Raw genomic sequence first — 56,889 nt, forward strand, 5'->3', positions numbered from 1 at the left:
GGGACCTTGGCGCTGACGGCGCGAGCCTCTCGCTCGTGGTCAACTGGCGCCCGTGCGTGCAGTGCTACGGAGCGACGATGTGGAGTGGGGTGCGGTCTCTCGTTGTCGCGGGGTCCGGTCCCGAGCTCGAAGAGCTCTCGGGCTTCGATGAGGGCCCGATGGTCGCCGACTGGGCGGAGCAGTTCGAGGCTCGCGGCATCCGGGTGACCCAGGATGTCGGCCGCGAGGAGGCCCTGGAGGTCTACCGCGCCTACGGCGCCAGCGACTCCCTCGTTTACAACGCCCGCGGCGAGTAGCTCGGGGTCGTTTGGTCGCGCCAAAACGCGGGTTCCCAGCATCCTCACCCGCAACAAGACGCGACTGAACTGGTGGGCGGCTACTGCTCTCAGCATCCATCTTTCAGTCGCGTCGAGATGCTGGTTCCGTCCGCGCTGACCCGCAGCAAGGCGCGACTGAACGGGTCGCGGGCCACCTGAATCTCGAGCACAGATTGATCGGTCGCGCCGTAATGCGGGTGACCAGCATCCCTACCCGCACAACGACGCGACTGAGCCGGAGCCGACCTACGCCTGCGCCGCGGCGAGCACGGCCTCGACAGCACCCGCGGGTGAGCCGTGGAACGCGGGTCCGTGTCCGGGGAGTACCCAATCGGCATCCAGGTCGGCGATGCGGCCGAGCGACGCGAGCGCCTCGGCGGGGTCATCCGTGAACGGAGCCGGGCCGGGGCCGGTGCGACCGGTCAGCACGTGGCGGGTCGTGAGCGCGTCGCCGACGAAGACGGCGCGCACGTCGGGCGAGAAGATGGCGATGCTGCCGGGCGAGTGTCCGGGCATCGACATCACGCGGGGCGCGCCGGGAAGATCGAGCGTGTCGCCGTCGGTAACCTCGCGGACCTCAGTGAGCCAGGTCGGACGCATGCCCTTACGGATGCCGTACGCGGCGAACTGCAGCAGGGGGCCGATCCGGGTCGAGCCCATCGGGGTCTTGGGCTTGTCGCCGCCGCGAGCGCGATCGGCGTCGGCAGCGTGCACGAACACCGGGATGCCTCGCTCGGCGCGCAGGCGCTCGGCGAACCCGACGTGGTCACTGTCGCCGTGGGTGAGCAGGATGCCGCGGATGTCGTCGAGCGAGCGACCGATGGCATCCAGCTCGCGGGTGAGGTCGGAGTACATGCCGGGGAGGCCGGCGTCGACGAGGGTGATGCCCTCGGGCGTGACGATCAGGTAGGCGGCGACGATGTCGTTGCCGATGCGGTGCAGTGAGGGTGCGAGTCTCATGACTGGCCTTTCCGAGTGATGGCTACGGATATTAGCCCTGATAGCTTATGTTCATAGCCATGGGGGGTCCGATGCCGACACCGGAGAGAACATCGCTCGACGAGATCGTCAGTGCAGCAGCGCGTCTGCTCGAAACCGGCGGGGTCGCCGCCGTCACGATGCAGGCGGTCGCGCAGGATGTCGGCGTCAAAGCCCCCTCGCTCTACAAGCGCGTACGAGATCGCGAGACGCTCTTGGGACTCGTCGGCGGCGCCGCTGCCGACGACCTCACGGCGCGTCTGGAGGCGGCATCCGGGATCGAAGACCAGCTGCTCGTCTTCCGCCGCTTCGCGCACGAGCGGCCCGAGGCGTTCCGGCTGCTGTTCACCGCGACGGTGGATGCCGACAAGCTCGCCGCCACGAGCGCGCCCGTCCTGCGGGCGACCAGCGCCACCGTCGGCGCGGATCACGCGCTCGACGCCGCGCGGCTGCTGACGGCGTGGGCTACCGGGTTCGTCACGATGGAGCTCGCGGGGGCCTTCCGCCTCGGCGGTGATCTCGACGACGCCTACGACTACGGCATCGCCCACCTGGTGGGCTCCCTCGTCTCCGACTAGCCGCGCGAGCAGGCGTGGGGCCGCGCCGTATTCTGGAGCCGTGTCCTCGCCCGCTCGCACCAGCGCCGACGGGCCGAGTGCGGCACCCGACGAGACGCAGATCGGCGTCGGAATCGGGCGGCAAGTGCGGCAGGCGCGCACCGAGAAGAAGCTGTCGATGCGGGCGCTGGCCTCGGCCGCAGAGATCAGCCAGCCGTTTCTGAGCCAGATCGAGTCGGGCCAGACGATGCCCTCGCTGCTGACTCTGTACCGCATCGCGAACGCCCTCGACATCTCGCCCTCGGCGCTCCTTCCCGCAGACCCCGACCCCGAGGTCGTGCACGTGTCGCGGGCGGCGGATGCCACGTGGGTGCCGGTCTCGGAGGCATCCGACACCGCCCACACCCGCGTCATCCACGCCGGCGAGACCTCCCTGCAGGAGTACGCCATCCGCCCCGGCGAGCAGGTCGGCGACTGGTTCGAAACGGATGGCGAAGTCATCCACTACGTCATCGAAGGCGCCATCGCCCTCGAGATCGAAGGCCTCGGGATCTGGGAACTCGGCGCCGGGGATGCCGTCGCCCACCCCGGTGCGCTGCGGAACCGCTGGCACCTTCGCGGGGACGGGTCGGCACGGGTGGCGTTTGTGTATACCGGCGGGGCGTAGAACACTAGCTACGCGCTCGCGTCGAGCACCTCAAGGAACGTCTGGGCGCCGATCGCGGCATCCGTTCGAAGTTGCGCTTCTGTGGCGGTGTCGCCGGTTGCCACCATCGTGTCCGCGAACACTCCGGCCCACGCACCGTCGGGCTCGACGAACTTTGCGATCGCTGCACGGATAGCACCCGGGTCTGCGACGTCGCCTGCCAGACCCAGTTGGCGCGCTACGGCGGTCGCCGCACCCGCTGCGCCTCCGGGATTGTAGAGCGTGACATACATCAGGTCGTACTTGTCTTTGTGCAGCATCCGCGATTGCGCCGCAGCCGCCTTGCCGAGGAGATAGCCGCCGAGGTTCGCGAATCGAAGGGTCACGGCATCCGTCTCGACACCAAACTGTGCGCGAACGGATGGCGGCACTGGCAGGTCGCGCAGCTCGGGGTCCACGAGCGCTGCGGCCGGTCCCGCCAGCTTGGTCGCGACCGCAGTCCGCGAGCCGGGCAGCGATACGGTGTCTGCAGTGTGATCCCAGACGTCCGCGAGAAACTCGAGTCGCACCCGCGCGTCGCCGAGGGTCGCGTTCCACCGCCACCGATTCTCCGAGGTGAAGTCGCCTTTCTCGAGAGCCACATCGAGCCACGAGAAGTCATGTTCGGCGCCGGCGAGATCCCACCCGATCGCGAAGAGCAGGTCGACATCGGTTGTTCCCTGGTGGGAGACGGGAGCATCGGTGGCGAGATACTCAGGATTGAGGCCGCCGATGACGACGAACTCGTCGGTGTGTCCCCCGGCGAGCAGCGCGAATCGCACGAGCGCCTCCTCTGCGCGGGCGCGCGCCTCCCGGGTTCGGGACTCAGAATCCAATGGCGGTCTCCCGCAGGTATTCGGCGGCTTCGGCGGTGCGCCCCCGGCCGCGCAATAGGTCGGCATAGACCCGCACCGGAGATACGGTGCGCACGTCCCGTGCTTCCCGTGTGAGTCGGAAGACATAGGGATCGGCGGCGGAAAGGCGGATGCGCCCTCCCGACTCCACTTCTCTGAAATCAGGATGCTGCGCCAGCCGCCCACGCGCGGGCTCGAGCTGCCCCGCCGGCACGTACAGATCGACCGCCGGCACACTCGTCAGATACGGGTCAATACGATCCGCCGCCGCCTCCCCGGTCAGCGCCCAATCCTGGCCATGCAGCGAACTTGTCAGCGCCTCGATCGATTGCTGGGGATCGCGCCAGGGAACGTGAAACTCGATGTCAGCTCCCGACTGAGGCGTGGCTGCGTAATGCGCCGCCCAGTCGCTCAGCATCCGTCCCGGATCGCGAAACTCGCGCGTTGCCGATGTACCACGTTCGGCTCCGGTCTTGGCCGTGTACCGCTGCTCGTCGAAGTGCCGCAGGATGCGAGCAGTGTGCGCCAACGAGACATCCGCGGTCTTCGCGATGACACCAACCTGCTCGATGGGCATGGTCTCTGGCTCGGAATACTCCACCCGCCACCCGAGCAACGTCTCAGCTATCGCATCGGCTGCTGCCGACCATTTGAAGGCCCGCCCCGCATCCGCTCGAATTGGCTCCAGTCTCGCGATGTAAAAGCTCCCCGGCACCACGATGCGCGCCCGGCCGCTGGCGTCTGCCCATGACAGCTGTGCGTCTTCGAGGATCTCCCGCGCCCCGGGGCTCACCCGGCGGGCAGTCACGACGGGCACGACACCGTCGGTTCGTTCGGAGGCACCGTGGAAGAGTTCGGTGCGCGCCCTCCGGGCATCAGCGGGCAGGCCCTCCCCGATCCAGAGCGGCCGGAACAGCGATTCGCGCCCCTCGTGACGAATGCGAACGAGGTGGCCATCCCACTCCGGCTCAAGCTCCGGGGGGATCACCCGAAGCAGCGCCGACACCGATGCGGTGTTTTCTCGCGCTTCCACGGTTTTATCGTAGCGAGATATAACCGTGTTTTCTCACGAATAGTGGCATTCGGCCTGACTGTGAGAAAACTCGGATCGCGTTCGCGTCGCTCTCCCCGAGGCGAGTTCTCGCCGGCGGGCGAAGCCGACGCTCCACGCCCACCCCGGGGCGCTGCGGAACCGCTGGCACCTCCGCGGCGACGGCTCCGCCCGGGTCGCTTTCGTGCACACCGGCGGGGCGTAGGAGACTCTCGTCAGTCCCTTCCTCTTTTGTGCGAATCTTCCTGCATGGAGCTTGATGAGATCCGACGTGCGGAGATCGAACTGCTGACATCAGCCGTGCGGCGCGACTCGGCACGCTTGGCTGAACTCTTGCATCCAGAGTTCGTCGAAGTCGGTCACTCAGGGAGGTTGTGGTCGCGCGACGAAACGATCGCCGCGCTGGCTCATGAACCGGACCGGGAAGCTCCGGCCACAAGTGAGGGGGCCTTGCACTCGGTGGCTCCTGGGTTCGCCCTCGTCACCTACGTCGTTTCGGGGCCAGAGGGCGACAGTCGACACTCCTCCCTCTGGGTCATGCGCGACGGGAAACTCCAAATCCGATTCCACCAAGGAACCTTCATCTCACCCTCCGGCTAAGCGGAGAGCCGGGACACCTCAGCGAGACCGTCACCAACGTGCACCGTCGGATGCCTACCGCCGCCGCGCAAGAATCGCCCCATGCGGTCGTGGCTGCGGTTGCGGCACAGACCAGGTGTGCGCCTCGATAACCTCGAAGCCAGCCGCGGTGAGGCGTTCCACCAGCGCCTCTGGCGGCCAGCGCCAGGCACGAACAACGGCATGGTCGAACGGCTCAACCTCGGTGCCGACGAAGAATCCGATGAGGAGCGCTCCGCCCGGCTCGAGAACGCGTGCGAACTCATCAAGAGCGCGGTGGATCGTGTCGGGATCGTGGTGGATCAGCGAGTACCAGGCGAGCACGCCAGCCACACTGCCCGCCGCGAGCGGCAGCTCATCGATGCTGCCCTCGAGGAAGGAGACGCCCTCATATGCGGTGCTAGCGTGTTCGAGGAACGCTGGTACCTGATCGACCCCGATCACACGGACGCCCTGCGCCGCGAGATGCCCCGTCCAGTGACCCGGCCCGCACCCAGCATCGAGAACGAGGCCTTCGACTTGACCAGCCCACCTGGAGACTAGGTGCTCATCCGAGGGATGCACACTCTGCATCGAACCCAGGAGCGCGATGTACTCGTCGGCGCGGTCCGTGTATGACGCCTGCACGTTCCTGACCATCGTCCAGATCATACGTTCCGGCGCGATCGCCGGAGCGCGACCCGTGCCGGCTTCCCGCACCGACGTCACTCAGAGCGATCGTTACCCGCGAAGGCCCGCGCGTCGTGGCGACTGACCGATACCGCTTGCGCGGGATTCAGTCCTGCGTAGAAGCTGTTCCTGAAGTATGAAGTCTGGGGCTGACGACAACTGGGGAGGCCATGATGGCGAGACGACGGGGATTCTTCGCTGAGATTCAGCATCAAGCGCGGCTGGCCGATCAGCGTCAGCGCGCGGCGCAGCGTGCCTACGAAGCAGACCTGCGGCGAGCGCAAGCCGCGCAACGTAGCGCCGAGAGAGCACAAGCCGCCGCGGAGCGAGCATCAGAAGCCGACAGGAAACGTCTCGAGAAGGAGGCTGCGGCTGCCTACGTTGCCGCCCGTCAGGCCGAGGCCGCTGCGCTTTCGGAAGAGGTCGCGCACCGCGTAGCCGAACTCGATGAGTTGCTGAGCGCAACGCTTGCCGTGGATGACTTCGTCGATCTGGAGACTCTACGAACGACGGCCGAGCACCCACCCTTCCCCCACGTCGCTCTTCGCGTGCCAACCCGCGAACCGGCACCAATCCCCGAGCCGCCGCTGCCCGTGAAGCAGGATCCAACGCCGGTCAAGGGCCTCTTCGGCCGGAAGCAGAAGGCTGCGGATGCCGCAGCTGAGGTCGAGAAGCAGTACGCAGCTGACTACTACGCATGGAAGGACGCGACAGAGACCCTCCCCGCTCGCCGAGCCGCGCAGGCCGCAGCCTACGAAGAAGCAGAACGCGCCCGCCTCGCGCAGCTCGCAGAGGCAACAACGCAGTATGAGGAGGAGTGTGCGGAGCGCGAGAAGCAAGCCGCGGAGCAGAACGCGGAGCTTGACGAACTCATCAACGGACTCGCCTACGGCACGGTTGAAGCCGTCCAAGAGTATGTGGGAATAGTTCTTGCGAACTCTGTCTACCCCGATTGGTTCGAGGTTGATCACATGGCGACCTTCGAGCCCTCCACCGCGGAGCTAAACCTCCGCGTCCGAATCCCAGGACCCGACATCGTGCCGACAGCGAAGCACTATCGATACGTCAAGGCGTCGGACGAAGTCTCACCGGTCGCTACTTCCCAAAAGGAAATGAAGGAGCGCTACGCCGCCATCGTCCACAACATTGCGCTTCGTTCCCTCCACGAAGTTTTTGAGGCCGACAGGCGAGGGATCATCCGGAACATCTCGCTCGAAGTCGGCACAGGGACCACGAGTCCAGCGACTGGCCAGCCCACTTATGTCCCGTTCGTCGTCGCGACGGTTTCTCGAGACCGATTCGCCGAACTGGACCTCGCGAGCGTCGTGCCGGCGGCAACACTTGACCACCTGGAAGCGGTCGTCTCCAAGAACCCAGCAGGACTTGTTCCCGTCGCAACGACCGGCGTGCGCCGTGCGTGAGGCGTACTGACGTGGACTTCAATCCGCCTCCAGGCTGGCCGAGGCCACCAGCTGGGTGGGTGCCTCCGGCTGGATGGCAACCCGACCCTAGCTGGCCGGCCCCTCCCGCGGGATGGCAGCTATGGCTACCCAAGACGCCATCCATCACCGAGCACGCAGAGGGCAGCGATCCGTCGGCCACTGGTGGGCCCGACCCCGATGCCGACGGCTCCGAGCAATCCGGTCTCGATCACCTGGCAGCACTCGAGACCGAAACTGCGGCTCTCAAAGCACGGCTTGGCGTCAACCGTGACGGCCTCTCACCGAGGGGGAGCGATCTCGACATCCTTCAAGATGTCGGCATCTACCGATACAACCACCCCCTCGATACAGCCGCCGCCTACAAAGAGCGCCTCGACGACATTTCCGCCGAGACACTGCAGTTCATAAAATCCGGCAACGCAATCGTGAAGTCTGAGCTGTTCACCTTCAATAACTCACTCTCGCAGGGCAAGAAGCTGTCAGGCGACCTGTCGAAGCTGATGCTCCGGGCTTACAACGCCGAGGTCGATAACGCGCTGAGAGCGCTGCGCGCAGGGAATCTTGCGCGCGCGAAGCGCCGCGTCGAAGCCTCACGAGACGCGATCGCTCGGTTCGCGGCGCTCATGGAGATGGAGATCAGTCCGGAATATCACGCACTCCGGATGCGTGAGCTTGAGCTCACGTCGGACTGGCTCATGAAGAAGCAGGAGGAGCGCGAAGCCGAGCGCGAACGACGCGCCGAGCTACGGGAGCAGGCGAAGGTCGAACAAGAACTCGCAGCGGAACGCGCGCTCCTGGACAAGGAGCGAGCGCACCTGGTGAATACGCTCGCCGCTTTGGCGAAGCAGGGTCAGACGAACGCAGAACTTGAGGCTCGTCTCGCCGAGATCGACGACGCCATCGCGTTCAACGACTTCCGTGCCGCGAACATCCGGGCGGGTTACGTGTACGTCATCTCCAACCCCGGCGCCTTCGGGGCCGACGTCGTCAAGATCGGCCTTACCCGGCGGCTCGAACCGCGAGACCGCATCGCTGAACTGAGCGGTGCAGCGGTGCCCTTCAAGTTCGAAGTGCACGCGCTCTTCTTTTCTGAGGACGCCGTGACTCTAGAGAACGAACTGCACCGGCACTTCAGCGACCGCGCACTCAACCGCATCAATGCGCGCAAGGAGTTCTTCTTTGCTTCACCCTCCGAGGTGCGGGAGGTCCTGCTCGACAAAGTCGGCGACATCCTCGAGTTCAACGCCGAGGCCGAGGGCGTCGAGTTCAGACAGTCGTTCACGGAGTGGCCTGAGTATGCACAGCAGGTCCGACTGGCGCCTACTGACCGACCGGCCCGAGACAGGTCGTCCTGATGGATGCTCGGCACTCGACTTCACACTAGTCCCGTGTGCTCGCGTCTACTGGCGCGGCTAAGCGAGCACATCCGTTCTGCGGTGCACGCCCACGAGCGCGTCGATTTGTCGCAGCCCTTCGAACCGAGATCGCCGAACCTGACTCGAGTGCCTTCCGTCGGCGGATGAGACTCGCCCAGAGGCGATCGGACACCCGACTAAGCAGCGAGCCAGACCTGAGAGGTCGTCCTCCCGAATTGAGGGGCGTCGCGCCCACGGCGTCATCAGGCACCTTGCAAGGGAGTCGCAAGCCCCGCTCCGCTGCTAAGACTGGAACATGGATCACTATGGGCCAGCCGCCGATCTCTTGATGTCTGTCGATAGCAGCGACGACGCTGCCGTCAACGTGCACTTTCAAGTCACCCTCGGGAACGCAACGGACGGCAATCTCCACGTGGCTCAACTGAGGGACGGAAGAGCCGTTGCCGGCGATGGACCGCCGGTCTCTGACCTTCAGTCAGGACTGACCGCAGCCTTTTACATCCCCGAGGCGACCGACCGTACCGCTCTGGGTACGAACTACACATGGCCCATCCTCCCGGAGCACTCGGTCGCGGCCATCCTCACCTGGAGCGATGACGGATCCCCGATTGGACTGCGTGCTGCTGGTCTCGTAATTGACCTCTTCGAGGGAAGGGTGCGCGCCGGAGACCCCGTGTGGGACGACGAGGCGCTGAGGCTCTTGAAGAGTTCGGGCATGCTGCCAGGAGGCAAATCGGAGAAAGCGACAAGCACCAACAAGTCTTTGAGCGCTCACTTCGAAGAGGTCGCCATCACGGGCTTTCGTGGTTTCGCACAGCGACGAGTGCTGCGTCTAGCAGAACCGAATGGGCATGACGGCTCTGGGCTAACCGTGCTTGTCGGCGCCAACAACAGTGGAAAGTCCACGTTCATCGAGTCGCTTCATGCGGTCGCGCGGGCGCGCCTTCAAAGCGAGATGAGCTTTCCGCAACCGCATCGCCATCACTCAACGGACGCTGTGGAAGTCTCCATCCGGCGCTCCGACGGTCGCACACTCAGCGTCGCCACGACCCGTCCCGGGGGAAGCCAAGCGGAAGTAACGTGGCTCCCAAAGGATGGAGGACCCGATCGTTTCGACATACATGTGACACCCTCCCGAAGGAGCTTCAATCCATACTTTGGCAACATGGGCTCAGTCGACAGAAACTGGGGGCTCACAAGTCAAGAGTTCTCGCGGACGAGTCTTCGCGACCAGTTCGTCGGCAGGCTCCGGAAAGTAGATCGTGACGGCTCTGCGCGCAATGTGTTTGATCAGCTGTTGGCCGAGATCGTCGGATACCCCCTGGATTGGACGATCGACGAGATCACCACAGGCCAGCAATTCCTGAAGCTCACAGACATCAACGGCGCATGGCATACGAGCGAGGGACTCGGCGACGGCTTGGTGAGCATCCTGTTCATCGTGGACGCACTCTACGATTCGGAACCGGGGTCACTGATTGCCATAGATGAGCCCGAACTGTCCTTGCACCCGCAGCTCACGAGACGGCTGGGTCGCGTTCTGTCCCGGTTCGCCTCTGATCGTCAGATTGTCGTCGCCACCCATTCGCCTCTTCTACTCGATTGGTCCGATATCTCCAACGGGGCTACCGTCGCGAGGGTGTACAAAGTGGACGGCCACTGTGAGATTTCTCAGGTATCCAGAGCGACCCTCAGTCGCGTGGCAAAGCTGGCCGACACAAGAAACGCCGCCAACCCCCACACGGTCGGCGTTGTCGCGAGAGAAGCCCTCTTCCTCGAGGATGGCGTCATCCTCCTGGAAGGACAAGACGACGTCGCGTATCTCCCTCGCGTGCTCAAGGACCTTGACCTGCCGGCGATTGACAATGTCTACGGATGGGGATCGGGAGGCGTTGGGAACATGCCCATATTGGCAAGGATGTTCATCGAACTCGGATTCAGCCGAATCGCTGCGATCGTAGATGATGACGGACAGACGGGCACGGAGGCGGCCGTGGGCAAGCTTATGGAGATGGCGCCGGCCGTCCTAGTACAGAAGATTCCTGCGCCGGACATTCGATATAAGGAGCCTTCGAGCGCGCGCGGCGAGGTCCGAGGGCTCCTCGACGATGACAACAGGCGTGTGCGACCAGAGCACCGGCAAGCGGCGAAGTCGGTACTGAGTCACGCGATCTCGCACGTGCGTCGGCAGCATTCCTGACGCAGCCCCTGCCACGAACGGCGATCGTGGCAAACCCGGTCGAAACCACGATCGCTGCCCTCATATCGAGATGCGCGTGCAAGGTTTTCCCAGTGAGAGCGCGGGCTCGATGGAGAGGCTCTGAGCCTTCATCCCACGGCTCGCCTCCCGGCGCCACCGAAACAACCTCGAAACCTGATAGCCATGAGCAATCAATGATTGCCTCCTAGCATCATGGTGTGACGACAACTGACGAGTTCACCCTGCACCCGCGCGTGCAGGAGTTTCTGGCGTCGGGGCGCACGGAGCTACTGATCGACGGTGACTGGCTCCCGGCATCCGACGGCGCGACCTTCACCACGATCGACCCGGCCACCGGTTCCGCCCTTGCCGAGGTCGCCCGCGGCACCGCGCCGGATGTCGACAGGGCGGTCCGGGCCGCGAAGGGCGCGCTGCGCTCCTCGGCCTGGCGCGAGATGCGGCCCGCCGACCGCGGCGCGCTGCTGTGGCGCATCGCCGACCTCATGACCGAGCACCTCGACGACCTCGCGCAGCTCGAGACGCTCGACCAGGGCAAGTCGCTCCGAACCTCGCGGTTCGGCGAGGTGCCGGCGGCGATCAACCAGTTCCGCTACTACGCGGGCTGGCCGACGAAGATCCTCGGCGACACGATCCCCACGTCGCTCTCGCGCACCCCTCCCGGCAAGGAGGTCTTCGCCTACACGCGCCGCGAGCCGGTCGGCGTCGTCGGAGCGATCGTGCCGTGGAACTCGCCGCTCATCATGACGGCCATGAAGCTCGCCCCCGCTCTCGCCGCCGGCTGCACGATCGTGCTCAAGCCCGCCGAGAACACGCCCCTCACCGCGATCTACCTCGGCCAGCTCATGCTCGAGGCAGGCCTGCCCGCCGGAGTGCTCAACATCGTTACGGGGTACGGTCACGAGGCCGGGCAGGCTTTGGCGGAGCATCCGGATGTCGACAAGATCGCCTTCACCGGCTCGACCGCCGTCGGCAAACGCCTCGTGCAGTCGGCCGGCACGCGGCTGGCCCGCCTCACTTTGGAGCTCGGCGGCAAGTCGCCGTCGATCATCATGCCCGACGCCGACCTGCCCGCCGCGATCGAAGGCGTCTCGCGCGGCATCTTCGACAACGGCGGCCAGGTGTGCGTCGCCAGCGCCCGCATCTACGCGCACCGGGATGTCTACGACGACGTCCTCGCCGGGATGGCCGACTTCGGCAGCGGCCTGCACCTCGGGCACGGCCTCGCCGAGGGCACCGACCTCGGGCCCCTCGTCAGCAAGGCGCAGGCCGACCGGGTTGCCGGCTACGTCGACGAGGGCCGCGCCGAAGGTGCGCGGGTGGTGAGCGGCGGCATCCGTGAGGCCGACACCTTCTATACGCCCACCGTGCTCACCGACGTGACCCCGCAGATGCGCCTCATGCGCGAAGAGATCTTCGGCCCCGTCGCCGTCGTCACCCCGTTCGACGACCTCGACGAGGTGGTCGGGTGGGCCAACGACTCCCCGTACGGCCTGGCCGCGAGCGTCTGGACCGAAGGCCTCAGCAACGGCCACCGCATCGCCGCGCAGCTCGAAGCCGGCACCGTGTGGGTCAACTGCCACTCCTTCCTCGGCCCCGAGCTTCCCAAGGGCGGCCACAAGGAGTCGGGCTGGGGCTACGAGAACGGCCCGCAGGGCCTCGAGAACTATCTAGAGACGAAGACGGTGGTGATGGTGCTGTGAGCGCAGATTCCCCGAAGCGCATATTGCTCGGCGCGTTCGAAATGATGAACCCCAACAACGGGATGCCGACCTGGACCGACCCCCGCGGGCGCGGCGACGGCTGGGACGACCTCTCCTACTGGCTTGGGCTCGCGACGATGCTGGATGCCGCGGGCTTCGACTTCCTCTTCTTCGCCGACACCTACGGCTACGCCACGCTCGACGGACGGATGCCTGACGAGGTCGCCGCTCACGGCATTCAGTTCCCCGCCCTTGACCCGATGCTCGCGATCCCGGCCCTCGCGCACGCGACCAGCCAACTCGGGTTCGTCGTCACCTCGCCGACGACCGTCGAAAAGCCCTACGGCACCGCCCGCCGGTTCGCGACCCTCGACCGGTTCACCGCCGGCCGCATCGGCTGGAACGTCGTGACCGGCTCCTCCCAGGCCACGACCGACGAGCTGTTCGGCGTGACGCAGAAGCTCAGCCACGACGAGCGGTATGACGCGGCCGACGAGTTCCTCGACACGTGCCTACGGTTCTGGGAGCACTCCTGGGACGAGGATGCCGAGGTCCGCGACCGCTCGCGCGGCGTGTATGCCGACCCGAGCATGCTGCACCGCGTCGAGGTTAACGGCACCTATCAGCGGGCGCAGGGCGTTTTCGCGGTGCCGCCGACGCCGCAGCGCACGCCTGTGCTGTTCCAGGCCGGGACCTCCGACCGCGGCCGGGCGTACGCCGCCCGCAACGCTGAGGCCGTGTTCATCCAGGGGCAGTCGATTCCGACCGCCGCAGCCCACGTCGCCGACATCCGCGCGCAGGCCGTGGCGCAGGGCCGCCGCCCCGAAGACGTCAAGGTCATCACCGGGATGACGGTGACTGTCGCCGCCACCGAGGCCGAGGCCCAGGCGCTGCGGGCCGAGTACGAAGCGGTGCTGGGGCTGGATGACGCGGCGGTCATGTTCGCCGGGATCACCGGCATCGACCTCACCGGTATCGACCCCGACACCCGCGTCGCCGACCTGCACACCGATCTCGGGCAGACGCTCATCAACCGGTACGCGCGCACCAATCCAGACATCCGGGTGCGGGCGGTGCTCGACCAGTTCCGCACGAAGGCGATCCGCGGGTTCCAGATCACCGGATCGCCCGAGCAGGTCGCCGACGAGATCATCGCGATCGTCGACGGATCCGGCATCGACGGCATCATGCTCGAACCGACCTTCGGCGGACCCGCGTCGTACGAGGCGTTCATCGAGTTGGTGCTTCCGATCCTGATCGAGCGTGGGCGCGCCGGAACCCCGGAGGGCGCGACCCTGCGCGAGCGGCTTTCGGGCTCGCCGCGCCTCGCCCCCACCCACCGCGCGCATCGGCTCACCGCCACGGATGCCTCAGCCGAGGCATCCGTCACCGCGCCGCTCGCTGCCGCGACATGACCCGCCTTCGTGTGCCCCAAAACGCCCCGCGCCCCAGCAGCGCACGGCGTGTTGCGGCAAACGAAATGGCACGACCGAGACCCCAGTCCAGACACCCCATCCTCGTTTGCCCCAAACCGCTCCGCGACCCAGCAGTGCACGGCGTGTTGCGGCAAACGAAGGGGGACTGCAGAAACACCACCCCGCCGAGACGTCACCCCCAACCCGAAGGACTGCACGTATGAAAGCCGAAGCTGTCGAGGCGGTGATCCGCGGGCTCAAGCGCGCCGGGGTCTCCGTCGCGACCTACCTGCCCGACTCGCTCCTGAAGGAGCTGTACCCCGCGCTGGATGCCGACCCCGACATCCGCACGATCCCCGTCACCAACGAGGGCGAGGGCGCCGCGATCGCCGGGGGCGTGTTCCTCTCGGGCAAGCGCGCCGTGCTCGTCATGGAGAACTCGGGCCTGCGCGCCGCGACCGAACACCTCGCGCGCCTGGGCCTGGGCGCCGGCATCCCGGTCGTCATGATCATGAGCTACCGGGGCGAGCTCGGCGAAAACAACTGGTGGGCGATCCCGCACGGCATCACGATGGAGCCCCTCCTCGGAGCCCTGCGCACCCCGTACCGCATCGTGCGTGAGGTCGACGAGGTCGAGCAGGCGGTCGTGGACGCCTACGAAACCGCCTATTCGTCGTACTACCACGCCGCCGTCGTCCTGGGAGGAGGGCTCGTCCGATGAGCTACAGCAGATTCGAAGCCATGGAGCTTCTCGGCAAGCGCCTCACCGACGACGCTCTCGTCATCCTGTCCCTCGGCGGCGCCGTCGACGAGTGGTACAACGCCGCCCCGCACATGCGCGAGGCGAGCCTGTTCCAGCAGCAACTCGGATGCGTCAGCGGCGAAGCCTTCGGCCTGGCCGTCGGCCTGCCCCACCGCCAGATCGTCTCGCTCGACACGGATGGCGGGCTGCTGTTCAATCTCGGCATCCTCGCGACCCTCGGCAACGAGCAGCCCGAAAACCTCTTCATCGTCGTGTGGGACAACGAGCAGTACCAGTCGATCGGCGGACCCGCGACCCACACCGCGAAGGGACGCGTCGACCTCGCCGCGATCGCCCGCGGCGCCGGGGTCGAGAAAGCGTTCACGGCGCACACGCTCGAGGAGTTCGACGCGCACTGCGCCGCCGGCCTTGCCGCGACCGAGCCCTACATCGTGGTCGCGAAGACCGACGGCATCCTGCAGCCCGGCATCAAGCGCAAGCACTCGGACGGCCGCGAAGACAAGTACATCTTCGTGCGCCACGTCGAGAAGATCGAGGGCATCACGATCATGGGCCCCAGCGAGCACAACTGATGGGGTGCGGCTGATGGGCGTCGTCACGGCCCCGACCGGCGCCTACGACTACCTCGTCGTGGGCGCCGGAGCTGCCGGGTGCGTGCTGGCCGCGCGCCTGAGCGAGAACCCCGACGCGCGCGTCCTGCTGATCGAGGCGGGCCCCGATCATCGCGGTTTGCGCGAGATCCTCGATGCCGCGCACTGGGATGCCCTCATCGGCGGCCGCTTCGACTACGGCTACCGGTCGGCGCCGACTCCGCATGTGCTGGGGCGTTCGATCGCGATGCCGCGCGGGCGGGTGCTCGGCGGTAGCTCGTCGACCAACGCGATGCTCTGGTACCGCGGCGCCCGCGCCGATTACGACGCGTGGGCGGATGCCGGCGCGACCGGCTGGGGATACGACGACCTGCTTCCCTACTTCAGGCGGTCCGAGACTCGACCCGGCGGTGACCCCGCTTACCGCGGGCTCCACGGACCGGTGCGGGTCGCGCCACTCTCGCGCGTGCATCCGATCGCGACGGCGCTCCTGGATGCCGCGGCAGCGCGCGGACTGCCGGTGCTGGATGACGCCAACGGCCCGTCGAACGAGGGTGCGGTGTTCGCGGACTACAACGCCATCGAGGGCGACGACGGATCGTTCGAGCGCTGGAGCACCGCCCGCGCCTACCTCGAGCCAGCCCTTGGGCGGCCGAACCTCGACGTGCTCGTCGACAGCCCCGCGCACCGGATCGACCTCGCCGGCTCCCGCACGACCGGCGTGACGCACCTGATCGACGGACGCGAAGTGACCACGACCGCGGACCGCATCGTGCTGGCCGCCGGCGCCATGGACACCCCGCGCCTGCTGCAACTGTCGGGGATCGGTGATCCTGACCGGTTGGCGGCTGTCGACATCCGTCCCCGGCATGCGCTGCCGGGCGTCGGAGAGAACTTCCAAGACCATCCGCTCGTGTTGGGCGTGAACTTCCGCGCCCGCGAAGGACTCGGGCCGGTCATCGGCAACGGGGGCGGGACGATGCTCAATTGGCGGAGCTCCTACGCCGAGCGCGGACCCGACCTGCACACGGTCATCGCGCACGGTTCCCGCGGCGATGAGGCCCTGCACGCGCGCTACGACCTCGGCGGCGATCAGATGTTCGCGCTCGTGCCGGGGCTCTACGGCTCCCGCTCTGTCGGGTGGGTGCGGGTGCGGTCGGCCGACCCGACCGTGCCGCCCGAGTTCCAGCCGAACTACCTCGCCGACCCGAAGGATCTCGTCGCGATGGTCGAGGCGATGGATGTCGCACAAGAGCTTGTCGCCGGTCCCGCGTATGCCGACCTGCATCCGGAACCGCTGACGCCTCCGCCGTCGATGACCGATCGCGCCGAGCGCGTGCAGTTCGTGCGCGAGAACGTCGGGAGCTTCTTCCACGGCGTCGGCACCGCCCGTATCGGCACCGACGAGCTCGCCGTCGTCGACCCTGGGCTGCGGGTGCGCGGACTCGAGGGGCTGTGGGTTGCGGATGCCTCGGTCATGCCGATCATCCCGACCGCGAACACGCAAGCCCCGACCGTGGCGATCGCCGAGCGCGCCGCCGAGCTCATCGCCGCGGACTGATTCCACCGTTCGGTCGCGCCGAAACGCGGGCACCCGGCATCCTCACCCACAAATCGGCGCGACCGAACGGTGCGCCACCCGACTCAGTCGCGCCATCGTGCGGGTTGCAGCCATGATTTCCCGCAGAACGGCGCGACTCAACGAGTAGCGGTAGCCCAGCGCACGAGGTCGCCGGCGAGCTCAGCCAGAGCATCCAGGTGCACGAGGTGACCGGCGCCTTCGATCAGGGTGAGGGAGGCGTGGGGGATGGCCCGCTGGAGGCGATGTGCGCGATCGATGGGAATCCAAGCATCAGCCGTCCCCCACACGATGTGCACCGGCTCGTCGATCTCACCGTAGCGCGGCTCGATGTCGTCGGTGAAGCGTTCGGATGCCTGCGCGATCTGCCGTACGAACGCAGCCTGTCCCGCCTCACTCGTCCACGGCTCGACGAGCATCGCGAGGTCGTCGTCCCGCAACCCCCGAGCACTCGCACCACGGATGTAGGTCTCGACCATGCCGCGATGGATGGCGGGAGGGATCTGCTCGAAGACCTCTGCGTGCTCGCGCACAAGACGGAAGAACGGCGACCCCCACGGCGCGAGGGCGACGACATCCACAAGCGCAAGGGCGGCGTAGCGCGCGCCGTGGCACAGCCGGGCCCGCAACGCTACCGCGCCGCCGATGTCGTGCGCGATCACGCACGGTCGCTCGAGACCCCAGTGTTCGAGCAGCGCTGCGAACAGCTCGGCCTGCACGCCGATGTCGACCGCATGGTCATGATGCATCGATGACTGTCCGTATCCGGGCATGTCCCAGAGGTAGACGGTGTGGGTTCGCGCCAGCACGCGTGCGATCGGACGCCAGAGCTCTGACGACCACGGCGTGCCATGGAGAAGAACGAGCGGAGGCCCGTCGCCGAGCCGATCCCAGGCGACACTGCGGCCGCGCCAGTCGAAGGAGTGCGACAGAGGAGTCATCGTGCATCCACCGTTGCAGCGGCATACGACATCCCGCGGAGCCACTTCGGTCGCGCCGAAACGCGAGCGCCCCGCATCCACACCCGCAATAGCGCGCGACCGAACGAAACCCGATTCGCGCTAGGCCTCGCCGCGCAAGACATCGCCCGCATGGATGCCGATGGCAACCCAGTCCGCGAGCTCGGCGTCGTCGGCTAACCGCTCGGCAGGAACCCGGAGCCAGGCGTCGCCCATGACCCGGCCGTTGCCCATCGTGGCGGGGATCGCACCGCGCGCCAGGCGCTCGTCTCGCTTCACCGGGTCGGTCCGCACCAACGCGCTGCCGCCGCGCTCCGCGACGATCGCGAGCGCCTCACGCACCATGAATCCGACGCCCCCGAACATGCGCATCTCGCGGACGTCGACATCCGTGATCATCCCGCGGATCCGCGCCGCCAGCTGCTCCCGCTCGTCGGATGCCGACATCCTGCCCCCTCCGGCCTCGCACCGCCTTGGCGCGAGCGTACTCCGCCCGAAACACCGACCCGCTAACGTTCGTTCATGATCCCGATCGAGAACCTGGTGGCGTTCATGCTCACGTCGTTGGTGATCATCGTGATCCCCGGCCCCAGCGTGTTGTTCGTCATCGGCCGCGCGATTGCGCTCGGCCGCCGCGCGGGCGTGCTGAGCGTCGTCGGCAATGCACTCGGCACGGTCCCCGCGCTCATCGCCGTCGCGTTCGGTGTTGGGGCGATCGTCGCTTCCTCGGTCGTGGCGTTCACCGTGATCAAGATCGCCGGCGCTCTCTACCTCGTCTACCTCGGCATCCAGGCAATCCGCCATCGGCACGCGCACATCCCCGGCATCCAGCAGCGGCCGACCCGGGCCCGCCGCCTTCTCGCCGAAGGGTTCATCGTCGGACTCACCAACCCGAAGACGATTGCGTTCTTCGTCGCGGTGCTCCCGCAGTTCGTCGATCCGACGGCGGGCCCGGTCTGGATGCAGCTCCTGCTGCTCGGTCTCGTCTTCGAGGCGCTGGCGCTGGCATCCGACAGCATCTGGGCCCTTGCCGCGGGCACCGCACGCGCATGGTTCGCTCGCTCACCCCGACGCATCTCGACCCTGTCGGCCACCGGCGGCGTCATGATGATCGGCCTCGGCGGCGCGCTCGCCCTCACCGGTTCGAAGTCCTGACACACGTTCGGTCGCGCCGTAGTGCGGGTAGCGGCGCCCCAGACCCGCGCGAAGACGCGACCGAAGAAGCTCGGCTCTACGGTCGGTCGCGCCGTGGTGCGGGTTGCGGCGGCCTAGGCCCGCGCGAAGGCGCGACCGAAGAAGCCTGACGCGCGCTCGGTCGAGTCAGTCGGCCGCCCGAAGTCCGAGGTCGTCGCAGGTCACACCCGCGGTCTCGGGAAACACCGCTAGCGTGTCATCCCGCTGTACGCAGACGAACAGGTCTGGCACCGGGTAGGTCTGCCCGTCGTTCGGTGGGGGCCCGTCGAGCCCGGCACCGATGAGGCCGATGCTCCAGACGGATGCGCAGAGGTCGATCGCCCGAGAGACCCGATCTTCCCCCGCAGCCGAGGGGTCGCCCACCTGTTGCACGACGCTGTCGAGGGATGCCGCCTCGAAGCAGGATGCCGAGTTCTGACGCAACTCCGTTGAAGCCAGGGCGAGCAGCGTCCCCGCGGTGGTCGCGGCAACGAGCACACCGGCTCCCACGAAGACGCCGACCTTCTTGCGGACGCGGGACCGCACACGAAGACGCTGGACGTCGTGCATGAGCACTGTCCGCATCCGGTCGAAGTCCGGCCCCGTTGCCGTCATCGCCCCCTCCGATCCCCCACAGAGTCCGACACCCGCCGTACGGCCTGTCGATAGCTGAGCCCGTCGACGGCGCAGAGCCGAAATACCTCCCGATCGGGCCAGCTCAGCGTCGCGACGATCCGCTGAACTTCCCGCCATCCATCCGACCCCCGAGAATCGGCGAGCTCACCCGCGCGATCTAGCGTGTCGACGGCGGCGCGGTGTCTCCGGCTAGACCGGTCAGGGTGCGCGAGTTCCCTGGCACGAGTATCGGCTGTCACCACCAGCCATGGCAAGCATGAGGCGCCGACGAACGTGATCCGCCGGCTCTTGCGCCAGAGCGTCAAGAACGCGTCGTGGGTCACCTCCTCGGCGTCGGGCTGTGCCGCAACGAGGTCGGTGACGACGCCGTGCACCACGCGCACATGCCGTTCGTGCAGCGCACTCAGCGCTGAATCGTCGCCGGCTCGCAGCCGGTCGAGGAGGGCGGTGTCGTCACGGGGGTAGTCGCCCGACCAGCGTCCCCACGCACTGGGGAAGGCCTGTGCGGAATCGACCACTCGAGGCTCCTTCCGACGATGCGCACCGATCAAACGCGTCCTATTCTCCCCCGCGGCGGGTTCCCATTCGCTGGTGGTGCGGGAGAGGTCCGGCCTTACCAGCAAAAAGCGCTCTGGTGCGCCGACCGCAATTCCTGGGAACCTGGCTCCATCATCCGTCGCACCCGAGAAAGAGCCACCGACATGAGAAAGTCACTTGGCGCCGTCGCCACCGCCCTGTTCGTGTTAGGCAGCGTAGCCCTCACCGCATCTGCCGCCAGCGCCGGCACCCCCGACCGCACCCAGAGCTGCTGGCAAGAGCTCGACACCGGACGATCGCTGTGTGTCGCGGCATCCGCCGACCTCGCGAATGCCGTCTACGACGCCTACGGCATCGCGATCTCGACTCCCGACGGCGCGGTGGGATCGGACGTCAAGCGGCAGGCCACGCGCGATGCCCGCGCGGGGGTCGTCGCTCTCGCGAGCACCGTCATCGGGATCTTCTACGAGAACTCCGGCTACGACGGTGCCTCGTACGTCGCCAGCGTCAGCCAAACGGATGCTACGGGTACTCACACGGCTACACGAACCTCGGCTCGATCGGCTGGGACAACCGGATCTCATCGTTCCGGTCGTACTCAAACTGCCGGACAGCCATCTTCGCGAACACGAACTACGGCGGATCGTCCTGCGGCTACTACACGAACTCGTCGTATGTCGGAAGCGCCATGAACGACCAGGCCTCGTCTATCCGCTGGGCTGCCTAAGGTTCCAGAGCGGCATCCAGCGCCCGGAAGGCAGCGCGGAAGTCCGCCCGCAACCGCGCCTTCTGAGCGTCGTCGCAGAAGGCCGCATCGATGCCGTTGAGGGCGATCTGCTTGGCTTCGTCTGCCGTCACCCCCATGAGGCGGAGCCCCTCGGTGTACTCCCGGCCGATGTCGGTGCGAAAGAACATCGCGTCGTCGGTCGAGACGTTCACCGCGAGCCCCGCATCGATCATGCGACGGATGCGGTGATCGGTGTCGATCGTCCACCCCGAGCAGATCGTCGTCGACAGCGGCGTCGCAGCGAACCCGATACCGCGGTCGCGGGCCAGCGCGACGATCTCCGGGTCGTCCACAATGCGATACCCATGGTCGAGCCGGTCGCAGCCCAGTTCTTCGATGGCGACGCGGACGGCATCCGGGGTCGCATGGTCGGTCTCACCGACGTGCGCCGTCAACAGAAAGCCGTGCTCGCGAGCCAGTTCGTAAGCCTCGACGAACCGTCCCGGATCTTCCGTGTTCTCGGGGGTCAGATCGTCCTGACCGAGCCCCACCACCTCGGGGCGCGGATGCGCGATCATCTCGCGCACGAGATCGACGGCGGATGCCGCGTCAGCCCGCCGGTTGATCGCCACGACGACCCGGAATCCGACGCCGAAGTCCTTCTCGGCCCGTGCCAGCCCCGCGATGATCGGGTCAATCACGTCGGTGTATGACAGGCCGCGCTCGGCGAAGTATTGCGGATTGACGTAGTACTCGCGGTACCGCAGATTCCCGTCGGCGACGGCGGAAGCGACCCCGTCGTACGCAACGCGTTCGAAGTCCTCGGGGTCGCGCAGCACATCATGCGCGAAACGGAATGCGACCAGAAAGTCGACCAGGTGAGCGAAGTCGAACAGCTCGTCAGGGTCGGTGGTCGGCAGCTCGACTCCGTGCTTGGCTGCCAGTTCGATGAACAGTTCGGCGCTCATCGTCGACGCGAAGTGGCAGTGCAACTCGGTCTTGGGCAGCAGGCGCAGATAGTCGGCGTACGAGATCACGCGGTCACCTGTCCGGAAGCGCGAGGCGGGGATCGCCCCGGAACCTGTTTCACGACGAGCAGTCGATACGGCTTCCCGTCGGCCGACCACCACCGGTGGGTGGTGCCGCCGGTGTAGTAGACCGATGCCCCCGGCTCGAGATCGCACGTCTGATCGCCGAGTTCGATGCGCACCTGGCCTTCGATCACATACAGAAACTCGTCTTCGGCGTGGACGAATCGCTCACCCGGCTCGAGGCTGTCTGCCACGACCTCCATCGGGTGGAACGTGCGCGCGCGCTGCGCCAGCATCCGTGCCGTTCCCGAGGCGAAACCGTCGGGGATCTCCCCCTCGCCGGGGCGGCTGACCTCGACGAATGATCCGGACTCCTCCGGTGCGTCAGCGGCGGCGATGAGCTCGATGGGACTGGTCTCGAGCGCGATCGCGATACGGCGCAGGGACCCCAGGCTCGGCTGCGCGAGCCCGCGCTCGAGCTGGCTGAGGAACGGATGCGAGAGCTCAGTGCGCTCGGCCAGTTGCACGAGGGTCAGCCCGCGGGTCTTGCGCAGCATCCGGATGTGGCTTCCCAGGCGAGCGCCTGCGGCACGCTCGTCGAGACCGTCGGGCACGCTCATGCGGCCGAGCGTACCCCGGCCGCGATCGCGTACTCGTCCACCAGCTCGAGGTAGGCGGCTCGGCGCGCGGGGGTGAGCCACGAGGCGTGGAACGAGTTGCGGGCAAGCTCGACCAGATCGGATGCCGAGAGCCCCGCCTGCTCGGCGAGCGCCACGTAGTTGTCACCGACGTAACCGCCGAAGTAGGCCGGGTCGTCGGAGTTGATGGTCACGCGGACGCCTGCGCGCAGCAGCGAGACGATCTCGTCGGATTTCATCTGCTCGGTGACGAAAGAGTTGGACACCGGGCAGCAGGTCAGCCCGATCCCGCGTTCGACCACGAGAGCGACGAGGTCGGGATCTTCGACGATGTTGGTGCCGTGGTCGATCCGGTCGACGCCGAACTCGAGCGCCTGACGGATGTGGTCGATAGACCCGGGCTGGTCGATGTCGCAGTGCATCGTGACCAGGAACCCCTCAGCGCGCGCCCTCTCAAAGACCGCGGCGAACTTCGCGGGCGGGTTGTCGCGCTCATCGGAGTCAAGGCCCACGCCGACGATCCAGTGACGGTACGGCAGTGCCTCGAGCAGCGTCGACATCGCGTGCTCGGCCGAGAGGTCCCGCAGGAAGCACAGGATCAGCTCGGCCGAGATCCCGAGCTCGGCCTGAGCCCGCACGACCGCGCGGCGATAGCCGCCGATCACGGTCGCGAACGGGATGCCGCGACCGGTGTGCGCCTGCGGATCGAAGAACAGCTCGGCGTGCACGACGCCCTGCTCCTTCGCCCGAAGCAGGTACGCCCAGGCAAGGTCATGGAAGTCATCCGCGGTCTGGAGCACACCCATCGCCGGGTAGTAGACCGCCAGAAAGCTCGTCAGGTCAGTGAAGTCATAGGCAGCCTTCACCGCTGCGACATCGCTGTAGGGCAGGGTCAGCCCGTTGCGCTGCGCGAGCGCGAACATCATGTCGGGCTCGAGTGTGCCCTCCAGGTGCAGGTGCAGCTCGGCCTTGGGAAGCCCGCGGGCAAAGCTCGCCAGCTCAGACGGTGCCATGGTGCGCTCAAACGCCCTTCTGCGGATGCATCGCCATGCGGGCCAGCACGACATCTTCGACGATCTGGATGAGGTTGTAGAGCACCAGGGATGCGCCGGTGACGGCCACGACCGATGCCCACAGTGCCGCGAATTGCGCCTGCGGGACGAATCCGCCGATCGAGCCACCGATTCCGCCGCCGACCGCGAGCCATTCTGCGAGCAGGGCTCCGGTGATGGCACCGGGAACCGAGATGCGCACCGCGGCGAAGAAGGCGGGAAGTGAGGAGGGGAACGCCACCTTGCGAAGCTTCGTCAACGCTCCGCCGCCGTAGACATCCACGAGGTCGTTCATCATCGGCGGCGCGGACTTGAGTCCGAACGAAATGTTCACGAGAGCCGGGAAGAGAACGACGATGCCACCGATGACGGCTACCGTCCAGAAGTCGCGACCGAAGATCAGGATGATGACCGGAGCCATCGCGATCAGCGGCACCGAACGCAGGAGCATCGCCACCGGCATGAGGGCGTGTTCGATGCCCTTGTTCAGCTCGAACGCGAGGGCGGCAAGGAGAGCGACGACGAGGCCTGCGACGAAGCCGATCGCGGCGTCGCCCAGCGTGACCATGAGGTTCCCCAGCAACATCGTGCGGTTGGCCTCGGCAGCCGGAACGGTGAACAGCCAGTTCCAGACGTCGATAGGCCCCTTGGCGATCAGGGGCGAGAGCTGAAGCGCCCACAGCAGGCCCACCCAGATCACCAGAACGGCGACGATGGTGAGCACGAGGGTGAGCGTCGACCAGCCGAGCGCACGCAGTACGGCGCGGGTGGATTGGGTGCGCAGCTTGGCGGTGAGCTTCGCTGTTTCCGCCTGGATGTCGGTGGCTCCGGTGAGCGTGATCTGCGCCATCGTCAACGTCCCTTCGACCAGGGGGCGATCGCCTTGGCGATCCACCCGACGAGCGCGAAACCGAGAAGCGCGACGCCCCCGCTCAGAAGCGCCAGCGCCCATACCTGTGGCCCGTTCGACGCCTGCTGCGCGAGGATCATCGCAAGCCCCACCCCGACCTCGATCTTGCCGAAGAACTCACCGAGGACGGCACCGAGGAAGGCAGCGGGAACAGCGATCTGCAGCGCGCTGAGCGTCGCGGGAAGGGCCGCGATCAGCCGCACCTTGATGAGCTGTGTGAACTTCGATCCGCCGTAGACCGTGACCAGGTCAAGGCTCGACTTGTCAGCTGATTTGAGGCCGAGAAGCGCGCCGACGACCGTCGTGAAGAACACCGACAGCGCGGCCAGCACGATAGCTGTGCCACTGGGCTCACCGACCTTGGGAGGGGTGATGACGATGACCGCGAGCATGCCGATGGCAACGATCGGGATGCAGTACGTGAGGATCGCGAGCTGCATGGCGACCCCCTCCAGGCGCGGTGCGAGGAGCACGAACCCCGAAAGCAGAAGCGCCAGGCCGTTCCCCCACAGGTAGCCGATACCGGCCTCAGCGAGAGTGACGGCGAAGTTGTTGATGTAGTACTGCGGGCCCGTCTCGACCATGATCTGAACGACCTGGAACGGGGTGGGAATCGCGCTGGCACCCGAGGGACCGACATTGGAGAACACGGTGGCAGCGAGGATCCACCACAGCAGGATGATGCCGATACCGCCGATGACACCGATCAGCCACGGCGGGAGACGGAAGTCTTCCCACTCGATCGCGCGACCGCGCGTGGGGCTCTCAGTGGTCATCCGCCGCTGCTCCTCCGACACCGAACAGCAGCTCGGATGCCTGGTCGACGTAGGCGTGGAATTCGGGGGTGCGCATCATCTCGGGGGTACGGGGGCGCGGGAGGTCGATCGTCATGACCTCCTTGATCCGGCCCGGGCGCGGGCTCATGACTGCCACCTGGTCAGAGAGGAAGATCGCCTCCGAGATGCCGTGCGTCACCAGCAGTGTCGTCGCGGGCTTCTCAGTCCAGATGCGCAGGAGCTCGAGGTTGAGCTTCTGGCGCGTCATGTCGTCCAGCGCGCCGAAGGGCTCGTCGAAGAGCAGCACCTCGGGCTTCATGATCAGCGATCGCGCGATGGACACACGCTGCCGCATGCCACCCGACAACTGCGCAGGCTTGGCTTTCTCGAAGCCCTTGAGTCCCACGAGGGCGATCATCTCGTCGACATACGCCTTGTCGACCGACGCGCCAGCGATCTCGAAGGGGAGACGGATGTTGGAGACCACGCTGCGCCAGGGAAGCAGTGCCGAGTCCTGGAAGGCGATGCCGAGCTTGTTCTCTTTGCGCAACTCTTTCGGGCTCTTCCCGTCCACGCGGGTCGTGCCGCTGGTGGGCTGCTCGAGACCGGCGAGGATGCGCAGGATCGTCGACTTTCCGCATCCTGAGGGTCCGAGGAGGGACAGGAAGGTGCCCTGCTCGGTGTGTAGGTTGGCGTCTTGGAGCGCCGTGACGGTCTTTCTTCCGGTGGTGAAGACCTTGTTCAGTCCGGAGATCTGCAGGCCGGTGCCCAGGGACTCGCCCTGGGCACCGGTCGTTGCAGAGCCCGTCGTGAGTACTGAACCGGATGCGGTGGGTTCGGTCACGATGGATTCTCCTTGCGTGTTTCTGATCAGCCCGCGTAGGCGACCAGGTCGGGGTTCTCGGCGTAGACCTCTTCGAGCAGCGACAGGTCGAACAGGTCGGCTGCGGTGAGGGTGATACCGGCACCGGCGAGGCTCGCGATGGTCGCTTCCTGCAGTTCCGGAGTGATCCAGAAGAGGCCGAACTCCTCGGTGTCAGCCGAGACGACGAGCTCCTCGGACTGAGCGATGGACCCAGCGATCGAGTTCTCGGGGATCAGGTCGAGGTCTGCTCCGTAGATCTCGTATGCCAGGCGAGCGCCCTCTTCGGGGTCGTTGACCGCATCGGTCCAGCCCTTGATCTCAGCGACCAGGTACGCCTTGAGCTTCTCGCGGTCGTTGGCGATCATGTCGTCAGTCGTCGTAATGGTCTCGGCAACGAACGGCAGACCGTTGTCGGCGAACGGCAGGTTGGCGACCTCGAAGCCGGCTGCGGCGACGGTGATCGACTCGTTGGTCAGGTACGCCATGAAGCCATCGACCTCGCCGTTGGTCAGCGGTGCCGGGTCGTACTGCACGGGCACGATCTCGAGTTCGGACTCGTCGATGCCGTTGGCGGCGAGCAGAGCCTTGAACAGCGCGGTGTTGGAGTCCTGAACACCGATCTTCTTGCCCTTGAGGTCTTCGGGCGTGGTGATGTTGCCGCCGTCAGCCAGCGAGAGGATCGTGAACGGGTTCTTCTGGTAGACCGCGCCGATGATCTTCAGCGGGGCGCCCTCGGCTGCCACGACTGAGCCGATCGAGACCGCGTCCGAGAAGGCGATGTCAGCCGTGCCCGAGATGAGCTCGGCGGCACCAGTCGTCGGACCAGGCGTGAGGGTGACCTCGTCGAACCCGGCCTCGGTGTAGTAGCCGTTCTCCATGGCGAAGAAGTCGCCGGCGAACTCTTCATTCTTGATCCAGCTGAGCTGAACGGCAAGCGTGCCGAAGCCCTCCGCAGCGTCGCCGCTGGTGGACTCAGCCGGGGTGGACTCGCCACCGCTGGCGCAGGCGCTCAGGGCGAGCGCCGACACGGCGACGGCTGCGACGGCCATGGCTGACCGGCGCACGATTCGAGAGGAAAGAGATGTCATGTTTGCTGCGTCTCCTGATCGCGGGTGAATGGGACACTCGGTGACGCGCGACTGCGGGACTCGTCGGGTCGTCGAGTCCGACGCTATGAGATGTAGATTTCATGAACACTCGCCGGACTGTTTCGTCTGCGTTACCGAATGTCGGATGCGACGAGCGTCGGATCCCGCAAAGCGGGCGGCGCGGTCAGCGCGGAACGCCGGCGCCGGGGGCACAGGAGATGCCCTCTTCTGCGCCCGGCTGCACCGTCAGCTCGCGAGGGGTCGACACTGCGGGATGCACCGGACCGGTCGTGTCTCGCAGAGCACCGCCGCGTCCCCCCGACCGCACCATGACGATCTCGGCCAGGATCGACAGCGCGGTCTCCTCAGGGGTGCGACCCCCGAGTGCCAGGCCGATCGGCGAGCGGAGTCGCTGGGTTTCGGCATCCGTCAGCCCCGCGTCGGCGAGTCGGCGAGCTCGGTCGTCGTGCGTGCGCCTGCTGCCCATCGCACCCACATACCCAGCCGGGCTGCGCAGCGCGACAGCGAGCGCGGGGACGTCGAACCGAGGATCATGCGTGAGCACGCAGATCGCGGTGCGCGCATCGATCGGCGTGCGCGCGAGGTAGTCGTGCGGCCATTCGTGCACGACCTCGTGGGCGTCGGGGAAACGCGCGGGCGAAGCGAAGGCCTCCCGCGGGTCGCAGACCGTGACCTCGAATCCGGATGCCGCCCCGAGCCTGCTCAGAGCGACCGAGAACTCGACGGCACCGATGATGATCAGGCGCGGCGCGTGGGGAAACGGCAGGCCGAGCACCTCCATCGCGTCGACGTCGGTTCCGTAGCGCAGCGTGAGCGCGTGGGCATCGGTGCGGAGGCGCTCGAGGTCAGCGGTGAGTGCGGAGCGGATGCCGTCATCGGCCGTCGCGGGGACGTCGGTCTCGGCATCCGCGCCGTCTCGAGCGAGGACGAGGGTGCCGCGGCTGCGCCCGGCAGTGACGACGCCGAGCGCGCACGGTTCGCGACGAAGGATCGCGGCGCGGAGGTCGGCGATCGCTGCCGCGGCCGACGTGCCGCGGAGGACAGGGAGGACGAGCACGTCGATGACGCCGCCGCAGCTAAGGCCCGCCTCGAACGCGGTCTCATCGGAGATGCCGTAGCGAACGCGGGTCGATTCGCCGGACTCGATCGCCTGGAGGCACAGATCGTGCACGTCACCGTCGACGCAGCCGGCCGAAACGTTGCCGAAGACGACGCCGTCGGCATCCACGATCATCGCCGCGCCGAGTTCGCGCGGCGAGCTCGCCTGCGCCGAGACGAGCACCGCGAGCGCGAACTGACGCTCCTCGGCGACCCAGGCCGCGGCCGGATCAAGAATCTCTCGCATGCTCACCTCCCGGACTCCTGCCTATCATCCGGGTGTTTCTTCGAGATTGCGACAGCCGTCTCGAGCAGAACGCCGGCCCGGACGTCGGTGGCGGGGCGTAGCCTCGGGACGTGAACCGCACCGTGCTGACCGAGCGCCTGCGCGGGCTGGATGATCAGCTCGCGCGGCTGGACGCTGACGCCGCATCGCTGCGCGCCGACCGCGCTGCCGCGACTGCCGATGACGAGCACGACCCCGAAGGCTCGACGCTCTCGGGCGAGTGGCAGCGGGTCGAGGCGCTTCGGGATGCGGCCCTGCGCGACCACGCGGCGGTGGTCGATGCGCTGGCGCGCGTGGACGCGGGCACCTATGGCATCTGCGTCAGGTGCGGGCAGCCGATTCCGGCGGCGCGGCTCGAGGTCAGGCCGACGGCGACGATGTGCGTCCCCTGTGCGTCGGCCCAGCGCGCGTGACTCAGCGCGGGTGGCCGAACTGCGCTGCGCGCGCCGGCAGGTCGGTGTGCACGCGGGCTGACGCCTCGGCAGCCAGGGGGTTGGTCGAGACGCCGTTCTCGCTCGCGAGCACCCCGCCGACATAGACCTGCTTCAGGTTGCGCAGGCTCATCGACAGCACGTAGGTGCGCACCGGGTGCCAGAGCGGTCCGACATCCGGCACCCGTGGGTCGACGACGACGAAGTCGGCGAACTTGCCGACCTCGAGACTGCCGACCCGGTCGGCGACGCCCAAGATCTCGGCGCCACCGAGGGTGTGCAGGCGCAGCACCGTCTCGGGCGTCATCGACAGCGGGTCCTTGGTGCGGGCGCGCTGCATGAAGATCCCCGCACGCATGTTGCCCCACGGATCGGCGAGGTCGGTGCAGGCCTGGTCGTCGAGGCCCATCCCGACACGGATGCCGAGCTCGAGCATCTCGGGAACGAGCGCGACGCCCGACGCGAGGCGTCCGTTGGACGCCGGCTGCCACGACATCGACGCGCCGCCCTCGGCGGTGGCCCGGATGATCTCGGGAGTCGTCTGGATGAAGTGGCCGAACATCATGTCGGGGCCGAGCGCTCCGGCATCCCGATACATCGCGAACTTGGCCTGCTGCACCGGAACCGCTTCGGGAGACTCGAGGAAGTGGGCCTGGTTGGTCACGCCGAACCGGCGCATCGCTTCGACCTCGAGCTCGGCGGCCTCGGGGCGCGGCGACCACTGCACCTGGCCCATGATCGAGGCGCCGAGCGCGAGCGCGGGGTCCATGGCGCGGGTGTGCGCTACCTCCGCGGCGAAGCGGTCGAAGATCTCGTCATCGGTGCCGGTGGAGACATCCATGCCGATCGCGTCGACGAACCGGAGGCCGGCGTCGCGGCATCCGTCGGCCTGACGCGTGTGGTACTCGACGGGCCGCAGCGGTGCGTTGCCGCCGAGGCGCTTGCCGTCGACCATCGACTCCCACGCCTGCAGCGGATCGGTGAAGTTGTAGGCGGTCGTGACGCCGTTCGCGAGGAAGTCGAGCGACCCGTGCAGGGTCGACCAGTACATGTCGTCGGGGCTGAGGTTCGCGGTGAACCCGAGCATCGAGTCGCACCAGCCGTAGAGGGTCTCGTTCGCGCCGAGCCCGCGCAGACCGCTCGTGAACAGGTGGCTGTGGCTGGAGATGAACCCGGGCGCAACGAACGCGCCGGCGACGTCGAGGGTCTCGTCGGCGGTCGTGCCCGCGGGAGGCTGACCTGCTCCGGTCGCGGCGATGATGCCGTCTTCGACCAGCATCCAGCCCTCATCGAGGTAGCCGAGGTCGTCGGCGCCGGCGGCGACCGTAATAAGACGAGCGTTGATAACGAGCAGGGATGCCATAAGTTCTCCGGTGGTGCGAGGGTCTCGCAACGCTACCGCTCCCATGTTTCGCTGCTGCTACGCCAGGGGCTCCCGCGCGCTTTGGACCTCGATCCGCCAGCCCTCTCTGTTCAGTCGCGTCATATTGCGGGTGCTGTGTGCCAAGTCCGACCTCACGGCGCGACCGAACCGGACAGGGTCGCACCTTCTCGTGAGTGCAGCTCAGTTCAGTCGCGCCTTGTTGCGAGTGCCCTTCCCCAGAACCCGCAATATGGCGCGACCGAACGAAAGGTGACCCGTCCAAACCCCGCGAGCATCGTGACGGATGTCTCGGCCGGCCGCTTCTCCCCCGCTGGCGCCGACGGGCAGTTGTCCCCGGTTCTGTCCCAGCGTCCGCTCGGCAAGCGCCGCGCGTTCACGGTGGAGGAGTGCAGCCCCGAGAGCTTCCCGCAGACCTCGGACGAACGTTCTCCGTCCAGCGCGCCCGCGAACGTGGTGTGACGTCGTCTCGGCTTCGGGCATCCGACCTTGAGATGCCGTTCCGCGCGGTTCGGCGGCAGCGCCTCGAGCCCCCCGCCGACAGCCCCGACCGTGGCGAGTCGCTTCTGCTCGAGTCGCTGGACGCCTACGCGCAGCGGATGACCGAGCACGAGTTCTTCAGTCATATCTCCGCCGCGGTCGCCTGGGGCGTGCCGCTTCCGCGACGGATGCTGCGCGCGGGAGTTCTTGACGTCTCAGTGATCTGGCCGCGTCGCGCACCGGCCGGACGAGGCGTGCGCGGGCACGCACTGCGACCGTGGATGTGCGAGCTGGTGCAGCATCCGGTGCTGGGAGTCGCCGTGTCATCACCGGCGTCGACCTGGGCGATGCTGTCTTCCCACTACCAGTGGGTCGATGATGCCGTCGTCGCGGCGGACGCGATCATTCGCGAGCAGATGCATCCGGACGATCCGCCGCCGCTTGCCGGGCTCGCTGAACTCGAGGCCGCCGCTGACGCTGGTCGACGGATCGGCGGCGATGTTCTTCGCAACGCCTTGCCCCTGGCTCACCCCCGATCGCGGTCGCGTCCGGAGACCCTGATGCGTCTTCTGCTCGGTCGGGCTGGCCTCGGTGGGTTCTTGCCGAACTTCGATGTATTGGACGGAGGTGTGTGGATCGCGCAGGTCGACTTCGCGCTTCCCCGCATCCGGCTTGCGCTGGAGTACGAGGGCGAGCACCACCTCACCGACCCCGTGCAGTGGGCAAAGGACATTGCGCGGATGGAGCGCTTGATCGAACTCGGCTGGCGCGTCATGCGAGTGACACAGTCAGACCTGTTCGGACCACCCGAGCTTCTCGTGGCCCGCATCCGTCGCGCCATCGACGCTGCCCGATGACTGGTCTACTCAATCGCGCTTCTTCGGTCGCGCCCAAATGCAGATGACACCGGAGCTACCCACAACAAGGCGCGACCGAACTGTGGGGCAACCACCCCAACGACCTCGCCACGAAATTCAGTCGCGCCGAAGTGCGAGGTTGCACCGACGGGACCCACAACAAGGCGCGACCGAACGAAGAGTCTGCCCAGGTCTCGTGCGGCGAGGAGAAACAAGAAGCGTGGTGACCTTCGCTTCAGTCGCGCCGAAATGCGGGTGCACGCTCACGGGACCCGCACGAAGGCGCGACCGAAAATGCTGGCCCAGCTTCAGTCGCGCCGAAATGCGGGGTGACACCCGACAGACCCGCAACGAGGCGCGACCGAACCAGGGGACACCACCCCAACGACCGCCCGACGAAGTTCAGTCGCGCCGATGTGCGGGTGCATGCTCATGGGACCCACAACAAGGCGCGACCGAACGTAATGCTCCGCACGTCAGAGACGGTCGGCTGCCAGCTGGAGCACGGATTCGGTGAGGGCACGGATGCCGAGGGCAACGTCTGCGGCCGAAACCGCTTCGTCGGGGTGGTGACTCACGCCGTCGGGGTTCCGCAGGAACAGCATCCCGACATCCGTGATCGAGCCGATCGCCATGGCGTCGTGGCCTGCGCGACTGAAGATGACAGGCGGCTCGTCGCTGCGGCGCTCCACGGCGTGGACGATGCCCTCACGCACGACGTCCTGCAGCAGCAGACCGCACCGGACCGCCGGGGCGTTGTGCACCTCCCGCGCCTGCCAACGCAATCCCCGGCGGCCCATGATGTCATCGAGCTCGCGGCTGATCTCGTCCCAGACCCGGTCTCGTTCGCCGTCGAGCTCGCCGCGCAGGTCGACGCTCAGGTGAGCCTCGCCGGGGACGACGTTGACTGCGCCGGGGAACGCCTCGAGCTGGCCGACGGTGCCGATGATGTGGTGCTCGCTGCGGCAGATGCGTTCCACAGCGAGGGCCGCCTCGCTCGCGCCGAGCAGCGCATCCCGGCGCATGTCGTAGGGAGTGCCGCCGGCGTGGCGGGCTTCGCCCTCGACCGTGAGCTGGAAGCGGCGGGCGCTGGCGATCGAGGACACGACGGCGAGCGGCTCGCCGGCGCGATCGAGCTCGGGACCCTGCTCAATGTGCGCTTCGAGGTAGGCGACGAGATGGTCGGGTCGCCGCGCGGCTTCGCCGATCCGTCCCGGGTCGAGTCCGAACTCGAGGAACGCCTGCCGCAGCGTCACGCCGTCCTCATCGGCCAGCGTCCACCAGGCGTCATTCCACGTTCCCGCAACCGCCGAGGACCCCAGGAGGGCCTTGCCGAAGCGCGTCCCCTCTTCGTCCGAGAAAGCCGCGACCTCGACCGCGAACGGCAGCGGCACCCTCGACACGCCCTCACTCTCCTGGCGCAGGAGCCGAACGACTTCGAGGGCCATGAGCACGCCGATGATGCCGTCGAAACGCCCCGCATCCTTGACGGTGTCCAGGTGCGAACCGATCATGAGCGCCGGCGCCGCGGGGTCAGGATCGGCGCTGCGCTCGATGCGTCCGAGCTGGTTTCCCGCGGCGTCCTGCCAGGTTCGCAGGCCCACCTCACGCATCCATTCGGCCGCGAGCCGATTGACCCGGGCGTGCTCGGGTGAGAGATACACACGCTCGATCGCCCCCGACTGAGCGCTCACCCGCGCGAGTTCGTCGCAGCGGGCCATCACCCGACGGGCGGCGGCCGCGATGCGGTCGGGGGATGCTTCGAGCAAAGGCATGGGTCAGCCGACCGCCAGAGCGTCGGATGCGGCATCCGCACCGGCACCGGCAGGCACTGCCGCGCCGAATCGGCGGAGCACTGCCTCGAGCGCGACGAGGGTCTGCAGCACGGCATCCGGACGCGCGTTGTAGCCCATCGTGCCGATCCGCCAGACCTTGCCGTGCAGCGGCCCGAACGAAGTGCCGATCTCGATCCCGAAGTCCTCGAGCATCGCGGCGCGAGCGGCATCGCCCGGCACGCCCTCGGGGATGTAGACCGCGACGATGTTGCTCATCTTGTGCGACACGTCGCCGAAGACGCGCAGTCCCATCGCCTCGACACCGGCGAGCATCGCCGCCCCCACCCGGCGGTGGCGCGCGATGACGGCATCCCGGCCCTCGAGCAGCAGCAGGCGCGCGCACTCGCGAGCGGCGTAGAGCATCGAGGTCGCCTCGGTGTGGTGGTTCAGGCGCCGCGGACCCCAGTAGTCCAAGATCATGCCGAGATCGAAGTAGTTGGAGCGCACGAAATCGGGCGACGAGGGGTCGCCGGGTTCCCGGATGCCGGCCTCGATCTTCTTGCGCGAGGAGATCACGTCGACGGCGCGGTCGCTGAGGGTGATCGGCGCGGAGCCCGATGGTCCACCCAGGCACTTCTGCAGCCCCGCGGTCGCGGCATCCAACCCCCAGGAGTCGGCCTCGAACGGATTGCCGCCGAGCGACGCCGTCGCGTCGGAGTAGAACAGCACGCCGTGGCGGGCGCAGATCTCGCCGATCTCGTCGAGGGGCTGCAGCATCGTCGTCGACGTGTCGCCCTGCACAAGAGCCAGCAGGGTCGGCTTGACGCGGACGATGGCCTCTTCGATCGCGAAGGGCGTGAACACCTGCCCCCAGACCGTCTCGATCGTGTGCACCTCGGCCATCGCTCGCTCGGCGATCTCGGCCAGCAGATGGCCGAACCGGCCGAAGATCGGCACGAGGACGCGATCGCCGGGACGGATCAGCGAGAGGATCGCGGCCTCGATCCCCGCCCGCGAGGTGCCGTCGATCAGGAGCGTCGCGTCGTTGCCCGTACCCCAGACCCCGCGGTACAGCTCCTGCGTCTCGGTCATGGTCGCGGTCATGAACGGGTCGTACTGCCCGACCAACGGCGCCGACATGGCCCGCAGGACGCCGGGGTAGGCATCGACCGGCCCCGGGCCCATGAGGAGTCGACGGGGCGGGTCGATCGGGCCGGGGATGCTGGATGCAGGTGCGTCGGTCATGTCAGGGGGTCCTTCCCGAGAGATCGGTCGAGACGAGTGCCGCCAGGCGCCTGGCCAGGCGTACGAGCGCAATGTCGGTGCCAGCCCGCGAGACAAGGCACACTCCGACGGGCGCCGCACCCAGGGGCGAGCGCACCGTGAGCAGCGGAATCGAGATGGCGGGAAGACCAGCGACGGCGGCGGGGGTCGTCATCCGCAGGGTGGCCAGGCGGGTGGCGTCGATCTCGCCGGGATCCGCCGTGCGCGACGGCGCCGGTCCCGGAGCGGTGGGCAGCAGCAGCACGGCGTCGCGCACGAGGTGGTGCAGGTTCTCGCGCAGCGGGGCGAGCGCCCCGCGAGCGTCGGCTTCCGCCGCGGGCGAGACCGAGGCCGCAAGCCGGAAGCGCTCGGCAACGGCGGGCCCGACCGCGCCGGGATGCTCGCGCAGCCACTCCCCGTTGTTGCGCCACGCCTCGGCGCCTTGCACCGTCCGGAAGGGCGCAACGTACTCGTCGAGGTCGCCGATCTCGATCCGGCCGAGTCGCGGCGGGTCATCGGATGCCGCGAGCCGAGCCACGAGCGAATCGAAGACCTCGCGGGTCGCCGCGTCGGCGGCATCCACGACCTCATCGGGCACGAGGAAGCGCCACGGCAGGTCATCCCCGGACTCGCCGTAGACACTCTCGGTGGAATCAGACCCGTCGTAGCTCAGGCACCACTCCGCCACACGCTGCAGAGTCGCGCCGTCGCGGGTCAGCCACCCGACGGTGTCGAAGCTCTGCGCGAGGGGCAAAACGCCCTGCCGCGGCACGAGACCGTGGGTCGTGCGGAGCCCCCAGAGGCCCTGGTACGAGGCGGGCACCCGAATCGATCCGGCGGTGTCGGTGGCAAGTCCGACATCCGCTTGACCCAGCGCGACGGCGCTCGCCGCTCCGCTGGATGAGCCACCCGGAAGCGCCCCGGGGAGGGCGGCGTTCGGCGGTGTGCCGTAGTGGGCATTGTCGCCGGCGATCGAGTACGCGAACTCGTCGGTGCGCGCGAGACCCCGCACGGACGCGCCGGCTCGGATCAGGTCGGCAAGCGCAGGCGCCGTGGTCTTCTCTGCCCGCGCCTCGCGCAGGTAGGTGGGGTTTCCGGCGCCGATGCGGAAGCCGGTCAGGGCGAACAGGTCCTTCACCGCCACGGTGAGGCCGGCGAGCGGCCCCTCCCACGCGCCCTGCCAGAGCGGGTCGCCGACGCTACGCCAGATCGACCGGTCGAACGCCGGGGTGCGGGGCGTGACGTGTGCCGCCGTGATCAGCCACTGTCCATCGATGCGCTGCCACACCTGGGTCTGGATGCCGCGTCCGCCGCCGTGGAAGCGTGACTCGGCGACCAGCAGCGCGATGTCAGGCCCGAGCGGCCGGTACTCGAGGCGCTCGATCGTGCGCGGGGCAACGCCGCCGCGGGTGACCCGGAACGCGCTGATGGCGTCGTGGCCGACCAGGAGGCCGGCGCCGTCGGCGCGGATCGTTCCCTCCCCGGGGGCGAATGCGGCATCCAGCGCGTCGAGGTCGTTCGCGAGGATCGCCCGCTCATAGGCGTCGAAAGCCGTGAACAGGTCGGCGGGGATGTCGTCGGGAAAGCCACCCGGCACGGTCACGTCAGTCACGGTCCAGCTTCGCGAAGTCGGCCTCACGAATCCGCGCATGCACACCGCACACGACGTCCACAACCTGCGAGATGTCGAAGTCTGTCGCGGCCGACAGGTATGCATACGCGAGGTGTTCGTCCAGGCCCCAACGAGCCTCGATGAGCTTCACGGCTGCGCGCACGGCGTTGCGCATCGCGACGTTGAGGTCGACATCCATGCCCGTGGGAACGAGGTATTCGTCGGTGCGCACGAGGGGACCGACGATCTCACCGAACTCGGCGAGCGCGACCTCACGCGGGACGACCTCGAACTGCAGCGTCGCGCGAAGGGATGCCTCGAGCGCCGTGAGCGCGACCTCACCGTCACCCTGCGCGAAGTGCGGGTCACCGACGTACGCGAGAGCGCCGGCAACCTGCACCGGCAGGTAGAGCACCGACCCTTCCGTCAGTAGCTTGATGTCGATGTTGCCGCCGTGCGGCCCAGGGGGAACCGAGTGCGGGCGCTCGTCGTCGGAGACCGCGACCCCCATGATCCCGAGGAAGGGTGCAAGCGGGAACTCGATTCGACCCTCGCCGCCCTCGGTCACCGGCAGCACGCCCACGAGGCCCTCGGGCCGCGCCTCGACGGGAGTGAAGACGCTGACGTTGTGCGCGCCGCGCGGCAGTTCGCCGATCAGGGCTCCCTTGCCGTGACGGTTCGAGATCACGCCGTACGGCACGCGGGGTGCGAGGCTGACCACGGTGATCTTGAGGAGGTCTCCGGGTTCGGCATCCGTCACCCGAATGGGTCCGGTCACGACATGCGGGCCATCGGTGTCGGGGTTTCGAGACAGCGCCGAGGCCACCTCGACGGCGTCGTCGAGCACCGCCTCGCGGGGAATGCCGTGACTGCCGAAGTACGCAACCGGGTCGGTGCCGTGATCGTCAAGGATGCCCTCGTGGCTGACCGTGTCGATCGTCACCGTCTCGCCGGATGCGACCTCGAGCACCGCTGTGTCGGTGACGCACGGCAGGCGCCCCCACATCACGGTTTCGGGTGTGGAGCGCAGGTAATGGTCACCGGCGATCTCGCCGATACCGGGCTGGAGGATCGGGAAGGGAAAGCTGGTCATCGGGCTCCTTCGTCCGAAGCGGGATCGGTGGCCAGGATCTCACGCCCGTGACGGCCCGTGATCCCCCGGTTCGCAGTGTACGCCGTCTCCCCGTTGACCCAGGTTGCGCGCACGGAGCCGCGCAGCAGCGCACCGTCCCAGGGCGAGAGCTTGTTGCGGTATTCGAGGTCGGCGGCGCGAACGACGGATGCCGCATCCGGCGCGAACGCAGCCAGGTGCGCGGGAGCACCCTTCCGAATCACGCCGCGGCTGCGGATGCCGGCGATCGCAGCAGGCCCGGTCGTGAACCACGGAATCACGGTCTCGAGCGGGATGCCGCGGCGGGATGCTTCGGTCCAGACCGCCCGGAGCCCGGTTTGCACTCCGGAGATCCCGCCCCACGCGAGGCCGAGGTCACCGTCCTCGCGCTCCTTCAGATCCCGAGTCGCGGGCGAGTGATCGCTGACGACGGCATCGATCGTTCCGTCGAGCAGGCCCTCCCAGAGGAGGTCCTGGTTGTGGCCGTCACGCACGGGCGGGCAGCACTTCACGGTGCCCGATCCGTCGGGAAGGTCCTCGGCACGCAGAGTCAGATAGTGCGGGCAGGTCTCGGCCGTGAGCCGGATGCCGGCAGCCTTGGCCTCACGGATGACATCGAGCGCATGCCCATCGGAGACGTGCACGATGTGGGCGCGCGCGCCGGTGCGGCCGGCGGCAGCGGCGACAGCGGCGATCGCCGACTCTTCGCTGATCGGCGGGCGGCTCGCGAGGAATCGTGCATAGCTGCTGCCGATAGCCGGGTCATCGTGCAGGTGGGCGGGGTCTTCGGCGTGAGCGATGAGCAACCCGTCGAAGGCGGCAAGCTCGGTCAGCGCGGACTCCAAGTCCGCGGCATCCAGGTGCCCGAACTCGTCGATCCCCGAGGGCGAGAGGAAGCACTTCACCCCGACCACCCCAGCCGCGAACAGGGGATGCAGCGACCCGAGGTTCTCGGGCACGGCGCCACCCCAGTACGCGACGTCGACGGCGAGCTTGCCGGCTGTCGCTGCGCGTTTAGCGGCGAGCGCCTCGACGGTCGTGGTGACGGGCAGCGAGTTCAGCGGCATGTCAACCACCGTCGTGATGCCGCCCGCCGCTGCTGCAGCCGTGCCGGTTTCGAACCCCTCCCAGTCGGTGCGTCCCGGTTCGTTCAGGTGCACATGCGAGTCGACGAGTCCCGGGAGAAGCACTTCGTCGTCAGAGAGGACGAGCGCGGCATCCGGGTCGAACGGAGCGATCCCCGCGATGAGGCCGTCACGAACGAGGACTGTCGCGGCCGAGAAGCCGCCGTCAAGGAACACCCGGCGTGACGCGAGGGCGAGGGCCGGGGACGACATGCCGTCACCGTATGATCCGCGCATTTCTCGCATGTTACCTGTACCAACATTTCGGATCACGTCTGCCGCCGTCGCGCGTCTAGCGCGTTACGGTGGCCGCATGGAGCTGACGCACTTCAATGACCTGCCCGAGGCCGAAGCGATCGAGGTCGTCTCGGTGTGGGCTCGCGTCCCGGCCTGGGCCGAGGCCGTGGCCGGCACACGCCCGTTCGCCTCCGTCGACGAGCTCGAGGCCACCGCCGACCGCCTCGCGCGCTCATGGGGCCGGCCCGAGCTGGATGCCGCACTCGCCCACCATCCCCGCATCGGCGAACGTCCGAGCGGCGAGGGCGCCGAGGCTAACGCGTCGCGGCACGAGCAGTCCGCGATGTCGGATGCCGCGGCATCCGTGGCCCAGCAGATCGCCGCGGGCAACGCCGAGTACGAGGCCCGATTCGGGCGGGTCTTCCTCATCCGTGCCGCCGGCCGCACGCCCGACGAGATCCTTGCCGAGCTGCAGCGGCGCCTGGAGAACACCGTTGACGCCGAGGTCGACGAGGCGCTCGACCAGCTGCGGCAGATCGCGATGCTGCGGCTGCGCGCCGCCATCGAACCCGACCCCTCGAGCGGAGAGTGAACCCGTGACAGCGCACCTGACCACCCATGTTCTCGACACGACCGGCGGAACGCCTGCCGCAGGCGTAGCGGTGACACTGCGGCACGCATCCGGTGAGGCGATCGCCGAGGCCGTGACCGATGCCGACGGTCGCGCCGGGCTCGGGCCTGAGCTGCTGCCCCCGGGAGCCTACGCGCTCACCTTCGACACCGGCGCGTACTTCGCAGCTCACGGCACCGACTGCTTCTATCCGAGCGTCACAGTGGACTTCACGATCACCGACGCCCGGCACTATCACGTGCCCCTGCTGCTCAGCCCGTTCGCATACTCGACCTATCGGGGCAGCTGAGACCCGCGTAACGCGGTCGTGACACACGCTCCCTAATGTTCACCACATGAAGATCATCATCATCGGCGCAGGAATCGGCGGCGCCAGTGCCGGGATCGCGCTGGCGCGGCTCGGCCACGAGGTCGTCATCTACGACCGGATGCGCGAGAACAAGCCGGTCGGTGCGGCACTGTCGCTGTGGTCGAACGGGGTGAAGGTCCTCAACTGGCTGGGGCTTGCCGACGAGGTGGCTGCGCTCGGTGGCCGGATGGATGACATGGCCTACATCGACGGCCTCACCGGAGAGACGATGTGCCAGTTCTCGCTTGAGCCGGTGACAGCGCAGACCGGTCAGCGCCCGTACCCCGTGGCGCGGGCCGAGCTGCAGGCACTGCTCATGGAGACGGTCGGGATGGACCGCATCCATCTGGGGCGCAAGGCGGTGTCGGTTGCCGAGCACCTGCAGAGCGTGACGGTGACTTTCGACGATGGCTCCACCGACAGCGGTGATCTGCTGATCGGCGCCGACGGGGCGCGATCGATGGTGCGTGACTACGTGACCGGCGGCGGCATCGAACGCACCTACTCGGGATACACGAACTTCAACGGCCTGGTGGCGCAGGATGCCGCGATCGGCCCCGCGAACCAGTGGACGACCTATGTCGGTGATGGAAAGCGCTGCGCCGTCATGCCGGTAGCCGGCGACCGCTTCTACTTCTTCGTCGACATTCCCCAGCCGGCGGGGCACGCCGCCGAGGCCGGTGAGCCCCTCGCCGCGCTGCGTGAGGCGTTCGGCGACTGGGCGCCCGGGGTTCAGACCCTGCTGGAGGCGATCGACCCGGCATCCTCGCTCAACCGCGTCGAGATCTGGGATATCGACCCGTTCCACACGTGGGTGAAGGGACGAGTGGCGATCCTCGGGGATGCCGCCCACAACACCGCGCCCGACATCGGTCAGGGCGCGTGCTCGGCGCTCGAAGACACCTTCGCCCTCGCGATCTCGCTGGCAACGAACACGAACTCCGTCGAGGATGCGCTGCTGCGCTACGAGCGCTCGCGCACCGAGCGCGCGGGAGACCTCGTCAACCGGGCCCGCAAGCGAGCGGCCGAGACGCATGGGTTCGTGCCCGGTGCGACCGAGGCCTGGTACGAGAGCCTGCGCGGCACCGACGGAACCGACATCATCCGCGGCATTGTCGGCAATATCGAGGGCAGCCCGATCAACCTCGGCGTCGGATCCCTCTGACCCTGCCGGGGCCGCCCCGCGGCATCCGTTCAGTCGCGCCATGCTGCTGTCCGGCGCCGCACAGACCCGCAACACGGCGCGACCGAGAATCCAGACTCATCTTTCAGTCGCGCCATACTGCCGGCGGGCGCCGAACAGACCCGCAACACGGCGCGACCGAACGTGGGGGTCGTACAGCTGATATGTGACTGATCCTTGTCAAGTGGCAGGGGAAAGAGCACCCGGAGTGATCGAGCTCCGGGTGCTCTTTCGTTGGGTCGGCGGTGTCACGTTCGAGGGTGACGAGCGTGTCGTTGGCGACGCGCGGTCAGACTGATATGCGCGGGTTGGTTACCGCAGGACGTGCTTTTCGGCTGGAGCGGGACCGCTTGTCTAGAGTCGAGCGTCGCCTGGTGGGCTGCTCATAGCTGTATCGCGGGTCGCTCCTCGCGGTGCCGTCATCGTCGTCGTGGCCGCCACCGACCGGTCGGGTCGGCTGTCAGTCGGGCATGACGGCCAAGGACCAGCACCAGCCTGCGAGTTCGCGGGCGACGGCGACGTTCGCGATCACGGGACGCTTCTTGCGGGTGGTGAACTGTTGCCACTTTCGATGCAGCCGATGGTTGCCGGCATCGCCGCGAGCGACGGCGATGCCGGGGGCTTGGGCCCATCGGGTCTGCATGACCGCGCCCGGACGATACGGTTTGCGGTGATGCCAGGCCGCTTCGACGAGCAGACGGCGGGCGTGGGTGTTTCCGGTCTTGGTGATCGAGCCCTGCACCCGAGACTGCCCGGAAGAGAACTCGGACGGCACCAGCCCGAGGAACGCGCCGATCGTTGACCCGGTGAATCTGTCCCAGTCGCCGATCTCGACCGCCAACGCGAACGCGGTCAGCGTGGAGATCCCGCGCAAGCAGCCCAGCCGCCGCACCGTGCCCGAATACTCGCTGCTGGCCGCCATCTGCTCGATCAGCTTGTCCAGGCGATCCTTGCGGGCTCCAACTTGCTGGACGGCTTCGTAGTCCGCGTCGAACGCAGCCTGCAGGCCAGGATGCTCGAATCGGTGTCGGCGCAACCATGCGTCGTGCGCACCCGTCCACGCTTTGCCGTCGTAGATGATCCCGTGTCGCAGCAACAGCTTCGAGAGCCGGTGCCGCGCAGCCATCAGCTCGCCGCGATTGTCCTCACGGGCGCGGACCAGATCTCGCGCGGTCTCTTGCTCGATCGATGGCACCCGGACCGCGACGATCTCGTCCAGCCGCAGCAGCCGCGCCAGATGCAACGCGTCCCGCGCGTCCGTCTTGACCCGGTCACCGGTCGGTCGTTGCAGCTTCGACGGCGCCGCGACCAGGCACATGACCCCTGCCGCCTCGAAGAGCCGCGCCAACGCGAACCCCGTCGGACCGGCCTCGTAGGTCACCGTCGTCGGCTGCGGCAAGGAGCGCACCCAGGCCACGACGCCGGCAGGGTCGTACCCGAATCGTCGCCGGATCACCTCACCGGTCCGCTCATCGATCGCGGCTGCGACCACGCTCCGCGCGTGCACATCCAGCCCGACGCTCGTACGCTGAGAACTCAACTGGGGCCTCCATTCGCCTGTCGGATAGGCCAGCCCCCACAGGCTGGCAACCCACGCTTACGCGAATCGAGGCCCCAGCCTCAAGAGGACCGAAGGCTCATATCGTCTAGACGACGAAGAGGGCGTGGACATCGCCCGCGACCGCACGGCCGTTCAATCCCTCGAGTTCCAGGAGCACCGTCGTGCCGATCACCTCGGTCCCGAGCGTCGTCATCAGTTCGCGCGCAGCGGCGATCGTGCCGCCGGTGGCCAGCACGTCGTCGACCAGCAGGATCCGAGTGCCCGGCGCGAGGTCGTCGTGAGCCTCGATGGCTGCTTCGCCGTACTCGAGGGCGTACGAGACGGATGCCGCGGGTCGGGGTAGCTTTCCGGCCTTCCGAATCGGCACGAGACCCACTCCCGCCTCGGCGGCGATGGCGCCCGCGAGCAGGAATCCACGGGCCTCGATCCCGCCGACGACATCGAACCCGTCAGCGAACGGCTCGATGAGCGCTCGGGTCACGGCGTGCAGGGCAGCCGCATCCGCCAGCAGCGGAGTGATGTCGCGAAACTGGATGCCGGGACTCGGGTAGTCGGGGATCGTCCGGATCAGGGACTCGGCGCGGTCAAGGGCGGCGGTGTCGGGCACGCGGCCAGACTACGGCGTGCGCGTGACGGCGGCATGTCGGACGAAGGCAGATCCCCCGGGCGGATTCGAGCGCACATCGTTATGCAAGCGCTTACATCGGTGCAGTATTGTGTGCTCTATGACTTCTGCAGAATCCGTCGCCACCCCCGCGCTCTCCCGCGAGGAAGCTCCCGGCGGCGAATGGTGGCGCACCGCCGTCATCTACCAGATCTACCCCCGCTCCTTCGCTGACCAGTCGGGCGATGGCATCGGCGACCTGCGCGGGGTGACGAGCCACCTCGGAGACCTCGCCGCCCTCGGCGTCGACGCCATCTGGCTGAGCCCCTTCCAGCGCTCGCCCCAGAAGGATGCTGGCTACGACGTCGCCGACTACTGCGACGTCGACCCGATCTTCGGCACCCTTGCCGACTTCGACGAGATGCTCGCGCAGGCGCACGCGCGCGGCATCAGGATCATCGTCGATCTCGTGCCCAACCACTCGTCCGACCAGCACGCGTGGTTCCAGGAGGCTGTCGCGTCTCCCGCCGGCAGCCCCGAGCGGGCGCGCTACATCTTCCGCGATGGCAAGGGCGAGAACGGCGAGCAGCCCCCGAACAACTGGGAGTCGGTGTTCGGTGGTGGCGCCTGGACGCGCCTGACCGAGCCCGACGGCACGCCCGGCCAGTGGTACCTGCACCTGTTCGACGCCTCGCAGCCGGACTTCGACTGGTCCAACCCCGAGGTGCGTGAGGAGTTCCGCCGCATCCTGCGCTTCTGGCTCGACCGCGGCGTCGACGGATTCCGCGTGGATGTCGCGCACGGGCTCGTGAAGAAGGAGGGTCTTCCCGACTACACCCCGCCGAAGGATGCCGGTTCGATGGGTGGCGGCGAGGCGGCTGTCCCGTACTGGGGTCAGGAGGGTGTGCATGAGATCTACCGCGACTGGCACGCACTGCTGGCCGAGTACGACGGCGATCGCGCCCTGTGTGCGGAGGCCTGGCTTCCCTCGATCGCACAGACCGCGCTCTGGGTTCGTCCCGATGAGATGCATCAGGCGTTCAACTTCGAGTACCTCGAAACGCCGTGGGATGCCGAGAAGCTGCGCCTCGTGATCGCCGACTCGCTCGCTGGCTACGGTGCCGTCGGGGCTCCGAGCACCTGGGTGCTCTCGAACCACGACGTGGTCCGCCACGCGTCGCGCCTTGCCCTGACCGCCGAGAACCCGCAGGGCGCGGGAATCGGGCCGAAGTCGCCGGGCAAGCCGGTTCCCGAGGTCGGACTGCGCCGCGCTCGCGCTGCGACGACCCTGATGCTCGCCCTCCCCGGATCGGCATACCTCTACCAGGGCGAGGAACTCGGTCTGCCCGAAGTCATCGACCTGCCCGACGAGGCACGGCAGGACCCGACGTGGTTCCGTACAAACGGTGAGCGCTACGGCCGGGACGGATGCCGCGTGCCGCTGCCCTGGACCTCGGAGGGACCCGCCTTCGGTTTCAACGAGACCGGGGAGGCCTGGCTGCCGCAGCCTGCCGAGTGGGCTGGCCTTGCCCGCGACGCCCAGCGCGACGATCCCGGCTCCACGCTCACCCTCTACAAGAACCTGCTCGCCGAGCGGCGGGCTCGGGGTCTTGGCGCGGGGACGCTCGAGTGGGTCGATGGTCTCGGCACGGATGTCGTGGCCTTCCGCAACGGCTCGATCACCGTGGTGGCAAACCTCGGCGACACACCCATCGAGCTTCCGTCAGGAACCGTCGTGGTCTCCAGCGGCCCGCTCACCGACAGGATGCTGCCGGTCGACCAGGCAGTGTGGCTCACCGGCGAGTAGGCCGCGAGCATCGTGATGGTCGGTATCGATGAGGTAGCCCGCGCGGCCGGGGTGTCCACGGCCACGGTGTCGCGGGCGCTCAGCGGCAAGCACAACGTGTCGGATTCGACACGGGAACGCGTGCAAGAGGCAGCGCAGCGCCTCGGATACGTCGTCTCCTCGTCGGCCTCGAGCCTGGCATCCGGTCGTACCCGCAACATCGGGGTCGTCATCCCGCACCTTGACCGCTGGTTCTTCAGCACGCTGCTCAGTGGCATCGCCGAACAGGTGACCCGGGCCGGATACGACATCACGCTGTACAACGTGACACCCGACCGGGAGCACCGCCGGCAGGTCTTCGAGACCTTCCTGCGCCGCCAACGCGTTGACGGCGTGATCGCCGTCGCGCTGGAACTCGGCGAGCACGAATCCAAGACGCTGCTTTCGCTCGGGATGCCGGTGATCGCGATCGGCGGACCCAACGAGTTGCTGCCAACGCTCTCCATCGATGACGTCGGGCTCGGGCGCCTCGCAACCGAGCATCTGCTCGCGATGGGCCACCTCGACATCGGCCACATCGGCGCCGACCCCGAGTTCGACATCGACTTCCACATCCCCTCCAGCCGACGGCACGGCTTCGAGCTGGCACTGCGAACGTCGGGTGTCGAGCCGAGGCCCGAACTGTTCGAGCCCGGCGACTTCACGATCGAAGGAGGCTTCCGCGCCGCGAAGCAACTCCTCGGCCGGCCCGGAGCCTCACCGACCGCGATCTTCGCGGCATCCGATGAGATGGCGATCGGGGCGATGCTGGCAGCCCGCGACCTGGGTTACCGCGTGCCGGAGGACCTGTCGATCGCAGGAATCGACGGCCACGAGCTGGGCCGATTCTTCGACCTGACCACGGTCGACCAGTTCCCCGCGGGGCAGGGCGCGCGCGCCGCCGCGACCATCCTCCACGAGCTCGAGCAGCCGGCGGGCAGTGTTCCCGACCGCGAAGAGCTGCCGTATGAGCTCGTCGTCCGCGGCAGCACCGCCCGCATCAGCGCGTAACCCCGGGACTTCCGAAGCTTGCGCGGCTGCCCGCGCAGGCGTAATCTCACCCGCCGTGACACCTGACGCGCCCGAATCGGGCGTACCCGAGACGCCGGTCGCCAAGCGCATCCTCCTGGGCCAGCCGCTGTCATCCGACGCGATGGACGAGCACCTCCTCCCGAAGAAGATGGCACTGCCGATCTTCGCCTCCGACGCGCTGTCGTCAGTGGCCTACGCGCCGCAGGAACTGCTGATGATCCTGCTGACCGGCGGCCTCGCGTTTCTCGCCTTCTCGCCGTGGATCGCCGCCGCCGTCGTGGTGCTGCTGAGCGTCGTCGTGCTCAGCTATCGGCAGCTCATCAAGGCTTACCCGTCGGGCGGCGGGGACTACGAGGTGGCCCGCACCAACCTGGGCGAGGTGCCCGGCGTCGTCGTAGCGGCAGCCCTTCTGGTCGACTACGTCCTCACGGTCGCCGTTTCGGTGGCCTCCGGGGTCGACAACATCATCTCGGCGCTGCCTGGACTCGACCCGGCGCGCGTCGAGCTGGCCATCGGCTTCGTCGTCGTGATCGTGCTGATCAACCTGCGCGGCGTGCGCGAGGCATCCCTCGTCTTCGCGATCCCCACCTATGTCTTCATCGGGTCGGTGGTGTTCATGATCGGCACCGGGCTCGTCCGCACCGCGCTGGGGGATCCGCCGGTCGCGTCGTCGGCAGAGTTCGCGGTGCAGGCCGAGAGCCTGTCGCAGGCTGCCGTCATCCTGCTTGTGCTTCGCGCTTTCTCGAGCGGATGCTCCGCCCTGACCGGTGTCGAAGCCGTATCCAACGGCGTGCCGGCGTTCCGCCGCCCCAAGGTGCGTAACGCCCAGATGACTCTCACGATGATGGGCGGCGTCGCGATTCTGATGTTCGCGGGGCTTACGGTGATCGCGCTGGTCTCGGGCGTGCACTACGCGGAAGACCCGTGCACGCTCGTCGGGTTCGACTGCGAGAATCAGCCGCAGCCGAGCCTCATGGCTCAGGTAGCCGCAGCGACCTTCGGGATGGGGTCGATCCCCTTCTATCTGATCCAGGCAGCGACGGCGCTGGTGCTGCTACTGGCGGCCAACACCGCGTTCAACGGATTCCCGCTCCTCGGGGCGGTGCTCGCCCGCGACGGGTACGCTCCGAAGGCGCTGAACACGCGCGGCGACCGACTCGTGTTCTCCAACGGGATGCTGGTCCTCGGGCTCATCGCGATCGCCGTGCTCGTGATCTACCAGGCCAACCTCACGACCCTCATCCAGCTGTACATCATCGGGGTCTTCGTCTCGTTCTCGCTGGGCCAGCTCGGCATGGTGCGGCACTGGCGCCGCATCCTGCGTGCCACCACACGCGTCGAGGCGCGGCGAGACCCGGCATCCGCGATCGAGAGACGCGGCGCGCTCACCGGCCTCGTGATCAACACGACCGGCGCAACCTTTACCGCCGCCGTGCTCGTCATCGTGACCGTCACGAAGTTCACCCATGGCGCATGGCTCGTCTTCCTCGCGATCCCGATCCTTGCGACCCTCATGCTCGGCGTGAACCGGTACTACCGCGACGTCGAGCACGAGATCCGTATGGATGACGAGATCCACTTCGGTTCGGACGGCGATGTCGCCCTCGTGATGGTCAGCCGGCTGCAAAAGCCTGTCGTGAAGGCTCTCGACTATGCGGTCGCGGCCCGGCACGACAAGACGATCGCCCTGCACGTCGCAACCGATCACGAGGATGCCGACGCGCTGCAGGAGGAATGGAAGGCTCACGCGATCCCGATCCCGCTCGTGATCATCGATTCGCCGTACCGCACCTACGCGGGACCGATCGGCGAGTTCATCCGGCGCTATCGGGAGAAGAACGGGCCCGCCGTGTTCACGGTGTACCTGCCGCAGTACATCGTCGGGCACTGGTGGGAGACGATGCTGCACAACCGCCGCTCCCGGCGGCTCGCCCAGCAGCTCATGCTGATTCACGGCGTCACGATCACGCTCGTGCCGTGGTTGCTCGACTCCTCGGAGTTGATCTACGGTCGCCGGTCGCGTCCCCTGCCCGGCCAGGAGCGGGCGGGGCGCCCCTACGATCCGGTCGAGAACTTCGAGCACGCCGAGCACTCAAGCCTCGAGCGTCCGCAGGATTAGCGCGCGGCATCCGTCACCCCGGAACCGTCGACCCTCGATCCGCCAACCCCGGAACCGCCGACCCTGATCCCTCCAGCCCGGCGGCGCGTACGCTGGAGGGGTGACCGTTACCGCCGTGACCCCGCTGGATCTCGCCGCCATCCGCGCCGATTTCCCTCTGCTCGCGCAGGAGGTGAACGGTCACCCGCTCGCGTACCTCGATTCCGCCGCCACGAGCCAAAAGCCGCAGCAGGTGATCGATGCCGAGGTCGAGTTTCTGACCCACACGAACGCCGCCGTTCACCGCGGTGCCCATACCCTTGCCGCCGAGTCCACTGACGCGTTTGAGGATGCCCGCGAGGCGGTCGCCGCGTTCGTGGGCGCCGGCGAGGGGGAGCTCGTCTGGACTTCCGGTGCCACCGCCGGCATCAATCTCGTCGCATACGCGATCGGGAATGCGACCCTCGGGCGGGGCGGCGAGGCTGCGCGGCGCTTTGCCCTGCGCCCCGATGACGAGATCGTCGTCACGGAGTCCGAGCACCATGCGAACCTCATCCCGTGGCAGGAACTCGCTGCCCGCACGGGTGCGCGGCTGCGCCACATCCCGGTGCTCGATGACGGACGCCTCGACATGGATGCCGCCGCCGAACTGGTCGGCGACCGCACCCGGATCGTTGCCTTCCCGCACGTGTCGAACGTGCTCGGGATCGTGAACCCCGTCGATGAGATCGTCGCCCTCGCTCGACGAGTCGGCGCGATCACCGTCATGGACGCGTGTCAGTCTGTGCCCCACCTGAGCCTGGACCTTCCGGCAACCGGCGTGGATTTCGCCGTGTTCAGCGGCCACAAGATGCTCGGCCCGTACGGCATCGGCGGACTCTACGGCAAGCGGGAGCTGCTGAACGCGCTACCGCCATTCCTCACCGGCGGGTCGATGATCACGACCGTCACGCTCGATGAGGCCCAGTACCTGCCCTCGCCGCAGCGCTTCGAGGCCGGCACACAGCCGGTTTCGCAGGCTGTCGCGCTGGCCGCCGCCGCGCGCTACCTGCAGTCCCTCGGCATGGACGCGGTCCACGCCCACGAGGTCGAGCTCGAGCGGCGCATGCGTGACGGGCTGCGTAAGATTCCCGGCATCCGTCTTCTCGGCGACACTGACGCCGCGCCGCGCGTCGGTCTTGCCGCGTTCGCCGTCGACGGCGTCCATGCTCACGACGTCGGACAGTTCCTCGATTCGCGGGGTGTGGCGGTGCGCGTGGGCCACCACTGCGCGCAGCCCCTGCACCGCCGGTTCGGCCTCACGGCATCGGTCCGAGCCTCGGCATCCGTCTACACGACCCCCGATGAGGTCGACCGATTCCTGGACGCGACCCGTGGCGTCCGCGCATTCTTCGGAGCATCCTGATGAGTCTTGAATCCCTGTACCAGGAGCTGATCCTCGACCACTCCAAGCGTCCGCACGGCTTCGGTCTTGCCGAGGCCGACGACCACACCGGCACGAGCTATCAGCGCAACCCGATCTGTGGCGACGAAGTGACGCTGCGGGTGCGCGTCTCGGACGACGGTCAGACGATTCGCGATGTGACGTGGGAAGGCCAGGGCTGCTCGATCTCGCAGGCGTCGGCATCCATGCTCGTCGACCTCATCGACGGCGTCCCACGCGAGAAAGCAGCCGAGCTGATCGACGGCTTCCGTGAGGCGCTGCGCTCGCGCGGCACGATCGAGCTCGACGAGGACGTCTACGAGGATGCCGCGGCCCTCTCGGGAGTCTCGAAGTTCAGCGCCCGCGTGAAGTGCGCGATGCTCGCCTGGGTAGCCCTCGAAGAGGGCCTCGCCCAGACAGCCTGAGGATTTCGCATCCGGCCCTTCGCGTGAGACGGATGCCGCGAGCGGCGGCTCAGGCCGGCAGGAGCTCCCGCTCCAGACGGGCGTAGCTGGTCTCCATGCCCTCGGTCATGCCGGTGGCAAGAACCAGGTCGCGTGTGTCCTTGTCGGGGTACTCGATGACGAGCGTGATGAGGGTCGCGCCGCCCTCTTCGTAGAGCGACATGTCGTTGAGCGTCGACGGGAAGTCGGTGCCGGTCATGTGCTCGGTCGTCACCGCACGCCTCGGGGCCTCGCTCACGAGCGTCTCGCCATCGAACCCGAACGCCTCCCCCTCAACGCCCTCATCCGGCGTCCACTCGTACCGGTAGCGTCCACCGACCGCCGGATCGATCTCGCACACCGTCATCCGCCAGCCGTCGGGGCCGAGCAGCCAGCGCTTCATGAGCTCGGGCTCGGTGTGAGCCCGCCACACGAGATCCCGGGGTCCATCGATCAGTCGCGTGATGCGCACGTGCGTGTCGCTGAGGATCTCGGCCTGCGTGCCCTTGCCCTGGGCGTACTCCCGGAGGTCCTGCAGCACCGCATCGAGCTGGTTGATCGCGAGGGTCGATCCTTCGACGGCGCCCATCGCGATGACCTGCTCCAGGGCGTCGAGCGAGTCGAAGTAGGTGATGTTGGTGAGTCGCGAGCCCTCGGGCGTCGCCTCGAAGAGGAACTCGACGCGCATCGTGGGCATGCCTTCGAGCACGTCGCCGTCACCGTTGAGGAACGAGTCGAGCACCTCGAATCGGTGTGGCGAATCGATCGCGGTGAACTCCCAGCCGCCGCGCGACACCTCGCCCTGCGGGCTGGTCATCTGGTACTGCGCGCGGCCCCCGGGGGTGAGATCGAACGACGTGAAGGTCGCCGGCCACCCCGGAGGGCCCCAGAAGCGATCGAGCTGGGCAGGCTCGGTGAACGCCTGCCAGAGGCGCTCGACGGGCGCGGCGAAGTCGCCGACGAGTGTCATCGTGAGCGCGTCGGGGTCGGTGGTGACAGCGGTGACGGGCATCGTCAGTTCCCTTTCGTGGTGATGGATGCCGATGGGTCGGATGGCTCGGCGAGCAGGTCGTCGAGTCGGTCGATGCGCGCACGCCACAGGTCCTCATAGCGGGCGAGGAGCGCTTTCGCTCTGGCGATCATGATCGGATCGGCGCGAACGAGGCGCTCGCGTCCCTCCGCTCGCTTGATGATGAGGCCGGCCTCTTCGAGGACGGCGACGTGCTTCTGGACCGCCGCGAAGGACATGTCGTAGTCCTGCGCGAGCGCCGAGACCGAGTGCTCGGACTCGATAGTCCGGCGCAGGATGTCGCGCCGCGTCGCCGCGGCGAGCGCGTGAAACACGCGGTCAATCTCATCATCAGTGAGGTCCTTTTGTACAACCATTTGGTTGTACGTTAAGGCGCGCCAAGGCCGCCGTCAACCCCGAAGAGTTGTTGATTTCGCGCGTTTCCGCGGTGCGACCGTCGGGCGTCGCCGATAGGGTCATCCCGTGCCGACTCCCTGAGAATCGCTCCACTTCGTCCGCGGCGCGGCCGAAGCAGACGAACCAATGGGGTCGAAGGAGAAGTGGTGGGTCGAGCTGCCGATGTTCGGCGACCGACAGTGGTTACTCAAACTCGCGCGACTCGACGAGCTCGATGGGACTGTCAGCGGAGAAGATTGGGCCGAGTGGACTGTCCACCAATTGGCCGAGCAGCTCGGCGTCCCGAGCGCGACTATCCGCCCAGCAATCCTGGAAGGTCGGCGCGCAATCGTGTCCAGGTCAGTGCTTCGGGACAGTCTCGAGTACCTCGATCATGGCAACAGCGTGCTGTCAGCACGGTTCGCCGACTACGACTAGTCAATCCAGGGCGAGAACCAGGGCTACACGGTGGCGGCCGTCCAGCATGCGCTCGAGGAGGTTGGGCCGCCGGCCGACATCGACTGGCCAGGTGACTTCACTGCCTTTGACGTGTGGACCGGCTATCTGCTTATGGATGCTTGGGTCGCCGGACGCGACCGCCATCACGAAAACTGGGCGGTCATCCTCCGTGGGGGTGAGCGCCGTCTGGCACCTCCCTTCGACCATGGAAATGCGCTCGGCTCTCGAGGAAGACAACGAGGTGAACCCGAAGGCGGTTCTCGTCAATACCCTCGACGGCCAGAAGTTTGGCTACGTTCCGGACTGGCTCTGCCCAGATGTCCACGCTCGGATCAAGGACGGCTGGTCGATCACAGCGATCGCAGAGCGGGTCAACCCGGACGCGCCAGCACACGTTCGTGTGCTCTGCCGCCTCGACGCCTTCCGCGGCTAGCGATTGCCCGGAGCGGTTCTCGTGCGTCACAACTCGGTAAGCGTGACGGGACGGTCGACCCAACCGTCTTTGTAGGCTCTCGGGTCGGGAAAGTACCACGACAAACACCCCCCGATCGCACCTCGAAGGCTCGCCTGACGTGACATCCAGTGTCATCCCGCCGCGTTCCCGAAAGGATGTGCCCGCCGTCCACTCCGGGTGTGGCCACTCGGTCGTCGACAGCTCTACCCCGACGACCTAGCCTGACCACGCGGAGCCGCTCAGAGCGTGCGGGACCCTTCCGCGCGATCCCGGATCGGATCGAGAATCGCCTCCGCAGCCCAGGTCGCAGCGTCGGCGATGTCGCGACCACTCATCCCCAGCTGTCGGCGCATTGCCACCCAGGTCGCCGCCGAGTCGAGGTGACACAGTGCTGCGACAATCTGCTGTCGCTCGTTCTCCCCTAAAGAAGGGACCTCGTGCCGCAGGAGCGCACTGAACGCCTCGCGGTACGGGGCGGGCTCGGCACCGTTGACGCCGCGCATCGAGGTTTCGGCGACCACATAGGCCAACTCCGGGCGACGATCGTACGCTTCCATGGCCTCGCGAATCGCGATCGGGACATCGAAGATGGACTCGCACTGCGATCGAGAGAACGTCGTCCTCTCGATCCAAGCGGATGTCGCAAGCAGCAAGTCGACGCGGGTCGGGTAGTGACGGAACACCGTGCGCTCTCCGACTCCCGCCCGCAGCGCGATCACGCGAAAGGACACGTCATCCGTGCCCACTTCCTCGATCAGTTCGGCGTATGCCGCGAGGATCGCCGATTGGGTGGCAGACAGTTCGGCGTCCGCGTCGGTTGCGGCCACTACGCCGCCCTGCTCGCCTTCGTCTCACGTGGGAGCACTTGAGCCATCGCGGACTCGAAAGCCTCGAAGGTCTGGTCTCCGCTCATGTCGAAGCCCGTCCGCATCCGCGCCCAGAACTGCGCAGATGCGAAGTAGCGAGCGTTGGCGGCGATTCGTAGCGCGTCGCGTCGGTTCAGACCGGGCACCGACTCGTGCAACATGACCATGATCGCATCGGTCATCGGCGTAGCCTGCTCGTCGCCCATCGGGGAAAGTGAGGCACCCCGGGCCGCCACGAAAGCAAAGGCCGGCTCCGCGGCATACGCGGCAAAGCGACTCCGCACGGCTTCCCGGAACTGCGCGAACGTGTGGAACTCGGCGATCCGGAAGTGCTCCTCCTCGATCCAGCGACCCAGCGCATCCAGAAGGTTCGACCTCGTCGGGAAGCGGCGGTAGATGGTGCGCTCTGACACGCCGGATGCTTCGGCGAGATCGAGGTACGTGATGTCCTCGAATGTCCGATGTCGCAGCAGGGTCGCCGCGCAGGCGAGGATCGCACCAGAGGTGTCGATCGTCTCGTCAACGACCACTGTCGCGCTCTCCTCTCGTCGGCGGCGGCTCCGGCGGTAGGACGTATCGGTCCGAATCGTCGAGGGTGAGAGCCAGCGACGAGACGTATTGCACCTCGCCCCGAGGCCCCAACTCAGCCGACATCAGCATATCCGGCCGCTCAAAGGTGTACCCCGTGACGTGGCAACGAAGTCGCTCTCCGGAAGGATTCCCGTCCGCATCCAGAATCGGCGTCGGGATGCCGTCTGAGGACCGGCGCAGGTAGTACCGACCCCGCGTCGCGATCGCCATGAGCGGGGTCACGATGAGAGCTACCCCAATAGCAATCAGCACCGAGAATGGCTGCAGATTCGGGCCGAACGCCCCGGCAAAGGTCAGCAGCGACAGCAGGGAGGCGAGGCTCACAGATACGAGGCCGACCGGGTTCCAGTCGTGCAGCATGCCCCGCCGGAACTCGGGGTAACGCGGCGAGATCTTCAGGATCAGCTTGTTGATGACGATGTCGGCCGAGATCGTCACGAGCCAGGCCATCACAACGTTGGCGTACAGGCTCAGGACGAACGAGATGAGGCTGAAGACATCCATGAGCATGAGGGCAAGCGCGATGATGAGGTTGAACAGCACGAACACCGTGCGCCCGGGATATCGCTTGCGCACCCGGGTGTACACGTTCGACCAGGCCAGCGACCCCGAGTACGCGTTGGTGACGTTGATCTTGATCTGGGCGATCACGATCAACAGCAGCACCAGCGCGAGGGCGAGCCAGTCGGGCACGAGCGATTCGTACATCCCCAAGAACTGAGCGACCGGCTCGACTGCTCGGTCGCCGATCATCGGATCGACCTTGGTGACCAGATAGACCGCCAGGAACAGTCCGATGAGCTGCTTGGTCCCGCTGAAGACCACCCACCCCGGCCCGCTGAAGACAAAAGACACCCACCACGAGCGCGAGTTTCGCGCGGTGCGCGGCGGCATGACCCGGATGTAGTCGATCTGCTCGGCAAGCTGCGGGGTCAGCGCGAAGCACACCGCAGCGCTGGCAACGATCGCGCTGAAACTGACCTCGCCGTCCGAGAGTCCCGTGAACTCGACGAACTCGACGACCGACTCCGGTTGGGTACCGACGATCCAGATCAGGGGAAGCAGCGCCAGCGCCAGCCACAGCGGCGTCGTCCAGAATTGCAGTCTCTCCAGCGCCCGCATCCCGTAGATCACGATCGGGATCACGACCACTGTCGAGATGACATACCCCAGCGGCAGCGGAATCCCCACCGCCACAGCGAGTCCCTGCGCCATGATCGCGCCTTCGAGCGCGAAGAAGATGCAGGTGAATCCTGCGAACACGACGGTGGTGATGATCGACCCGTAGTAGCCGAAGCCGGAGCCGCGGGCGACCAGGTCGAGGTCGAGGTTGTACCGCGCCGCGTAATAGGCGACGGGAAATCCCACCGCGAAGATGATCACGGATGCCAGCAGGATGCCGAGCATCGCGTTTGCCGTCCCGTGCTCCAGCCCGATACTGGCGCCGATAGAGAAGTCGGCGAGAAAGGCGATCGACCCTAGCGCCGTACCGCCGACGGACAGGGCGCTCCACCGGCGGAAGGAGCGCGGAACGTAGCGGAAGGCATAGTCCTCAAGACTGTCTTCTGCAGCCGCTCGCGCGTCGCCCGCACGGTTCAGGGTCCGCATGCCCAGCGCACCCACTCTCACCTCCGCGATGTCGTCTGCTTCGGATTGTGCCGAGAGTGTGTTTCACCGGCGTTGCCGCGAGGAATCGATCTGAATCAGATCGCCATCGCGGCGCGTACATCGTCGATCGCCGACGCCCCACCCTCACCGCTCATCGTGATTCGACCCGATTGCAGCACGTAGTACGTGCTTGTCGATCGCAGTGCGAAGCCGACATGCTGCTCGACCAGCAGGACCGAGAGATCGCCGCGACGCGTGAGGTCGATGATGACCCGTTCGATATCAGCGACGATGTTCGGCTGGATACCCTCGGTGGGTTCATCGAGTACCAAGAGTCGCGGCTTGGTCAGCAGGGTACGAGCGATCGCCAGTTGCTGGCGCTGACCGCCCGACAGGAGGCCGGCCCTTCGCCCCAAGAGTTGCTTAAGGACCGGGAAGAGGTCGAACACTTCGTCGATATCGGAGCTGCGCTTTGCCACCAGCTGGAGGTTTTCCAGCGTGGTCATTTGCGGGAAGGACTGCTGCCCTTGCGGCACGTAGCCAAGACCGCGCTGCACCCGCTTCGAGGGCGGCATCTTGGTGACATCCTCACCGTCGATGCGTACCTGTCCACTCATCACCGGAATCAGGCCTGTAGCGACGCGCAGGAGGGTGGTCTTGCCCGCACCGTTATGACCCATCACCGAGACGGCGGAGCCGGTCGGAATCTGGATGGTGACGTCATGGAGCACCTTGGTGCGCCCATAACCTGCTGTGACGCCGGTGATCTCGAGCATCAGTGGCCCCCCTCGCCTTCCACGGCGGCGTCGGCGGCCGTCCCCAGATAGACCTCCTGGACCCGCCGGTCCGCCTGCACCTGTTCAACAGTCCCGGCAGCCAGGAGCTTGCCCGAGTGCATCACGGTGACCCACTCGGCGTAGTTGCGCACGAAGTCCATATCGTGCTCGATGACGATGATCGTGCGCTGATCGCCGATGCGCTGGAGCAGTTGCCCGGTCTCGTCCCGTTCGTCGGCATTCATGCCGGCCACGGGCTCGTCCAGGAACATGACCTTCGCGTCTTGGACGAGGAGCATGCCGATCTCAAGCCACTGCTTCTGCCCGTGCGCGAGGATGCCGGCAGGCTTGTCGCGAAGCCCGGACAGGCCGATCGTCTCTAGCGCGGACTCCACGTACTCGGGCACTCCGCGCCGAGCAAGAGGAAGTCCCCAGGCCCGGCGATGCAGACCGCCCGCGATGTCGAGGTTCTGGAGCACCGAGAGCTCGTCGAACACTGTCGCGGTCTGGAAAGTTCGCCCCACGCCGGCACGCACGATCTTGTTCGCCTTCATCGAGACAAGATCCATCCCGTTGTAGGTGGCAGTCCCGGTCGCGGGAACCAGACCGGTCAAGGCGTCCACGAGGGTCGTCTTGCCTGCTCCGTTCGGTCCGATGAGAAAGTGGACCTGTCCCTTGAGCATGAGCAGATCGACATC

The 56,889-nt window shown here is 67.3% G+C and carries 57 protein-coding genes and 1 pseudogene (1 of these 58 cut by a window edge); 27 read left to right on the forward strand and 31 right to left on the reverse strand.

Translation table 11 applies throughout. The features are described from left to right. Positions 1–296: pseudogene (locus B4F19_RS11885) on the forward strand (nucleoside deaminase); the annotation flags it as partial. Positions 297–563: 267 nt separating this feature from the next. Here the strand turns inward: B4F19_RS11885 and B4F19_RS11890 are convergent. Further along, positions 564–1,277, reverse strand: a complete 714-nt coding sequence (locus tag B4F19_RS11890; protein WP_292735167.1) for an MBL fold metallo-hydrolase — start codon at positions 1,275–1,277, stop codon at positions 564–566. 71 nt (positions 1,278–1,348) lie between these two features. Between B4F19_RS11890 and B4F19_RS11895 the strand changes: the two genes are divergently transcribed. Both B4F19_RS11895 and B4F19_RS11900 read left to right on the forward strand, forming a co-directional pair. Beyond that, positions 1,349–1,873, forward strand: a complete 525-nt coding sequence (locus B4F19_RS11895; RefSeq protein ID WP_228179385.1) for a TetR/AcrR family transcriptional regulator — start codon at positions 1,349–1,351, stop codon at positions 1,871–1,873. 40 nt (positions 1,874–1,913) lie between these two features. Then, the gene (locus B4F19_RS11900; protein ID WP_292735170.1) at positions 1,914–2,519 is read left to right on the forward strand and encodes a helix-turn-helix domain-containing protein; all 606 of its coding nucleotides are present in this window, start codon (positions 1,914–1,916) and stop codon (positions 2,517–2,519) included. A gap of 8 nt (positions 2,520–2,527) precedes the next feature. On the opposite strand, the gene B4F19_RS11905 is transcribed toward B4F19_RS11900, so the two are convergent. Both B4F19_RS11905 and B4F19_RS11910 read right to left on the reverse strand, forming a co-directional pair. Next, positions 2,528–3,319 carry a hypothetical protein gene (locus tag B4F19_RS11905; protein ID WP_292735174.1) on the reverse strand — a complete coding sequence of 264 codons (792 nt, stop codon included), beginning with the start codon at positions 3,317–3,319 and terminating at the stop codon, positions 2,528–2,530. Between the two features lie 43 nt (positions 3,320–3,362). After that, positions 3,363–4,424 carry a type IV toxin-antitoxin system AbiEi family antitoxin gene (locus tag B4F19_RS11910; protein WP_292735177.1) on the reverse strand — a complete coding sequence of 354 codons (1,062 nt, stop codon included), beginning with the start codon at positions 4,422–4,424 and terminating at the stop codon, positions 3,363–3,365. Positions 4,425–4,691: 267 nt separating this feature from the next. On the opposite strand from B4F19_RS11910, the gene B4F19_RS15910 reads away from it, so the two are divergent. Next, on the forward strand, positions 4,692–5,042 hold the full coding sequence (locus B4F19_RS15910; RefSeq protein ID WP_366767626.1) for a nuclear transport factor 2 family protein: 351 nt from the start codon (positions 4,692–4,694) through the stop codon (positions 5,040–5,042). Between the two features lie 54 nt (positions 5,043–5,096). Here B4F19_RS15910 and B4F19_RS11915 read toward each other — a convergent pair whose 3' ends face one another. Further along, complete coding sequence (locus tag B4F19_RS11915) at positions 5,097–5,699, reverse strand: class I SAM-dependent methyltransferase (protein ID WP_292735179.1); 603 nt, start codon at positions 5,697–5,699, stop codon at positions 5,097–5,099. Between the two features lie 203 nt (positions 5,700–5,902). On the opposite strand from B4F19_RS11915, the gene B4F19_RS11920 reads away from it, so the two are divergent. The 8 genes from B4F19_RS11920 to B4F19_RS11955 all read left to right on the forward strand — a co-directional run bounded on the left by B4F19_RS11920 (position 5,903) and on the right by B4F19_RS11955 (position 16,797). Beyond that, the gene (locus B4F19_RS11920) at positions 5,903–7,150 is read left to right on the forward strand and encodes a hypothetical protein (protein ID WP_292735181.1); all 1,248 of its coding nucleotides are present in this window, start codon (positions 5,903–5,905) and stop codon (positions 7,148–7,150) included. Positions 7,151–7,209: 59 nt separating this feature from the next. Next, positions 7,210–8,526 carry a DUF4041 domain-containing protein gene (locus B4F19_RS11925; RefSeq protein WP_292735183.1) on the forward strand — a complete coding sequence of 439 codons (1,317 nt, stop codon included), beginning with the start codon at positions 7,210–7,212 and terminating at the stop codon, positions 8,524–8,526. A 316-nt stretch (positions 8,527–8,842) separates the two neighbouring features. After that, on the forward strand, positions 8,843–10,747 hold the full coding sequence (locus B4F19_RS11930) for an ATP-dependent nuclease (RefSeq protein ID WP_292735186.1): 1,905 nt from the start codon (positions 8,843–8,845) through the stop codon (positions 10,745–10,747). A gap of 218 nt (positions 10,748–10,965) precedes the next feature. After that, positions 10,966–12,468, forward strand: a complete 1,503-nt coding sequence (locus tag B4F19_RS11935) for an aldehyde dehydrogenase family protein (RefSeq protein WP_292735189.1) — start codon at positions 10,966–10,968, stop codon at positions 12,466–12,468. Then, a complete protein-coding gene (locus tag B4F19_RS11940; protein ID WP_292735192.1) occupies positions 12,465–13,883 on the forward strand; it encodes an NtaA/DmoA family FMN-dependent monooxygenase in 1,419 nt (472 codons plus the stop codon). Before B4F19_RS11935 ends, B4F19_RS11940 begins: the two co-directional genes overlap by 4 nt. Positions 13,884–14,103: 220 nt before the next feature. Next, entirely contained in the window at positions 14,104–14,604 is a 501-nt protein-coding gene (locus tag B4F19_RS11945) for a thiamine pyrophosphate-binding protein (protein WP_195692721.1), read from the forward strand. After that, positions 14,601–15,218, forward strand: a complete 618-nt coding sequence (locus B4F19_RS11950; RefSeq protein ID WP_228179261.1) for a thiamine pyrophosphate-dependent enzyme — start codon at positions 14,601–14,603, stop codon at positions 15,216–15,218. The genes B4F19_RS11945 and B4F19_RS11950 overlap by 4 nt, the downstream gene beginning before the upstream one ends. Positions 15,219–15,231: 13 nt before the next feature. After that, the gene (locus B4F19_RS11955; RefSeq protein ID WP_292735195.1) at positions 15,232–16,797 is read left to right on the forward strand and encodes a GMC family oxidoreductase; all 1,566 of its coding nucleotides are present in this window, start codon (positions 15,232–15,234) and stop codon (positions 16,795–16,797) included. Between the two features lie 137 nt (positions 16,798–16,934). Here the strand turns inward: B4F19_RS11955 and B4F19_RS11960 are convergent, their stop codons facing one another. Beyond that, complete coding sequence (locus B4F19_RS11960) at positions 16,935–17,756, reverse strand: alpha/beta fold hydrolase (protein WP_292726912.1); 822 nt, start codon at positions 17,754–17,756, stop codon at positions 16,935–16,937. Between the two features lie 120 nt (positions 17,757–17,876). Then, entirely contained in the window at positions 17,877–18,221 is a 345-nt protein-coding gene (locus tag B4F19_RS11965; RefSeq protein ID WP_228179264.1) for a TfoX/Sxy family protein, read from the reverse strand. 75 nt (positions 18,222–18,296) lie between these two features. On the opposite strand from B4F19_RS11965, the gene B4F19_RS11970 reads away from it, so the two are divergent. Then, positions 18,297–18,929 carry a LysE family translocator gene (locus B4F19_RS11970; RefSeq protein ID WP_292735198.1) on the forward strand — a complete coding sequence of 211 codons (633 nt, stop codon included), beginning with the start codon at positions 18,297–18,299 and terminating at the stop codon, positions 18,927–18,929. A 165-nt stretch (positions 18,930–19,094) separates the two neighbouring features. Here B4F19_RS11970 and B4F19_RS11975 read toward each other — a convergent pair whose 3' ends face one another. Next, positions 19,095–19,562 (reverse strand): hypothetical protein, encoded by a 468-nt coding sequence (locus tag B4F19_RS11975; protein ID WP_228179266.1) that lies wholly within the window; start codon positions 19,560–19,562, stop codon positions 19,095–19,097. Further along, positions 19,559–20,101, reverse strand: coding sequence for an RNA polymerase sigma factor (locus B4F19_RS11980; protein ID WP_292726917.1), 543 nt, complete (start codon positions 20,099–20,101; stop codon positions 19,559–19,561). The genes B4F19_RS11975 and B4F19_RS11980 overlap by 4 nt, the downstream gene beginning before the upstream one ends. A gap of 183 nt (positions 20,102–20,284) precedes the next feature. Between B4F19_RS11980 and B4F19_RS11985 the strand changes: the two genes are divergently transcribed. After that, positions 20,285–20,812 (forward strand): hypothetical protein, encoded by a 528-nt coding sequence (locus B4F19_RS11985; RefSeq protein WP_292726919.1) that lies wholly within the window; start codon positions 20,285–20,287, stop codon positions 20,810–20,812. A 31-nt stretch (positions 20,813–20,843) separates the two neighbouring features. On the opposite strand, the gene add is transcribed toward B4F19_RS11985, so the two are convergent. From add to B4F19_RS12025, 8 genes are all read right to left on the reverse strand, one after another. After that, positions 20,844–21,884 (reverse strand): adenosine deaminase, encoded by a 1,041-nt coding sequence (gene add, locus B4F19_RS11990; protein ID WP_292735200.1) that lies wholly within the window; start codon positions 21,882–21,884, stop codon positions 20,844–20,846. Next, complete coding sequence (locus B4F19_RS11995) at positions 21,881–22,498, reverse strand: helix-turn-helix domain-containing protein (protein WP_292735203.1); 618 nt, start codon at positions 22,496–22,498, stop codon at positions 21,881–21,883. The genes add and B4F19_RS11995 overlap by 4 nt, the downstream gene beginning before the upstream one ends. Beyond that, positions 22,495–23,529 (reverse strand): adenosine deaminase, encoded by a 1,035-nt coding sequence (locus B4F19_RS12000; protein WP_292735205.1) that lies wholly within the window; start codon positions 23,527–23,529, stop codon positions 22,495–22,497. The genes B4F19_RS11995 and B4F19_RS12000 overlap by 4 nt, the downstream gene beginning before the upstream one ends. Positions 23,530–23,536: 7 nt before the next feature. Next, positions 23,537–24,418, reverse strand: a complete 882-nt coding sequence (locus tag B4F19_RS12005; RefSeq protein ID WP_228179272.1) for an ABC transporter permease — start codon at positions 24,416–24,418, stop codon at positions 23,537–23,539. Between the two features lie 2 nt (positions 24,419–24,420). Further along, positions 24,421–25,254, reverse strand: a complete 834-nt coding sequence (locus B4F19_RS12010) for an ABC transporter permease (protein ID WP_292735208.1) — start codon at positions 25,252–25,254, stop codon at positions 24,421–24,423. After that, the gene (locus B4F19_RS12015) at positions 25,244–26,026 is read right to left on the reverse strand and encodes an ABC transporter ATP-binding protein (RefSeq protein WP_228179320.1); all 783 of its coding nucleotides are present in this window, start codon (positions 26,024–26,026) and stop codon (positions 25,244–25,246) included. The genes B4F19_RS12010 and B4F19_RS12015 overlap by 11 nt, the downstream gene beginning before the upstream one ends. Positions 26,027–26,124: 98 nt before the next feature. Further along, positions 26,125–27,207, reverse strand: a complete 1,083-nt coding sequence (locus B4F19_RS12020) for an ABC transporter substrate-binding protein (protein ID WP_292735211.1) — start codon at positions 27,205–27,207, stop codon at positions 26,125–26,127. Positions 27,208–27,391: 184 nt separating this feature from the next. Then, positions 27,392–28,573 carry an XdhC family protein gene (locus B4F19_RS12025; RefSeq protein ID WP_292735213.1) on the reverse strand — a complete coding sequence of 394 codons (1,182 nt, stop codon included), beginning with the start codon at positions 28,571–28,573 and terminating at the stop codon, positions 27,392–27,394. Positions 28,574–28,683: 110 nt separating this feature from the next. On the opposite strand from B4F19_RS12025, the gene B4F19_RS12030 reads away from it, so the two are divergent. Beyond that, positions 28,684–29,025, forward strand: a complete 342-nt coding sequence (locus tag B4F19_RS12030; protein WP_228179276.1) for a TraR/DksA family transcriptional regulator — start codon at positions 28,684–28,686, stop codon at positions 29,023–29,025. Position 29,026: 1 nt separating this feature from the next. Here B4F19_RS12030 and B4F19_RS12035 read toward each other — a convergent pair whose 3' ends face one another. Beyond that, the gene (locus B4F19_RS12035; RefSeq protein ID WP_292735216.1) at positions 29,027–30,406 is read right to left on the reverse strand and encodes an amidohydrolase family protein; all 1,380 of its coding nucleotides are present in this window, start codon (positions 30,404–30,406) and stop codon (positions 29,027–29,029) included. A 270-nt stretch (positions 30,407–30,676) separates the two neighbouring features. On the opposite strand from B4F19_RS12035, the gene B4F19_RS12040 reads away from it, so the two are divergent. Together B4F19_RS12040 and B4F19_RS12045 are read left to right on the forward strand one after the other, a co-directional pair. Next, the gene (locus B4F19_RS12040; RefSeq protein WP_292735219.1) at positions 30,677–30,886 is read left to right on the forward strand and encodes a hypothetical protein; all 210 of its coding nucleotides are present in this window, start codon (positions 30,677–30,679) and stop codon (positions 30,884–30,886) included. Further along, positions 30,883–31,761, forward strand: a complete 879-nt coding sequence (locus B4F19_RS12045) for an endonuclease domain-containing protein (RefSeq protein WP_292735222.1) — start codon at positions 30,883–30,885, stop codon at positions 31,759–31,761. Before B4F19_RS12040 ends, B4F19_RS12045 begins: the two co-directional genes overlap by 4 nt. Before the next feature lie 476 nt (positions 31,762–32,237). Here B4F19_RS12045 and B4F19_RS12050 read toward each other — a convergent pair whose 3' ends face one another. Genes B4F19_RS12050 through allB form a run of 5 tightly spaced genes read right to left on the reverse strand, consistent with a single transcriptional unit; the run spans position 32,238 to position 38,859 of the window. After that, positions 32,238–33,536, reverse strand: a complete 1,299-nt coding sequence (locus tag B4F19_RS12050) for an allantoate amidohydrolase (protein ID WP_292735225.1) — start codon at positions 33,534–33,536, stop codon at positions 32,238–32,240. A gap of 3 nt (positions 33,537–33,539) precedes the next feature. Beyond that, positions 33,540–34,781, reverse strand: a complete 1,242-nt coding sequence (locus tag B4F19_RS12055) for a pyridoxal-phosphate-dependent aminotransferase family protein (protein WP_292728440.1) — start codon at positions 34,779–34,781, stop codon at positions 33,540–33,542. A 1-nt stretch (position 34,782) separates the two neighbouring features. Next, a complete protein-coding gene (locus B4F19_RS12060) occupies positions 34,783–36,411 on the reverse strand; it encodes an AtzH-like domain-containing protein (protein WP_292735228.1) in 1,629 nt (542 codons plus the stop codon). Further along, complete coding sequence (locus tag B4F19_RS12065) at positions 36,404–37,504, reverse strand: acetamidase/formamidase family protein (RefSeq protein WP_292735231.1); 1,101 nt, start codon at positions 37,502–37,504, stop codon at positions 36,404–36,406. The genes B4F19_RS12060 and B4F19_RS12065 overlap by 8 nt, the downstream gene beginning before the upstream one ends. After that, the gene (gene allB / locus B4F19_RS12070) at positions 37,501–38,859 is read right to left on the reverse strand and encodes an allantoinase AllB (RefSeq protein ID WP_292728446.1); all 1,359 of its coding nucleotides are present in this window, start codon (positions 38,857–38,859) and stop codon (positions 37,501–37,503) included. The genes B4F19_RS12065 and allB overlap by 4 nt, the downstream gene beginning before the upstream one ends. Positions 38,860–38,959: 100 nt before the next feature. On the opposite strand from allB, the gene uraD reads away from it, so the two are divergent. The 3 genes from uraD to hpxO are packed head-to-tail and all read left to right on the forward strand — an operon-like array spanning position 38,960 to position 41,028. Continuing rightward, positions 38,960–39,475, forward strand: coding sequence for a 2-oxo-4-hydroxy-4-carboxy-5-ureidoimidazoline decarboxylase (gene uraD / locus B4F19_RS12075; protein WP_292735234.1), 516 nt, complete (start codon positions 38,960–38,962; stop codon positions 39,473–39,475). 4 nt (positions 39,476–39,479) lie between these two features. Then, on the forward strand, positions 39,480–39,803 hold the full coding sequence (gene uraH / locus B4F19_RS12080) for a hydroxyisourate hydrolase (RefSeq protein ID WP_292735237.1): 324 nt from the start codon (positions 39,480–39,482) through the stop codon (positions 39,801–39,803). A gap of 46 nt (positions 39,804–39,849) precedes the next feature. Beyond that, on the forward strand, positions 39,850–41,028 hold the full coding sequence (hpxO, locus tag B4F19_RS12085; protein ID WP_292735240.1) for an FAD-dependent urate hydroxylase HpxO: 1,179 nt from the start codon (positions 39,850–39,852) through the stop codon (positions 41,026–41,028). Positions 41,029–41,506: 478 nt separating this feature from the next. On the opposite strand, the gene B4F19_RS12090 is transcribed toward hpxO, so the two are convergent. Both B4F19_RS12090 and B4F19_RS12095 read right to left on the reverse strand, forming a co-directional pair. Beyond that, positions 41,507–42,586 (reverse strand): IS110 family transposase, encoded by a 1,080-nt coding sequence (locus B4F19_RS12090; protein ID WP_292735243.1) that lies wholly within the window; start codon positions 42,584–42,586, stop codon positions 41,507–41,509. A 106-nt stretch (positions 42,587–42,692) separates the two neighbouring features. Further along, the gene (locus B4F19_RS12095; protein WP_228179289.1) at positions 42,693–43,214 is read right to left on the reverse strand and encodes an adenine phosphoribosyltransferase; all 522 of its coding nucleotides are present in this window, start codon (positions 43,212–43,214) and stop codon (positions 42,693–42,695) included. Between the two features lie 118 nt (positions 43,215–43,332). Between B4F19_RS12095 and B4F19_RS12100 the strand changes: the two genes are divergently transcribed. From B4F19_RS12100 to sufU, 5 genes are all read left to right on the forward strand, one after another. Beyond that, positions 43,333–45,018: an alpha-amylase family glycosyl hydrolase gene (locus B4F19_RS12100; protein WP_292735249.1), complete on the forward strand. Its 1,686-nt coding sequence runs from the start codon at positions 43,333–43,335 to the stop codon at positions 45,016–45,018. 15 nt (positions 45,019–45,033) lie between these two features. Continuing rightward, the gene (locus B4F19_RS12105) at positions 45,034–46,047 is read left to right on the forward strand and encodes a LacI family DNA-binding transcriptional regulator (protein ID WP_292735252.1); all 1,014 of its coding nucleotides are present in this window, start codon (positions 45,034–45,036) and stop codon (positions 46,045–46,047) included. Positions 46,048–46,090: 43 nt separating this feature from the next. Beyond that, entirely contained in the window at positions 46,091–48,187 is a 2,097-nt protein-coding gene (locus tag B4F19_RS12110; protein WP_414683163.1) for an APC family permease, read from the forward strand. Between the two features lie 100 nt (positions 48,188–48,287). Continuing rightward, entirely contained in the window at positions 48,288–49,571 is a 1,284-nt protein-coding gene (locus B4F19_RS12115; protein ID WP_292735258.1) for a SufS family cysteine desulfurase, read from the forward strand. Next, on the forward strand, positions 49,571–50,014 hold the full coding sequence (gene sufU, locus B4F19_RS12120; RefSeq protein WP_292735261.1) for a Fe-S cluster assembly sulfur transfer protein SufU: 444 nt from the start codon (positions 49,571–49,573) through the stop codon (positions 50,012–50,014). The genes B4F19_RS12115 and sufU overlap by 1 nt, the downstream gene beginning before the upstream one ends. Positions 50,015–50,063: 49 nt before the next feature. On the opposite strand, the gene B4F19_RS12125 is transcribed toward sufU, so the two are convergent. After that, on the reverse strand, positions 50,064–51,044 hold the full coding sequence (locus B4F19_RS12125) for an SRPBCC family protein (RefSeq protein WP_292735264.1): 981 nt from the start codon (positions 51,042–51,044) through the stop codon (positions 50,064–50,066). A 2-nt stretch (positions 51,045–51,046) separates the two neighbouring features. Beyond that, a complete protein-coding gene (locus B4F19_RS12130) occupies positions 51,047–51,418 on the reverse strand; it encodes an ArsR/SmtB family transcription factor (protein WP_228179294.1) in 372 nt (123 codons plus the stop codon). A 166-nt stretch (positions 51,419–51,584) separates the two neighbouring features. Between B4F19_RS12130 and B4F19_RS12135 the strand changes: the two genes are divergently transcribed. Further along, positions 51,585–51,875, forward strand: a complete 291-nt coding sequence (locus tag B4F19_RS12135) for a hypothetical protein (protein WP_292729685.1) — start codon at positions 51,585–51,587, stop codon at positions 51,873–51,875. A 196-nt stretch (positions 51,876–52,071) separates the two neighbouring features. Then, entirely contained in the window at positions 52,072–52,329 is a 258-nt protein-coding gene (locus B4F19_RS12140) for a hypothetical protein (protein ID WP_292735267.1), read from the forward strand. Between the two features lie 260 nt (positions 52,330–52,589). Here B4F19_RS12140 and B4F19_RS12145 read toward each other — a convergent pair whose 3' ends face one another. The 5 genes from B4F19_RS12145 to urtD all read right to left on the reverse strand — a co-directional run. Next, positions 52,590–53,177 carry a helix-turn-helix domain-containing protein gene (locus tag B4F19_RS12145; protein WP_292729679.1) on the reverse strand — a complete coding sequence of 196 codons (588 nt, stop codon included), beginning with the start codon at positions 53,175–53,177 and terminating at the stop codon, positions 52,590–52,592. Continuing rightward, on the reverse strand, positions 53,177–53,746 hold the full coding sequence (locus B4F19_RS12150; protein WP_292729677.1) for a TetR/AcrR family transcriptional regulator: 570 nt from the start codon (positions 53,744–53,746) through the stop codon (positions 53,177–53,179). The genes B4F19_RS12145 and B4F19_RS12150 overlap by 1 nt, the downstream gene beginning before the upstream one ends. Beyond that, on the reverse strand, positions 53,736–55,415 hold the full coding sequence (locus B4F19_RS12155) for a purine-cytosine permease family protein (protein WP_292729675.1): 1,680 nt from the start codon (positions 55,413–55,415) through the stop codon (positions 53,736–53,738). Before B4F19_RS12155 ends, B4F19_RS12150 begins: the two co-directional genes overlap by 11 nt. A gap of 95 nt (positions 55,416–55,510) precedes the next feature. Then, on the reverse strand, positions 55,511–56,191 hold the full coding sequence (gene urtE / locus B4F19_RS12160; RefSeq protein WP_292735269.1) for an urea ABC transporter ATP-binding subunit UrtE: 681 nt from the start codon (positions 56,189–56,191) through the stop codon (positions 55,511–55,513). Then, positions 56,191–56,889: the 3' portion of an urea ABC transporter ATP-binding protein UrtD gene (urtD, locus tag B4F19_RS12165; protein ID WP_292729672.1), read on the reverse strand. 123 nt of this gene lie beyond the right edge of the window; 699 of the gene's 822 nt are visible here — the last part of the coding sequence; its start codon lies off the right edge, out of view — the gene reads right to left on this strand; its stop codon occupies positions 56,191–56,193. Before urtD ends, urtE begins: the two co-directional genes overlap by 1 nt.

The organism is Microbacterium sp. UBA1097, assembly GCF_002313585.1.
Classification (GTDB): domain Bacteria; phylum Actinomycetota; class Actinomycetes; order Actinomycetales; family Microbacteriaceae; genus Microbacterium.

Coding starts and splice junctions, on each gene's coding strand:
- B4F19_RS12105 (WP_292735252.1), top strand. CDS start 45,034: ATGGTCGGTATCGATGAGGTAGCCCGCGCGGCCGGGGTGTCCACGGCC.
- B4F19_RS11890 (WP_292735167.1), bottom strand. CDS start 1,277: ATGAGACTCGCACCCTCACTGCACCGCATCGGCAACGACATCGTCGCC.
- B4F19_RS12035 (WP_292735216.1), bottom strand. CDS start 30,406: ATGGCATCCCTGCTCGTTATCAACGCTCGTCTTATTACGGTCGCCGCC.
- B4F19_RS11950 (WP_228179261.1), top strand. CDS start 14,601: ATGAGCTACAGCAGATTCGAAGCCATGGAGCTTCTCGGCAAGCGCCTC.
- B4F19_RS11970 (WP_292735198.1), top strand. CDS start 18,297: ATGATCCCGATCGAGAACCTGGTGGCGTTCATGCTCACGTCGTTGGTG.
- B4F19_RS12010 (WP_292735208.1), bottom strand. CDS start 25,254: ATGACCACTGAGAGCCCCACGCGCGGTCGCGCGATCGAGTGGGAAGAC.
- B4F19_RS12125 (WP_292735264.1), bottom strand. CDS start 51,044: ATGCCCGTCACCGCTGTCACCACCGACCCCGACGCGCTCACGATGACA.
- B4F19_RS12020 (WP_292735211.1), bottom strand. CDS start 27,207: ATGACATCTCTTTCCTCTCGAATCGTGCGCCGGTCAGCCATGGCCGTC.
- B4F19_RS11955 (WP_292735195.1), top strand. CDS start 15,232: ATGGGCGTCGTCACGGCCCCGACCGGCGCCTACGACTACCTCGTCGTG.
- B4F19_RS11915 (WP_292735179.1), bottom strand. CDS start 5,699: ATGGTCAGGAACGTGCAGGCGTCATACACGGACCGCGCCGACGAGTAC.
- B4F19_RS12130 (WP_228179294.1), bottom strand. CDS start 51,418: ATGGTTGTACAAAAGGACCTCACTGATGATGAGATTGACCGCGTGTTT.
- B4F19_RS12065 (WP_292735231.1), bottom strand. CDS start 37,504: ATGACCAGCTTTCCCTTCCCGATCCTCCAGCCCGGTATCGGCGAGATC.
- B4F19_RS11985 (WP_292726919.1), top strand. CDS start 20,285: ATGAGAAAGTCACTTGGCGCCGTCGCCACCGCCCTGTTCGTGTTAGGC.
- B4F19_RS11895 (WP_228179385.1), top strand. CDS start 1,349: ATGCCGACACCGGAGAGAACATCGCTCGACGAGATCGTCAGTGCAGCA.
- B4F19_RS12000 (WP_292735205.1), bottom strand. CDS start 23,529: ATGGCACCGTCTGAGCTGGCGAGCTTTGCCCGCGGGCTTCCCAAGGCC.
- B4F19_RS12025 (WP_292735213.1), bottom strand. CDS start 28,573: ATGCGAGAGATTCTTGATCCGGCCGCGGCCTGGGTCGCCGAGGAGCGT.
- B4F19_RS12050 (WP_292735225.1), bottom strand. CDS start 33,536: ATGCCTTTGCTCGAAGCATCCCCCGACCGCATCGCGGCCGCCGCCCGT.
- B4F19_RS11945 (WP_195692721.1), top strand. CDS start 14,104: ATGAAAGCCGAAGCTGTCGAGGCGGTGATCCGCGGGCTCAAGCGCGCC.
- B4F19_RS12155 (WP_292729675.1), bottom strand. CDS start 55,415: ATGCGGACCCTGAACCGTGCGGGCGACGCGCGAGCGGCTGCAGAAGAC.
- B4F19_RS11960 (WP_292726912.1), bottom strand. CDS start 17,756: ATGACTCCTCTGTCGCACTCCTTCGACTGGCGCGGCCGCAGTGTCGCC.
- allB (WP_292728446.1), bottom strand. CDS start 38,859: ATGTCGTCCCCGGCCCTCGCCCTCGCGTCACGCCGGGTGTTCCTTGAC.
- B4F19_RS11965 (WP_228179264.1), bottom strand. CDS start 18,221: ATGTCGGCATCCGACGAGCGGGAGCAGCTGGCGGCGCGGATCCGCGGG.
- B4F19_RS11930 (WP_292735186.1), top strand. CDS start 8,843: ATGGATCACTATGGGCCAGCCGCCGATCTCTTGATGTCTGTCGATAGC.
- hpxO (WP_292735240.1), top strand. CDS start 39,850: ATGAAGATCATCATCATCGGCGCAGGAATCGGCGGCGCCAGTGCCGGG.
- B4F19_RS11975 (WP_228179266.1), bottom strand. CDS start 19,562: ATGACGGCAACGGGGCCGGACTTCGACCGGATGCGGACAGTGCTCATG.
- B4F19_RS12055 (WP_292728440.1), bottom strand. CDS start 34,781: ATGACCGACGCACCTGCATCCAGCATCCCCGGCCCGATCGACCCGCCC.
- B4F19_RS11920 (WP_292735181.1), top strand. CDS start 5,903: ATGGCGAGACGACGGGGATTCTTCGCTGAGATTCAGCATCAAGCGCGG.
- B4F19_RS15910 (WP_366767626.1), top strand. CDS start 4,692: ATGGAGCTTGATGAGATCCGACGTGCGGAGATCGAACTGCTGACATCA.
- B4F19_RS12135 (WP_292729685.1), top strand. CDS start 51,585: ATGGGGTCGAAGGAGAAGTGGTGGGTCGAGCTGCCGATGTTCGGCGAC.
- uraD (WP_292735234.1), top strand. CDS start 38,960: ATGGAGCTGACGCACTTCAATGACCTGCCCGAGGCCGAAGCGATCGAG.
- B4F19_RS12005 (WP_228179272.1), bottom strand. CDS start 24,418: ATGGCGCAGATCACGCTCACCGGAGCCACCGACATCCAGGCGGAAACA.
- B4F19_RS11995 (WP_292735203.1), bottom strand. CDS start 22,498: ATGAGCGTGCCCGACGGTCTCGACGAGCGTGCCGCAGGCGCTCGCCTG.
- urtE (WP_292735269.1), bottom strand. CDS start 56,191: ATGCTCGAGATCACCGGCGTCACAGCAGGTTATGGGCGCACCAAGGTG.
- B4F19_RS12100 (WP_292735249.1), top strand. CDS start 43,333: ATGACTTCTGCAGAATCCGTCGCCACCCCCGCGCTCTCCCGCGAGGAA.
- sufU (WP_292735261.1), top strand. CDS start 49,571: ATGAGTCTTGAATCCCTGTACCAGGAGCTGATCCTCGACCACTCCAAG.